General features: G+C 72.1%; 50 protein-coding genes and 1 pseudogene (1 of these 51 running past the window's edge). 36 read left to right on the forward strand and 15 right to left on the reverse strand.

Annotation, left to right across the window (positions count from 1 at the left end):
• Positions 1-26 precede the first annotated feature (26 nt).
• The 13 genes from J7E88_RS08855 to J7E88_RS08915 all read left to right on the forward strand — a co-directional run bounded on the left by J7E88_RS08855 (position 27) and on the right by J7E88_RS08915 (position 14,839).
• Positions 27-1,391: a YcaO-like family protein gene (locus J7E88_RS08855; protein WP_215179028.1), complete on the forward strand. Its 1,365-nt coding sequence runs from the start codon at positions 27-29 to the stop codon at positions 1,389-1,391.
• Between the two features lie 11 nt (positions 1,392-1,402).
• On the forward strand, positions 1,403-2,053 hold the full coding sequence (locus J7E88_RS08860; protein ID WP_215179029.1) for a TOMM precursor leader peptide-binding protein: 651 nt from the start codon (positions 1,403-1,405) through the stop codon (positions 2,051-2,053).
• Complete coding sequence (locus tag J7E88_RS08865) at positions 2,053-3,804, forward strand: hypothetical protein (RefSeq protein ID WP_215179030.1); 1,752 nt, start codon at positions 2,053-2,055, stop codon at positions 3,802-3,804. The genes J7E88_RS08860 and J7E88_RS08865 overlap by 1 nt, the downstream gene beginning before the upstream one ends.
• Positions 3,795-4,472, forward strand: a complete 678-nt coding sequence (locus J7E88_RS08870) for a nitroreductase family protein (protein WP_215179031.1) — start codon at positions 3,795-3,797, stop codon at positions 4,470-4,472. The genes J7E88_RS08865 and J7E88_RS08870 overlap by 10 nt, the downstream gene beginning before the upstream one ends.
• On the forward strand, positions 4,469-5,611 hold the full coding sequence (locus tag J7E88_RS08875; protein ID WP_215179032.1) for a PqqD family peptide modification chaperone: 1,143 nt from the start codon (positions 4,469-4,471) through the stop codon (positions 5,609-5,611). Before J7E88_RS08870 ends, J7E88_RS08875 begins: the two co-directional genes overlap by 4 nt.
• Positions 5,612-5,616: 5 nt before the next feature.
• Positions 5,617-7,992: a hypothetical protein gene (locus J7E88_RS08880; RefSeq protein ID WP_215179033.1), complete on the forward strand. Its 2,376-nt coding sequence runs from the start codon at positions 5,617-5,619 to the stop codon at positions 7,990-7,992.
• A 1-nt stretch (position 7,993) separates the two neighbouring features.
• Positions 7,994-8,929: a thiopeptide-type bacteriocin biosynthesis protein gene (locus J7E88_RS08885; protein ID WP_215179034.1), complete on the forward strand. Its 936-nt coding sequence runs from the start codon at positions 7,994-7,996 to the stop codon at positions 8,927-8,929.
• Complete coding sequence (locus J7E88_RS08890) at positions 8,926-9,093, forward strand: thiocillin family RiPP (protein WP_215179036.1); 168 nt, start codon at positions 8,926-8,928, stop codon at positions 9,091-9,093. Before J7E88_RS08885 ends, J7E88_RS08890 begins: the two co-directional genes overlap by 4 nt.
• Before the next feature lie 120 nt (positions 9,094-9,213).
• Positions 9,214-9,378, forward strand: a complete 165-nt coding sequence (locus J7E88_RS08895; protein ID WP_215179038.1) for a thiocillin family RiPP — start codon at positions 9,214-9,216, stop codon at positions 9,376-9,378.
• A 120-nt stretch (positions 9,379-9,498) separates the two neighbouring features.
• Positions 9,499-9,669, forward strand: a complete 171-nt coding sequence (locus J7E88_RS08900; protein WP_215179040.1) for a thiocillin family RiPP — start codon at positions 9,499-9,501, stop codon at positions 9,667-9,669.
• A 95-nt stretch (positions 9,670-9,764) separates the two neighbouring features.
• Complete coding sequence (locus J7E88_RS08905) at positions 9,765-9,935, forward strand: thiocillin family RiPP (RefSeq protein ID WP_215179042.1); 171 nt, start codon at positions 9,765-9,767, stop codon at positions 9,933-9,935.
• Positions 9,936-10,520: 585 nt separating this feature from the next.
• On the forward strand, positions 10,521-13,346 hold the full coding sequence (locus J7E88_RS08910) for a SpoIIE family protein phosphatase/ATP-binding protein (protein ID WP_215179044.1): 2,826 nt from the start codon (positions 10,521-10,523) through the stop codon (positions 13,344-13,346).
• 359 nt (positions 13,347-13,705) lie between these two features.
• Positions 13,706-14,839 carry an ABC transporter substrate-binding protein gene (locus tag J7E88_RS08915; RefSeq protein WP_374196255.1) on the forward strand — a complete coding sequence of 378 codons (1,134 nt, stop codon included), beginning with the start codon at positions 13,706-13,708 and terminating at the stop codon, positions 14,837-14,839.
• Positions 14,840-15,221: 382 nt separating this feature from the next.
• On the opposite strand, the gene adh is transcribed toward J7E88_RS08915, so the two are convergent.
• The 5 genes and pseudogenes from adh to J7E88_RS08940 all read right to left on the reverse strand — a co-directional run bounded on the left by adh (position 15,222) and on the right by J7E88_RS08940 (position 23,402).
• The gene (adh, locus tag J7E88_RS08920) at positions 15,222-16,745 is read right to left on the reverse strand and encodes an aldehyde dehydrogenase (protein ID WP_215179046.1); all 1,524 of its coding nucleotides are present in this window, start codon (positions 16,743-16,745) and stop codon (positions 15,222-15,224) included.
• A 123-nt stretch (positions 16,746-16,868) separates the two neighbouring features.
• On the reverse strand, positions 16,869-18,122 hold the full coding sequence (locus J7E88_RS08925; RefSeq protein ID WP_215179048.1) for a GAF domain-containing protein: 1,254 nt from the start codon (positions 18,120-18,122) through the stop codon (positions 16,869-16,871).
• 66 nt (positions 18,123-18,188) lie between these two features.
• Positions 18,189-18,663 (reverse strand): annotated as a pseudogene (locus tag J7E88_RS08930) (N-acetylmuramoyl-L-alanine amidase).
• 447 nt (positions 18,664-19,110) lie between these two features.
• Positions 19,111-20,433 (reverse strand): SWF or SNF family helicase, encoded by a 1,323-nt coding sequence (locus tag J7E88_RS08935; RefSeq protein WP_215179050.1) that lies wholly within the window; start codon positions 20,431-20,433, stop codon positions 19,111-19,113.
• Entirely contained in the window at positions 20,430-23,402 is a 2,973-nt protein-coding gene (locus J7E88_RS08940; protein ID WP_215179051.1) for a DEAD/DEAH box helicase, read from the reverse strand. The genes J7E88_RS08935 and J7E88_RS08940 overlap by 4 nt, the downstream gene beginning before the upstream one ends.
• Before the next feature lie 449 nt (positions 23,403-23,851).
• On the opposite strand from J7E88_RS08940, the gene J7E88_RS08945 reads away from it, so the two are divergent.
• From J7E88_RS08945 to J7E88_RS08955, 3 genes are all read left to right on the forward strand, one after another.
• Positions 23,852-25,006, forward strand: a complete 1,155-nt coding sequence (locus J7E88_RS08945; RefSeq protein WP_215179052.1) for an acyl-CoA desaturase — start codon at positions 23,852-23,854, stop codon at positions 25,004-25,006.
• 46 nt (positions 25,007-25,052) lie between these two features.
• Entirely contained in the window at positions 25,053-25,235 is a 183-nt protein-coding gene (locus tag J7E88_RS08950; RefSeq protein ID WP_215179053.1) for a hypothetical protein, read from the forward strand.
• A gap of 160 nt (positions 25,236-25,395) precedes the next feature.
• Entirely contained in the window at positions 25,396-25,938 is a 543-nt protein-coding gene (locus J7E88_RS08955) for an MOSC domain-containing protein (RefSeq protein ID WP_215179054.1), read from the forward strand.
• A 244-nt stretch (positions 25,939-26,182) separates the two neighbouring features.
• On the opposite strand, the gene J7E88_RS08960 is transcribed toward J7E88_RS08955, so the two are convergent.
• The 3 genes from J7E88_RS08960 to J7E88_RS08970 all read right to left on the reverse strand — a co-directional run bounded on the left by J7E88_RS08960 (position 26,183) and on the right by J7E88_RS08970 (position 28,259).
• Complete coding sequence (locus J7E88_RS08960; RefSeq protein WP_215179055.1) at positions 26,183-27,019, reverse strand: hypothetical protein; 837 nt, start codon at positions 27,017-27,019, stop codon at positions 26,183-26,185.
• A 74-nt stretch (positions 27,020-27,093) separates the two neighbouring features.
• Complete coding sequence (locus J7E88_RS08965) at positions 27,094-27,414, reverse strand: hypothetical protein (RefSeq protein ID WP_215179056.1); 321 nt, start codon at positions 27,412-27,414, stop codon at positions 27,094-27,096.
• Between the two features lie 239 nt (positions 27,415-27,653).
• Complete coding sequence (locus tag J7E88_RS08970; protein ID WP_215179058.1) at positions 27,654-28,259, reverse strand: class I SAM-dependent methyltransferase; 606 nt, start codon at positions 28,257-28,259, stop codon at positions 27,654-27,656.
• Between the two features lie 431 nt (positions 28,260-28,690).
• Between J7E88_RS08970 and J7E88_RS08975 the strand changes: the two genes are divergently transcribed.
• The 11 genes from J7E88_RS08975 to J7E88_RS09025 all read left to right on the forward strand — a co-directional run bounded on the left by J7E88_RS08975 (position 28,691) and on the right by J7E88_RS09025 (position 40,605).
• Positions 28,691-29,578, forward strand: a complete 888-nt coding sequence (locus J7E88_RS08975; RefSeq protein WP_215179060.1) for an MHYT domain-containing protein — start codon at positions 28,691-28,693, stop codon at positions 29,576-29,578.
• Positions 29,579-29,625: 47 nt separating this feature from the next.
• Positions 29,626-32,406, forward strand: coding sequence for a nitrate- and nitrite sensing domain-containing protein (locus J7E88_RS08980; protein WP_215179062.1), 2,781 nt, complete (start codon positions 29,626-29,628; stop codon positions 32,404-32,406).
• A complete protein-coding gene (locus tag J7E88_RS08985; RefSeq protein WP_215179064.1) occupies positions 32,403-32,846 on the forward strand; it encodes a roadblock/LC7 domain-containing protein in 444 nt (147 codons plus the stop codon). The genes J7E88_RS08980 and J7E88_RS08985 overlap by 4 nt, the downstream gene beginning before the upstream one ends.
• The gene (locus tag J7E88_RS08990; RefSeq protein WP_215179066.1) at positions 32,843-33,244 is read left to right on the forward strand and encodes a DUF742 domain-containing protein; all 402 of its coding nucleotides are present in this window, start codon (positions 32,843-32,845) and stop codon (positions 33,242-33,244) included. Before J7E88_RS08985 ends, J7E88_RS08990 begins: the two co-directional genes overlap by 4 nt.
• A gap of 139 nt (positions 33,245-33,383) precedes the next feature.
• Complete coding sequence (locus J7E88_RS08995) at positions 33,384-33,992, forward strand: ATP/GTP-binding protein (protein WP_215179067.1); 609 nt, start codon at positions 33,384-33,386, stop codon at positions 33,990-33,992.
• Between the two features lie 120 nt (positions 33,993-34,112).
• Entirely contained in the window at positions 34,113-34,514 is a 402-nt protein-coding gene (locus J7E88_RS09000) for a roadblock/LC7 domain-containing protein (RefSeq protein WP_215179068.1), read from the forward strand.
• Positions 34,515-34,613: 99 nt separating this feature from the next.
• Complete coding sequence (locus J7E88_RS09005) at positions 34,614-35,615, forward strand: DUF6397 family protein (RefSeq protein ID WP_215179069.1); 1,002 nt, start codon at positions 34,614-34,616, stop codon at positions 35,613-35,615.
• 422 nt (positions 35,616-36,037) lie between these two features.
• Positions 36,038-37,063, forward strand: coding sequence for a dipeptidase (locus tag J7E88_RS09010; protein ID WP_215179070.1), 1,026 nt, complete (start codon positions 36,038-36,040; stop codon positions 37,061-37,063).
• A gap of 319 nt (positions 37,064-37,382) precedes the next feature.
• Positions 37,383-38,411 (forward strand): L-threonine 3-dehydrogenase, encoded by a 1,029-nt coding sequence (tdh, locus tag J7E88_RS09015; RefSeq protein WP_215179071.1) that lies wholly within the window; start codon positions 37,383-37,385, stop codon positions 38,409-38,411.
• Between the two features lie 42 nt (positions 38,412-38,453).
• The gene (locus J7E88_RS09020) at positions 38,454-39,653 is read left to right on the forward strand and encodes a glycine C-acetyltransferase (protein WP_215179073.1); all 1,200 of its coding nucleotides are present in this window, start codon (positions 38,454-38,456) and stop codon (positions 39,651-39,653) included.
• A gap of 37 nt (positions 39,654-39,690) precedes the next feature.
• Positions 39,691-40,605: a LysR family transcriptional regulator gene (locus J7E88_RS09025; protein WP_215179075.1), complete on the forward strand. Its 915-nt coding sequence runs from the start codon at positions 39,691-39,693 to the stop codon at positions 40,603-40,605.
• Between the two features lie 348 nt (positions 40,606-40,953).
• On the opposite strand, the gene secD is transcribed toward J7E88_RS09025, so the two are convergent.
• Positions 40,954-43,281 carry a protein translocase subunit SecD gene (gene secD, locus J7E88_RS09030; RefSeq protein WP_215179077.1) on the reverse strand — a complete coding sequence of 776 codons (2,328 nt, stop codon included), beginning with the start codon at positions 43,279-43,281 and terminating at the stop codon, positions 40,954-40,956.
• Positions 43,282-43,426: 145 nt separating this feature from the next.
• Complete coding sequence (locus J7E88_RS09035) at positions 43,427-43,918, reverse strand: hypothetical protein (RefSeq protein WP_215179079.1); 492 nt, start codon at positions 43,916-43,918, stop codon at positions 43,427-43,429.
• Between the two features lie 203 nt (positions 43,919-44,121).
• Here J7E88_RS09035 and J7E88_RS09040 point away from each other — a divergent pair, with 203 nt between their 5' ends.
• From J7E88_RS09040 to J7E88_RS09050, 3 genes are read left to right on the forward strand one after another with little or no spacing between them, the layout of a single operon-like run.
• Positions 44,122-44,979, forward strand: a complete 858-nt coding sequence (locus J7E88_RS09040) for an ABC transporter substrate-binding protein (protein ID WP_215179081.1) — start codon at positions 44,122-44,124, stop codon at positions 44,977-44,979.
• Positions 44,946-45,776 carry an amino acid ABC transporter permease gene (locus tag J7E88_RS09045; RefSeq protein WP_215179083.1) on the forward strand — a complete coding sequence of 277 codons (831 nt, stop codon included), beginning with the start codon at positions 44,946-44,948 and terminating at the stop codon, positions 45,774-45,776. Before J7E88_RS09040 ends, J7E88_RS09045 begins: the two co-directional genes overlap by 34 nt.
• A gap of 49 nt (positions 45,777-45,825) precedes the next feature.
• Complete coding sequence (locus tag J7E88_RS09050; protein ID WP_215179084.1) at positions 45,826-46,632, forward strand: amino acid ABC transporter ATP-binding protein; 807 nt, start codon at positions 45,826-45,828, stop codon at positions 46,630-46,632.
• A 157-nt stretch (positions 46,633-46,789) separates the two neighbouring features.
• Here the strand turns inward: J7E88_RS09050 and J7E88_RS09055 are convergent, their stop codons facing one another.
• Entirely contained in the window at positions 46,790-47,440 is a 651-nt protein-coding gene (locus J7E88_RS09055; RefSeq protein WP_215179085.1) for a DUF4360 domain-containing protein, read from the reverse strand.
• A 567-nt stretch (positions 47,441-48,007) separates the two neighbouring features.
• Here J7E88_RS09055 and J7E88_RS09060 point away from each other — a divergent pair.
• The gene (locus J7E88_RS09060; protein WP_215179086.1) at positions 48,008-48,733 is read left to right on the forward strand and encodes a class I SAM-dependent methyltransferase; all 726 of its coding nucleotides are present in this window, start codon (positions 48,008-48,010) and stop codon (positions 48,731-48,733) included.
• Between the two features lie 52 nt (positions 48,734-48,785).
• Here the strand turns inward: J7E88_RS09060 and J7E88_RS09065 are convergent, their stop codons facing one another.
• Together J7E88_RS09065 and dnaN are read right to left on the reverse strand one after the other, a co-directional pair.
• Positions 48,786-49,514 carry a carbonic anhydrase gene (locus tag J7E88_RS09065; RefSeq protein WP_215179466.1) on the reverse strand — a complete coding sequence of 243 codons (729 nt, stop codon included), beginning with the start codon at positions 49,512-49,514 and terminating at the stop codon, positions 48,786-48,788.
• A gap of 311 nt (positions 49,515-49,825) precedes the next feature.
• Positions 49,826-50,944: a DNA polymerase III subunit beta gene (gene dnaN / locus J7E88_RS09070; RefSeq protein ID WP_215179087.1), complete on the reverse strand. Its 1,119-nt coding sequence runs from the start codon at positions 50,942-50,944 to the stop codon at positions 49,826-49,828.
• 160 nt (positions 50,945-51,104) lie between these two features.
• On the opposite strand from dnaN, the gene J7E88_RS09075 reads away from it, so the two are divergent.
• Both J7E88_RS09075 and J7E88_RS09080 read left to right on the forward strand, forming a co-directional pair.
• On the forward strand, positions 51,105-51,752 hold the full coding sequence (locus J7E88_RS09075) for a hypothetical protein (RefSeq protein ID WP_215179088.1): 648 nt from the start codon (positions 51,105-51,107) through the stop codon (positions 51,750-51,752).
• Entirely contained in the window at positions 51,745-52,755 is a 1,011-nt protein-coding gene (locus J7E88_RS09080; protein WP_215179089.1) for an endonuclease/exonuclease/phosphatase family protein, read from the forward strand. Before J7E88_RS09075 ends, J7E88_RS09080 begins: the two co-directional genes overlap by 8 nt.
• On the opposite strand, the gene J7E88_RS09085 is transcribed toward J7E88_RS09080, so the two are convergent.
• Positions 52,745-53,671 (reverse strand): LysR family transcriptional regulator, encoded by a 927-nt coding sequence (locus J7E88_RS09085; RefSeq protein WP_215179090.1) that lies wholly within the window; start codon positions 53,669-53,671, stop codon positions 52,745-52,747. The genes J7E88_RS09080 and J7E88_RS09085 overlap by 11 nt on opposite strands.
• Positions 53,672-53,748: 77 nt before the next feature.
• Between J7E88_RS09085 and J7E88_RS09090 the strand changes: the two genes are divergently transcribed.
• From J7E88_RS09090 to J7E88_RS09100, 3 genes are all read left to right on the forward strand, one after another.
• On the forward strand, positions 53,749-54,480 hold the full coding sequence (locus J7E88_RS09090; protein WP_215179091.1) for a hypothetical protein: 732 nt from the start codon (positions 53,749-53,751) through the stop codon (positions 54,478-54,480).
• A gap of 94 nt (positions 54,481-54,574) precedes the next feature.
• Positions 54,575-57,001 (forward strand): helix-turn-helix domain-containing protein, encoded by a 2,427-nt coding sequence (locus J7E88_RS09095; protein WP_215179092.1) that lies wholly within the window; start codon positions 54,575-54,577, stop codon positions 56,999-57,001.
• Between the two features lie 9 nt (positions 57,002-57,010).
• Positions 57,011-57,571, forward strand: coding sequence for a helix-turn-helix transcriptional regulator (locus tag J7E88_RS09100; RefSeq protein WP_215179093.1), 561 nt, complete (start codon positions 57,011-57,013; stop codon positions 57,569-57,571).
• Between the two features lie 36 nt (positions 57,572-57,607).
• Here the strand turns inward: J7E88_RS09100 and J7E88_RS09105 are convergent, their stop codons facing one another.
• Positions 57,608-57,671, reverse strand: the 3' portion of a protein-coding gene (locus J7E88_RS09105; RefSeq protein WP_308307431.1) for an aquaporin. 704 nt of this gene lie beyond the right edge of the window; the window shows 64 of its 768 coding nt (coding positions 705-768); its start codon lies off the right edge, out of view — the gene reads right to left on this strand; its stop codon occupies positions 57,608-57,610.

The raw sequence follows: 57,671 nt of genomic DNA on the forward strand, positions 1-57,671 counted from the left end.
ACCGCCAACATTCTTAAGGACGACTGATGGTTGAGACAGTTGGGGGCGCGGTTGCTCCGGCTGATGCGGGTCCACAGCACCCCCCGGAGGAGGACGGCCTGGGCGGTCTGCGCCGGCTTGAGCAACTGATCGGCCCGGCCGTACGCCCCGTCAAGGGATGCCAGCGCCTCCCGCCGCTTCCCGGCGAACCCGAGTACTCAGTCTTCGTTTCTGCCATCGGGGACCCCACGGTGCTCTGGGCGAGCGAGGCCAGTCAGCCGGACGGGCTGGACGGGGCGGGCGGCGGCACCGATCCCGCACGAGCCCGGCTGATCAGCGTGGCCGAGGCCTTGGAGCGCTACACCAACTCCTTCTACCAGCCGGAGCTGGTCCGTTGGGCGACCGCGGAGGAACTCGGGGACGAGGCGGTTGATCTGGATGCGTTGCCCCGCTGCTCAACGGCAGAGCTCGCCGATGAAGCCGCCTGGTTGCTCCGGCCGGACAAGTCGCTGCCCCAGCGGTGGGTGCGCGGCTGGTCGCTCACCCGCAGCCGACCGGTGTGGGTGCCCGTCAGTTACGTCTGGCTCTTCACCCATCACGAGGTGATCGGCGAGCGGATCGCCAATCCGATCTCGACCGGCTGCGCCATCCACTCCGACGTCAATCAGGCGGTGGTCAACGGCATCTGCGAAGCCATCGAGCGCGACGCCATCTCCCTGGTGTGGCTTCAGCGGATGGAGCTGGCGGAGATCGACGTGCACGACGAGCCATCTTTGCGTGAGGAGCAGCGCCGGGTGGGGGACGGTTTCGTGCGCTACCGGTTCTACGACGCCACTTCCGATGTAGGCGTCCCGACCGTCTACGCGGTCGTCCTCAGTGACCACAACGACGCTCTGTCCCAGTTGGTGATGTGCGCCACCGGGCCGGACCCCGTCGACGTGGTGCGCAAGATCTACCGAGAGGCGGCCTCGTCCCGCATCGCTCTCCAGGCCAGGCGCTCGGTCCCCGACGATCCGCAGAACTTCACCAGCGTCCTGCACGGCGCCATCCACATGGGTCGCCCCGGCAAGAGGGACGCCTTCGACTTCCTGCTGCGCCGCCCCCGGCCCACCCGCCGACTGGCCGACCTGCCCATCGCGCCGGACGGCTCCCCGGCCCGCCACGTGAGGTGGCTCGTCGACCGGCTGGCGGCCGTCGGCGCCGAGGTGATCGCCGTGGAGCTCACGACGGCGGAAGCGCGGCAGGTGGGATTCCGCTCGGTGCGGGTGATCGTCCCGGAACTCATGCCGCTGTCCTTCGTGCACCGCAACCGGTATCTGGACCACCCCCGGCTGTACCGGGCGCCGGCAGCGATGGGTCTGGTCAGCCACCCGGAAGCGTGCCTCAACCCCGAGCCCCAGCCGTTCGCCTAGGAGCAACCGACATGTCCATCACCACCGCGCCCACGCATGTGCTGTGGACCGGGGACTTCGGCGAGCGGGTCGCCGGTCACCTGGAGACCATGACCGGCGGGCCGTCCCTGCGCGCCGACGTGCGAGGCCGCTGGTCCGCCGAGTGGCCCCACACAGGCCTGCGCCTGGTGGCCACCTGGCGCCATGAGCCGGCCTTGCTCGACCGGGTGGCCCGCGTGCACAGCGCCTGCCGTACACCCTGGCTGCCGATCGTCCACGAGTACCCCGTGATCAGGGTCGGACCTCTGGTCGTGCCGCGGGGAGGTCCCTGCCACGACTGCTACCTCAAGCGGCGCGCGCAGCACGACCGCAGTCCGTCCGTCACCCAGGCGCTACGCGCCTCTCTGGCGGCCGACCCGGACAGCGGCGTGTCCGGTTTCACCGACGCACAGGCCCGGATGGCCGCCGCCCTCGCCACTGACCTGGTCCACCGGTACAGAACCTCTACCGGCGCCCGACCGGGCCGGGTCGTGTTCTACAACGTGCTGACCCGGACGCTCGTCGGCGACACGGTCGTCGGCGTGCACGGCTGCGGGGAGTGCGGCACGCCGCCCCACCCGGACGACGGATGGCGGCACCTGGCGGCCGACCTTGCAGCCGACGCACCGGAGGGGAACCGCTGATGAACACCATCGAGACCCACTCGACACAGCGGGGGATCCCCGCCACGGCCATGAGCCAGGCCGTCGTGAGCGACCCGCAGTTCCGCCTGCCGTCGCGGCCCCAGCTGTGCCGCGGGCTGCATGTGGTCGAGACACCCGAGGGAGTCGTCGTCGACGGTGCCGCCGAACGGCAGCACCTGCGCGGGGACTCCGCGAGTACCGTCCGCGAGACCCTCTTCCCGCTGCTGGACGGCACCCGGGATCTGGCCGCACTGGCAGAGGTCACCGGATGGAGCCTGGCGACCGTCCACAAGGCAGTGGCCACCTTGTACTTCGCGGGACTGCTGGAGGACGCCGACGCCGCTATGGAGCCGCTGCCCGGTCCGAGCCCCTCACCGCAGGCGGCGACGTGGATGGCGCGGACCCTGGACTGCAGCCGCGTGTTCCCCCACTCCAGCCACATGGCGTACGCCGCGGCCCAGGCGGTCGTCCGGCTGGCGGTGCGCAGTGGTTGGCACAGGCCACTGCGCGATGCGCTGGCCGACGTGGGGATCGTGAACGTTGCGCCGTACGACAGGCGGGAGAGCGACCCGGCCGCACTCGTCGTGCTCGATCTGTCAGCGCCGGCAGAGGTCGCCGACAGCGTCCTGCGGACATGTGCGGAGGACGGGCTCCGTGTGCTGCTGGCCGGCGAGGACGGCGACCGGATCACCGTGGGACCCCTGGTCGATCCCTCCGCTACCGCCTGCGCCCGCTGCGCCTGGGCTGCCGTCCGCCCGGTGCCTGACCCGACGGGCCGGTACATGGCCACGGGGGTGCCCACACCGCATGACACAGCCGTCACCGCGCTCATCGCCGAGGAGATACGTGCCGCGCTGCTGCGCAATGAGCCGGCCGCATCCCTCGGTGGACAGCTGGTCGTCGACCTCGGTGCCGCCGGCACCACCACCTACAAGCTCACCCCGGAGGCGGACTGCACCACCTGCTATCCCACTTCTGCCGGTGCGCGACACCCTGGGCCGGGCGAGGCAGCGCTGCACTACGAGTACGCCGTCGGCTTTCCCCCACGTCACCTGGTCAATCCCAAGGCGCATCAGCATCACTTCCGGCCCGAGAACGTGGGCCTGCAGTTCGAGCGGCTGCGGTACCCGAACAATCCGCGCACACCTCTTTCCGAGGTGACCCTGACCGACGTGCAGGAGTTTGCCGAGACAGGCAAGTCGCCGGAGTGGCCCGAGGCACTGGCGGCCGTGCTGCGGTTCACCGTCGGTCTGCGTACGCCCCGGGAACGGCCTGGCGGCAGCGAACCCGGGCGGGTGCTGCGCTGGGCTCCGACCGGGGGCAACCTCGGCTCGCCACACGCCTATCTGCTGCTCCGCGGCTGTCCGGGGATGGCCGACGGCGTCCACTACTACGACGCGGCCGATCACGCACTCACCGCGATGCACCCGCACACCGACCACTTGACGGTGCAGGACGACGCGGTGGACGCGGACACGACCAGCGGCCCCCGGATCCATCTCTTGTTCGCTTCCGAACTGGCCCGAGTCGCCCGGAAGTACGGGCCCTTCTCCTACCGGGTGGGCAACCTGGACGTCGGCTGCGCCCTGGCCCAACTCGCGATTGTCGCCAACCTGACCGGGCTCGACTACCGCCTGCTCGACCCCGATCGATGGCGGCCCCACAGGGAAAGCCTGCTCGGGGTCAGCAGCCCGCCCCTGATCGCCGCGGTCGTCCAACTCACCAGCGGGGGAAACCGGCCATGCCTCTGATCGACATCAACCAGCTCACCGAAGACCTCCTGCATACCGGTGCCGCCCAGCCGACGGGCGTCTTCGCCGGCCCTGCGACCCCGCCCCCGCTTCCGGGAGACCCGGTCCAAGCGCTGCGCACGCGCAGCGCGGTGCGGCAGTGGGCGTCCGGCCCCATGGAGGTGGGGACGCTGGCACGAGTCCTGCAGTACGCGTGCGAGCAGGACGACCGTATCTGGAAGCCGGCGTTCCCGACGCTGCCGACGCCGACGGCCGCAGTCCTGGCCCGGCGGGTCGGCGGCCTGCCGGACGGCTACTACCACTACGACCCCGGACGCGAGGCTCTGGTCCGCCAGGCCCAACCGATGCCTCCGGCGGAGGAACTGGTGCTGCAACTGGAGTTTGCCCAGGCCCCGGTCCTCGTCCTGGCTCTGGGGGACCTGGCTCAGGCCACGGGCCGCCACGGCGCCTCGGGCCACAGGCTCCTGCTGGCACGGGGCGCGGCGCTCGCGCATGCGATGTGGCTCGCGGCTCTGTCCAGGGGTGCCGTCGGCACGGTCTTCGCCGGGGTCCTCAACGCGGCAGGCCGCACTGAATTGGGCATCGACGGGTTCCACCAGGCTCAGCTGCTCGGGCTGGCACTTGGTGAACCTCGATCGAATGAGCCGCCCGCAAGGGAGGGGCGATGAGCGCACGCCACCGCCTCGACCAGGTTCCGCACATCTCTCCTGCGGCGGACGCCTGGCTGGACACCGAATACCTGGCGATCCGGCGGGGCGTCGAGATCACCGAGGGGATCAACCACCAACTGATCGCGTTCGACGCGGGGACCGGGCATTACACCCGCCTCTCCCGCAGCGGCGCGGCCATCCTGAAGGCGCTGGACGGAACGATGACCGGGCGGGAGCTCGCCGCCCGAGTGGTACGACCAGGGGCCGATCCCGAGTCCACCGAGCACATCATCGTGCTCTTCCTCGGTGAACTGCGCGCCGCCGGACTGCTGAACATTCCGCCCGCGGCCGACGATCGCCATTCCCAGGTGCGCTTCGCGCGGCGCAGCCACATGCCGCACCGCGCGCTGGTCGGCCCGCGGGTGTCCCGACTGCTGGACCCTGTCGCCGCGGTTCTCCGGCGTGCGCCCCGCGTGTTCGCTCTCCTGTGGTGTGCGGCGGTGCTGCTGTCCCTGGCAGCCGTCTGGTTCGCCGTCTCCGCGCCCGGCGCCGCCGAGCGGCTGTCGGTCTCGGGACTGACGTGGGGGTGGTCGGTTCTGATCGGCACGATGCTCGTACAGACCGCGGTCCACGAGCTCAGTCACGCGGTCGCCTGCCGCTACTACGACGTCCCGGTGCGGGAGATCGGCATCGGCCTGCTGTTCTACGTGGTGCCGGCCGCCTACGTGGACCGCACCGACGCCTACAGGCTGACCAGCCGCCGGGCCAGGGTGGTGATCGCACTCGCCGGTGTGTCGGTGGACGTGTTGTGGCTCGGCGGTCACGCTCTCGTCGCCGGTCATGCGGGCGGCCAGGTGGGCCACGCCTTCGGCCTGCTGGTCTTTGTGCAGACGGCGCTGCTGGTCGCCAACCTCAACCCGCTGTTGCCCACCGACGGGTACCATGCGCTGGAAGCGGGCCTCGGTGCGGTGAACCTGCGGGCACGGTCGTTCACGGCGCTGCGGTGCCTGGTCCTGCGGCAGCCGCCCCCCAGCTGGCTGGCCACCCGCAGCCCGGCCCAACGCGCGCGCTACCGGATGCTCGGGGTCATCTGTCTCGCCTACGCCCTGCTCATCGCCGGGTTGTGCCTGCGGTCCCTCGTCGTCCTGGTCGGGTGAGGGCAGTGACCACGACCCCCACGACTCCGCTGCTGGAAGGCCCGGCCATGAGCCGAGTGGCCGGCCTCCCCACGGACTTCGTCACCACCTTCGCCGCCCCCGAGGTGGCCGAGGCGCTCGAGAGGATCGCGGGAGCCCGGCGCGCCCTGGAAGCGCTCGCTCCGACGATGAGCGACCTGCTGCACGCGGCGGTACCGCACATGTCCTCCGCTGCCGCCCGCCGAAAGGTCCTGGACTGGCGCCGACGTGCCCATGCAGGGGAACCGACGGAGGTGGCAGCCGACCTGCTGGCCGAGGTGCGCTCGCGGCTGGACCCGGCACACACCGCCGTACTCGACCGCTGGACCCACTGGTCAGCGGCTCTGTCCGCCCTGAGGTCCCAACTGGGCGACACAGCCGCCGATGCCGACATCCGTGAGGAACGGACCCTGCGGCAGCTGGTGGCCGAGCCGGCACTCGCCAACGCCCTGGCGATCGTCTCACCGGTGTTCTCGCACCGCACCCGCCGGCCGTCCACCAAGCAGCTCAGCCGCGGCGCGCGCCTGACCGCGTACAGGTACGCCGTGCGGGCCGCACTGAAGACCAGTCCTCTGTCGTCGTTCACCGAACTCGCCTACGACCGGGCCGCAGCCCAGGCCCAGCCCCGGGTCAGCCTGCACCCGCTGATCACACGGGTGCTGCTGCGGGAGGCTGCAAGCCGTCCAGGAATCCGAGAAGAACTGAAGTGGCGCGTCAACAGGTCCCTGCGCACCGGCCCCGGCTGGGCCTGGCTCAGCGAGCCGCAGCTCCACGCGGGCGACGGCTTCGGCTGGTCCAACGAGGAGACTGTCGACGCCCGCCGGCGCCCAGACCTCACCCAAGCAGTGCGGGTCCCCGGCGAGCTGAGCCGGCGGCGCCTGGCCAGGCACCTGGAAAGCGGCCTGATCGACATCGACGACCCCTGCCCGCAGGACGAACTCCTCGACTGGCTCACCACCCGCTTGGTCTCGGCTCCCGAGCCCTGCGCACGCAAGGCCGGGGACCATCTGGCCACTGCCGCCGCCGAGTTGGCCACCATGGCAAGGGGCGACGTACAGCAGCGGGCCGGAGCACTGGCCGAGGTGAAGGGCAATCTGAGATCGGCGCTGCACGCACTCGGCGCCGCCGGCTGGCCCCTGACCGAAGTGACCACCCTCTACGAGGACCGGGCGGCATCGGTCAGCGCAGCGCCGCTGGACCCGCGTCAGCGCGATGCCCTTCGACGTCACGCACGGGCCGCCTGCGACAGTTTGCAGGTCTCGGCCCCCTACCGTGCGATGACCGAGGAGTTCGTGAGCCGGTTCGGGCCGGGCGGAGTGTGCTCGGATGTCTTCGGTTTCTGCCGTGACCTTGCCCGTACAGGCTGGCCACACACCCTCGACGGCCCTCCCGCCGACCGGCCGGCCAGGCCGGGCCGGTCGAGCTGCCAACCCTGCGTGGCTGTGTTGTGCCAGGGCGCGGGCGAGGACCCGGCCGGCGAGCCGCTCGTCGTCGTCAACCACCTCTCCACCGGCACCGGCGGGCTGCTGGCACGGTTCCACCGTCTCTTCAGCGGCGCCGACGGCCTCGCCGACCACATCCGCGCGTGGCTGCGGACGCTGTATCCGGACGCCGAGCTGCTGGAGTTCGTCCCGGCCCGGATCGCCAATCCGCTGCAGGCCGACAGCAGCGGGCTCCTGCCTGCCCTGCACTGGCCCACGGCACCACGGCAGTTCGGGCCCGGTGTGGACATCGAGGAGCTGGAGCTGTTCCACGACCCGACGCGCCACGCCCTTGAACTACGCCGGAGGTCCGGATCCGTAGTCGGCCCCGTTTACCTCGGCACGGTCCCGCAGCACCTCATCGGCGGCCCGGAACGTGCACTGCTGGTCATCGCGGATCCCTGGTCGGCGCCGCCCGAGTTCGCCGATGCGGCGGTTCCGCTCCAGCAATCCACGGCCAAGCAGGGCGACCACCTGCCCCGCCGCAGCATTGCCGGGGTCGTCGTACGACGGGAGAGCCGAACAGTGGCGGCGGCCGAGGTGCCGCGCAGGACATCCGGCGAGTCCCTGGTGGACTTCCTGGAGCGCATGGACCGGTGGCGGCGGGCGCACGGTCTGCCCGCCGAGGTGTATGTCCGGGCGGAGACCGGCGTGCCCATGCGCGAGGACAGGATCCGCAAACCCGTGTGGCTGGCGTTCGCCTCCCCGACCGGCATGCAGGCTCTGACCCACCTGGCGGAGAAGGCGGGGACACGGCGGCTGGTGTTCACCGAATGCCTCCCTGGGCGCGCCGGACATGGCGTCGACGGCGGCGTGCAGCCCCGCGCAGCCGAACACGTACTGCACTTCTGCAGCCCCGGCTTCGAACACGGAGGCGCGTGACGTGGAGGCCCAGGAGTGGCTGTATGCCCGAATCCACCACTGCGACCACGCCGACGGCGAGTTGATCCTGCGCCAGTTCGTGCCGCCATGGTCGCAGCAGGCGCTGCGTGCCGGCGCCCGGAAGTGGTTCTTCGTCCGGTACGCGGACATGACAGGCCCTCATATACGGCTGCGCTTCCACGGCAGCCCCCGCGCCATGGACGAGTGCTACGCCATCGCAAGACACCTCTGGAGGGAGGAAGCAGCACGCACGCCCGCCCGGGGGGAGGTCGAGCGGCTGCACCCGAGGGCCGAGGAGGTCATCCCCGCGCAAGGGCAACGACGGTTGAGCTTCGGGCTGTACGGGCGGGAGCACGCCTACTACGGACAGCCGGCAGCCGTCGACATCGCTGAGGCGCTGTTCCAGGCCAGCAGCGAGCTGTCCTTGGAGATCGTGGCCGCCACCGGGGCGGACCGGGCGCGCCGGGCCCGGCTGGCGGTCCAGGTGATGCGGGGCTGCCTGGGAGAACTGGGGGCCGCGCAGCGCGAGCGGTTCTGGCGACTGCACTGGCAGCACTGGACAGCCGCGCTCGGAGGCGACCTGGCACAGCTGCGACAGGCGGAGGACATCGCCGCGCAGTGGCAGCCGACGCTCACCGAGGATGCGGTTGCCGACGCCGACCGGGACGAGTCACCCCTCGCCGTCGCGGCAGCAGAGCTGGGCAGGACGCTGGCCGACGGTGTCCGGCGGGCGCTCAACGCCGATCCGGCCGCACGTGCGTCCCGGCTGCTCCTCATGCAGCTGCACATGACCCTCAACCGGCTGGGCTTCCTTCCCCTCGAGGAAGCCGTCCTGGGGCGCGTGGCCGCACAGGCTCCCCCCTTCCGCCACCGGTCGGACACAGACCCGGCGCGAATCCCAGCGCCGCGACCCAACCCTGAAAGGAGATCCAGATGACCGACCTCGACCTGCACCTCGACGCGGAGACCCCGGAACTCGAGGTACTTCCCGACACCCACTCCGCCGCGGTCGCGAGCTGCGCCGGCAGCGTCGGGAGCGCGGGCTCGTTCTCCACACCGGCCGGGTGCTTCGGAACCGTCGGCACGGCGAGCTCCGCCTGAGCTGGCGCTCCGCTCCGCCCGCCTGGTCGAGGCCGGGCGGGCCACAGACCCGGCGTGGACGTGCCGCGCCGTGTCCGGTTCCTTCACGGGCCGGACGTCGATCCCGAAGGAGGATTCCCCATGACCGACCTCGATCTGCATCTCGACCAGGAGACCCCGGAACTCGAGGTACTTCCCGACACCCACTCCGCCGCCGCCTCGACTGCTGGGTCCCTGTCCACGGGCAGCAGCATCTCGACCCCGGCGGGGACGTTCGGCTGCGCCGGCTGCGCGAGCTCCGCCTGACCTGGCGCTCCTCTCCGCCCGCCTGGTCGAGGCCGGGCGGGCCACAGACCCGGCGTGGACGTGCCGCGCCGTGTCCGGTTCCTTCACGGGCCGGACGTCGATCCCGAAGGGAGATACCCCATGACCGACCTCGATCTGCATCTCGACCAGGAGATCCCGGAGCTCGAGGTGCTTCCCGACGCGCACTCCGCTGCTGCGGCGGGGACCGCTGGAAGTGCCAGCTGCATCGGCTCCGCATCCTGCCCTGTCATGACCTACGGCACGGCGGCCACGCTGGGCAGCGCGGGCTGACCGGAGCCGACCGAACCAATCGTCCCGCTGGGGGGAGCCGGGCACGGACTCCGGCCTCGGCGGGCCGACCCCTCGACTCTGACTGGAGAATAGACATGCACGACCTGGACCTGATCCTGGAGCAGGAGATTCCCGAGCTGGAGGTGCTCCCTCAGACGCACTCGGCTGCCGCGGCCGGCTGCGTCGGCTCGGCGAGCACCATCTCCTGCGCCTCCTGCCCGGCGGCCTCACTGAGCAGCGCCTCCACGGCGGGTAGCAAGGGCTGACGAGTTACGGCGTCACACGGCGTTCATGGGGGCCGCGCGGCCCCCATGAACGCCGCTGGCGCGTTTTGACCCGGCGTTGGCCGGGCTGAGTGTGCGCAGCCTCGCCGGCCGGAGTATTGAGGTTCTCGTCTGCCACCACGCCAAGTTCCTGGATGGCGTCCGCGAGCAGGCCAACCGCCTCATCGAGCTGTCCATGCAGGAGTGGGACCGCATCAGCCAAGCGACAGCATCGGCTGAGTCCGGCTCCTGGTCGGTGACTGGTCCGGAAGCAATGGTTCAGGAGCGGCGGTCCTGTCAGAGGCAAAGGGAAGTTGCCGCGCAAACCGGGCCCTGTGGTGAACGGGGAGTTCGGGAGGCGCCTGATGGGCAAAAGCCCAGGTCGCCGGGCCGGGCTGGGCGGGGAGCGGCCACCTCCCTGCTGGAGGTCGCAGGACCGGATCACGCGCGCGCCCGACTTCCGGCAGGCGATTTCGCGGCCGGATGCCAGTCCGGGCGCGGCGGGCCGAAACGCCCGGCGGCTCCACCGGGACCGGTCCTCCCCCCGATCGCCCCGTGATCGGTAGCCGAAAACGATAGAAATGTTCCATGTATAAATTTTTGGGGCGACTCGGGCATCGATCGCCCAAGTCGCCCGGGAGTGATCAGGCGCCCGGTAGGTGGAGCGCGCGGCGGTTGCTGCGGCGCCTGCGTTCCGTGCTGAGCGTGCGCAGCCTCGCCGGCCAGGTGTTCCTCCTGCAACTGGCGGTCGTGGTGCTGGTCGTCGTTGCCGCGCTGGTGGCCCTCGTACTGCAGGCGCGCCGCGACAGCATGGCGGACGCCCGGACCCGGACGCTCACCGCGGCCGAGACCTTCGCGAAATCACCAGGGCTCCTGACGGCATTGGAGAGTCCCGACCCCACAGAGTTGCTGCAGCCGAGCGCCGAGGCGGTTCGCAGGGCCGCCGGTGTCGACGCCGTCATCGTCTACCGGCGGGACGGGATCACCCTCACCCACAGCGACCCGAAGCAGATCGGAAAGCACGTCATCGGCCCCTACGCGGAAGCGGCGGCAGGAAAGTCGTTCACCAGAACCTTCCAGGGTGCCCTGGGGCTCTCCGTGATCTCGGCCGTCCCCGTCAAGGACACCGACAACTCGGCCGTCGCCATTGTCTCCTCCGTCGTCACGGTGGGGAACGTGCAGGACCGGGTGAACCAGCAACTGCCGGTCCTGTTCGGGGTCGTGGCAGGCTCACTCGCCCTCGCCGCGGGTGGGTCGGCACTGGTGAGCCGTCGCCTCCAGAAGCAGACCCACGGCCTGGGCCCGGCCGAGATGACGCGGATGTACGAGCACCACGATGCGGTCCTCCACGCCGTACGGGAAGGAGTGCTGATCGTCGGAGGTGACGGCCGGCTGCTGTTGGCCAACGACGAGGCCCGCCGCCTGCTCGACCTGCCGGAGGATGCGGAACGTCGCCACGTGAGCGCGCTGGGGCTGAACGCCGACCTCGCCGGGCTGCTCACGTCCGATCGCTCGGCCACCGACGAGGTGCACCTGGCGGCCGACCGGCTCCTCGCCGTCAACAAGAGGTTCACCGCTCCCCAGGGCCCGGCGAGCAGGGTGGTGACGCTGCGGGACACCACCGAACTGCGGGCTCTCTCCGGCAGAGCCGAGACCGCGCGCCAACGGCTGGAGCTGCTCTATGACGCCGGCGTGCGGATCGGGACCACCCTGGATGTCACGCGCACCGCTGAGGAACTCGCGGAGGTCGCGGTCCCCCGCTTCGCCGACGTCGTCACCGTCGAGCTCCTGGACCCGGTCCTGCACGGTGAGGAGCCCTCCGGCGTGAGCACCGAGCTGCGCCGCACCGCCGTCGTCGGCCTGGAGGGGGACCATCTGCTCTCCCCGGCCGGCAAGCTGATCCGCTTCGTCGCCGCCCACCCCATGGCCGCGGGCGCGGCCGACGGCCGAGCGGTCCTGGTGGAGGACCTGAGCGCCTCCGAGGGCTGGCGGGCCCAGGACCCCGACCGCGCCCGCCGGATCCTGGACCACGGCATTCACTCCCTGATCCTTGTCCCGCTGCGCGCCCGGGGGGTGGTGCTCGGAACGGCCCACTACTGGCGGGCGAACGCCTCCCCGCCGTTCGAGGAGGAGGACGTGTCCTTCGCCGAGGAGCTGGCCGCCCGGGCGGCGGTGTGCATCGACAACGCCCGCCGCTACACCCGCGAGCACACCATGGCCGTCACATTGCAGCGCAGCCTGCTGCCCAGCCGGGTGCCCGAGCAGACGGCCTTGGAGGTGGCCTACCGCTATCTGCCCGCCCGGGCCGGGGTGGGCGGGGACTGGTTCGACGTCATCCCGTTGTCGGGTGCCCGGGTCGCGCTGGTCGTCGGCGACGTCGTGGGGCACGGCCTGCACGCGGCGGCCACCATGGGCCGACTGCGCACCGCAGTGCACAACTTCTCCGTCCTGGACATCCCGCCGGAGGAACTGCTCGGCCGCGTTGACGATCTGGTGGCCCAGATCGACAGCGACGAGGCCGTCGCCGACGGGGAAGGTCAGGGGATCACCGGCGCGACCTGCCTGTATGCCGTCTACGACCCCGCCTCCGGGCAACTGGCGGTCGCCACCGCCGGCCATCTGGGACCGGCGGTGGTCCATCCCGACGGGACCGTGAACTTCCCCGAGCTGCCGATCTCCCCGCCGCTCGGCCTCGGAACCGGACTGCCCGACGAGAGCGCCGAGCTGACCGTGCCTGAGGGCTCCCGGCTGGTGCTCTACACCGACGGGCTGATCGAGGACCGGGACCGCGACCTGGACGTCGGCATGGCGACCCTGCGCGACGCGCTGGCCGGACCCGACCGTTCCCCGGAGGACACCTGCGCCGCGGTTGTCGACGCCATGATGCCGGACCGGCCCCGGGACGACATCGCGCTGCTGGTGGCCCGCACGCACCGGCTCGATCCCACCCGGATCGCCGAATGGCAGGTGCCCCGCGAACCGGCGGTGGTCGCCCCGGTCCGCGCTGCCTGTGTCCGGCGGCTCCGGGAATGGGGCCTCGAGCAGATCGACTTCGCCGCCGAACTCGTCCTCAGCGAGCTGATCACCAACGCCATCCGCTACGGCACCGAGCCCATCAACGTCCGGCTCCTCCGTGACCGAGCCCTGATCTGCGAGGTCTCCGACGGCAGCAGCACCTCACCACGACTGCGGCGGGCCAAGGTCACCGACGAGGGCGGCCGCGGTCTCTTCCTTGTGGCCCGGTTCGCCGAACGCTGGGGCACCCGCTACACGCCCACCGGAAAGGTCATCTGGGCCGAACTGTCCCTCCACGCCGGCGCCGGCCCCTCGGTGGAAGGGCTCGCCGAGATCCTGCTCGACGAGGAGGAGCGGCTTTCCGGCGAAGGCGGGGAGCAGAACGGCGCGGCACGGTGAGGGGCATGGCGAAGTCGCCGTGCGACCGCTCGCCCGCCACGCCCCACGGGCCGGGCCACGGCTTCCGGCCCGCCGCCGTTCCTCCGGCCGGAACGATCGGCGCGGCGGCCGGAGGCTGCGCCGACCCGGATTGCGCCCCCGGAGCATCGCGCCTTGCTGAACCGACTGCTCGGGTACGTGCCTCGACCGTGAAGCCCTGCCGCGGATGCCACCCGCCGCATCTCGACGCAAGACCGCTCAGCGCCGCTGCTCGTCCCCCGAGGGCGCGTCGTATCCGGCGAATTGCCGGACCTGCCCCGGTGGACAACCGCTCGTGCCCGCCCCCGCGCCTTCCCGACCCCCTGTGTCCTGGAGCCATCGTGACTGCACCTCGTGTCCGAACAGCGGCCGCCGCAGGCTGCCTCACCCTCCTGATCCTGAGCGCCTGCACCGAGACGCCGAAGGCCACGCCCGTGAAGCCGTCGGTGGCCACCTCGGCAGCGGAGGCGGGGGGCATGAGCAAGCTGATCGCCGCGGCGAAGGTCGAGGGCGCGCTCAACGCGATCGCGCTTCCGCGGGACTGGGCCAACTACGGCGGTCTTATCGACGACTTCGAGAAGAAGTACGGGATCGAGGTCACCGTCGCCGATCCCCAGGGATCCAGCCAGGACGAGATCGACGCCATCAAGAAGAGCGGGAAGAGCGCCGACGCCCCCGACGTCATCGACGTGGGGGACACGTTCGCCCGGTCAGCGGCCCGGCAGGGCCTGCTCGCGCCGTACAGGGTCGCCGCGTACGACTCGATCCCGGACAACCAGAAGGACAGCGAGGCCCGCTGGTACAACAACTACGGCGGCTACATCTCCATCGGCTGCGATGCCAACCGTGTCAAGCCCTGCCCCCGGACGTTCGGCGATCTGCTGGACCCCCGGTACAAGGGGAAGGTCTCGCTCGACGGCGACCCCACCCGTTCCAACACCGCCTTCGCCGGCGTCTATGCGGCCGCCCTCGCGAACGGGGGGTCGTTCGACGACATCCGCCCCGGCCTCGACTTCTTCGCCGAGCTGAACGACCGAGGCAACTTCAACCCCGTCGAGTCGACCTCGACCGCGGTGGAGACCGGCGAGACCCCCATCAGCATCGACTGGGACTACGTCAACCTCGACTACTCGGACCGGTTCCGCGGCAAGGGCTTGGACTGGCGGGTCGCGATCCCCTTCGACGGCAGCTTCGCCCAGTACTACGCCCTGGCCGTCAACATGAACGCCTCGCACCCGGCGGCGGCCCGCTTGTGGCAGGAGTATCTCTTCAGCGCGACGGGCCAGAACCTCCGGCTCAAGGGCTACGCCCGTCCGGTACTGATGGAGACCATGCGCGAGGACGGCACCCTCGACGAGGACGCCGCGGCAAAACTGCCGACGGTCGAGGGGGAGCCCCGGTTCCCCACGGACGCGCAACTGGAGAAGGCGAGGGTGACGGTCGACCGGGGCTGGGCGAAGGCCGTAGGAGGCTGAACCCATCGCGTGAGGGATCACGCGTCCGGTCCCCGGGCCGGGTGATGTCAGGCATGCGGCACCCGGTCGTCACAGGCATGTGGAGTGGCTGGGATCAGCCGGCGGCGGGAGGAGTCTTCGACACGGGACGGAGTCGGGGTGGGCGGCAGCGGTCCTGGACCGCGCGGGACAGGGCCGCCCACCCTGATGCTGCTGGTCCGCGCGCCCCAGGGCGTGGATGACGGCACCGCGTCCGGGCGGGCACGGAGCCGGACAGGAGGCCGACCGCCGAAACGGGGGAGTCGACGTTGTCCTCCTCGGTGATCTACCCGCGCATCCCAATCAGCGGACAACAGGGTGCCTGACGGGCATCTGCCCCTGTTCAGGCACCCTTTTTCTGCGTTTAGAAGAAGCCCAGCTTCTTCGGCGAATACGACACCAGGAGGTTCTTCGTCTGCTGGTAGTGGTCCAGCATCATCTTGTGCGTCTCGCGGCCGATGCCCGACTGCTTGTAGCCGCCGAACGCGGCATGCGCCGGGTAGGCGTGGTAGCAGTTCGTCCACACCCGGCCCGCCTGGATCGCCCGGCCGGCCCGGTAGGCCGTGCTGCCGTCCCTCGTCCAGACGCCGGCACCCAGGCCGTACAGCGTGTCGTTCGCCGTGGCGATCGCGTCGTCGAAGTCCGTGAAGGACGTGACGGCGACGACCGGGCCGAATATCTCTTCCTGGAAGATCCGCATACGGTTGTCGCCCTCGAAGATCGTGGGCGCCACGTAGTAGCCGCCGGCCAGCTCCCCGCCGTACTCGATCCGCTGACCTCCCGTCAGGACCTTGGCGCCCTCCTGCCGGCCGATGTCCAGATACGAAAGGATCTTCTGTAGCTGGTCGTTGGACGCCTGTGCGCCGATCATCGTGTCCGTGTCCAGCGGATGTCCGGGCACGATCTTCTCCGTGCGCACGACAGCCGCCTCCAGGAACTCGCTGTAGTGGCCCCGCTGGATCAGCGCACGTGACGGACAGGTGCACACCTCGCCCTGGTTGAGGGCGAACATGGTGAAGCCTTCCAGCGCCTTGTCCCGGAAGTCGTCGTCCGCCGCCCACACGTCGTCGAAGAAGATGTTCGGGGACTTGCCGCCCAGCTCCAGCGTGACCGGCTTGATGTTCTCCGAGGCGTACTGCATGATCAGCCGCCCGGTCGTCGTCTCGCCCGTGAACGCGATCTTCGCGACCCGTGGGCTCGACGCCAGCGGCTTGCCCGCCTCCACACCGAAGCCGTTGACGATGTTGAGGACGCCGGGCGGCAGCAGATCGGCCACCAGGCTCAGCCACACATGGATGGAGGCCGGGGTCTGTTCGGCCGGCTTCAGCACGACCGCGTTGCCCGCCGCCAGCGCGGGCGCCAGCTTCCATGTCGCCATCAGAATGGGGAAGTTCCACGGGATGATCTGCGCGACCACGCCCAGCGGCTCGTGGAAGTGGTACGCCACCGTGTCGTCGTCGATCTCGCTGAGGGCGCCCTCCTGGGCGCGCAGCGTGCCGGCGAAGTAGCGGAAGTGGTCGATCGCCAGCGGAATGTCCGCGGCGAGCGTCTCGCGCACCGGCTTGCCGTTGTCCCATGTCTCGGCGACCGCCAGCTTCTCGGCGTTCGCCTCCATCCGGTCGGCGATTTTCAGCAGAATGCCCGCGCGTTCGGCCGCCGAGGTGCGGCCCCACGCCGGCGCCGCCGCATGGGCCGCGTCCAGGGCCCGTTCGACGTCCTCGGCCGTACCGCGGGCGATCTCCGTGAAGGGGCTGCCGTCGACCGGGCTCGGATTCTCGAAGTACTGCCCACGGGCCGGTTCGACGTACTCGCCGCCGATCCAGTGGTCGTAGCGCGACGCGTAGGAGACGACGGAGCCTTCGGCGTTCGGCTTCGCGTATCGGGTCATGTACAGGCCTCCCGGTGCAGGCGCCGCCCGCCGTTGGGCGGCGCTCCCGCAGAGGCTAGAAAGCGAAAGGTTGCATCCAGGTTGCGCGCGTTCGTGTGCGCAGCCGGGCGCGCGAAGCCGTCGTCACCCGCGCTGCCAGGCGTCCAACTCCGCCACGCGCGCCAGCGCTGGCGTCCGCCGGTCGGGCGGCAGCGCGGACGCCAGCGCCCGCCAGGCAGGCAGGTCGTCCTCGCCCCACGTGCTGTACGCCCAGTCGGCCAGCAGCGCCGGATCGCCGCGGGCAATGAGCGCCGCACGCAACTGGTTCTCCAGTCGCCCGCGCAGCCGCACCACCGCGGGCGCCTGGGACGAGGGCAGCAGCGGCCCCGCGTACGCCCCCAGCGCACCGGTCACCGCACCGGACGCCAGCCGCCGCGCCACCGTGTCGAAGTCGGCGTCGACCGGGGCGGCTAGCCGGTAGGGCCGTGAGCGCAGCAGACCGGGGCCGAGCAGATGCCGCAGCCGGGACAGTTCCGCGCGCAGGGTCACCGGCGTGACCGTCTCGTCCTCGTACAGCTCCACCAACAGCTCGTCGCCGCCGATGCCGTCGGGACGGCCGCCCAGGACGACGAGGATCTCGCTGTGCCGCCGGCTGAGCCGCAGTCGTCGGCCCGCGGCGACCAGCACCGCCTCGTCCCGGCCCAGCGCCGTCAGCCGCAGGCAGTCGGCCCGCGGCGCCGGGGCGAGCAGCGCGAGCTGCGACTCAGCGGCGCGGGCGACCGCACCGACGAACGCGAGGCTGTGCGGATGGGCGAGCTGGTCCCCGCCGGTGATGTCCACCGCGCCCAGGACGCGGCCCGTCGCCGGATCGTGAATCGGGGCCGCGGCACACGTCCACGACTGGACCGGTCTGCGGAAGTGCTCCGCGGCGAAGACCTGCACCGGCCGTCCCACGGTGATCGCGGTGCCGGGCGCGTTCGTGCCGGCGACCGCCTCGGCCCAGCGGGCGCCGGGAACGAAGTTCATCCGGTCCGCCCTCCGGCGCGTGGCCGGCGGACCCTCCACCCACAGCAGCCGGCCGTGCGCGTCGCAGACGGCCACCAGATGGCCGCCGTCCGTCGCGTACGCGCCCGTCAGTTCACGGATCACCGGCATCACCCGGGCCAGCACATGACCGTCCCGGTACGCACTGAGATCCTCCCCGTCGAGGTCCACACCCGCCACGCCCTCCGGGCTGACCCGCGCACGCGCGGAGCGCCGCCAGGAGTCGGCCACCTCGGGCCGAACGGGCGTCTCGACACGGCCGGCCGTCAGATACGCGTCGTACGCCCGGCGCAGCGCCGCGCTGCGTCGCGCCGGATCAGCGCCTGGCTCCAGGGCCACCCATGGATCGCTCACATCGCCCTCCCGCGCCCATCGTCACTCGGCCGGCCGGGTCCGACAAGGACCGCGCACCGGCGACGGTCAGGCGAAGTCGACGAGCCGGATGTAGCGGGTCCAGTCCCAGTGCGGGCCCGGATCGGTGTGGGTGCGCCCGGCACCTCGTGGTGGCCGATGATGTGCGACTGGTCCTTGGGGATGCCGTAGCGGTCGCAGACCCAGGCCGTGAGCGCGGCCGACCGCTCGTACATCGCGGGGGTGAAGTACGCGGGACGGTCCATTCAGCCCTCGTGCTCGATGCCGATGCTGCGGGTGTTGCAGTCCCAATTCCCCGCGTGCCAGGCGATGTCCCGCTCCCGCACGCACTGTGCGACGTGCCCGTCCGAAGAACGCACGACGTAGTGCGCCGAGACCTTCCTGGCCGGGTCCTTGAAGATCTCCAGGGTGTCCGCGTACGTCTCCTGGGCGACATGGACGACGACGTATCGGACGGAGTACGCCGGAGGCCGGCTGGACCGGTGCAGTTGGACGCCGTCGCGGGCACCCACTCGCCATCGATACAAGTATGCCGGCGGCTGCGGTGGCGGCGGCGCCCCGGAGCAGACCCCTGCGGTCCATGGGACCTCTTCTCGGGGGGTGTCCGGGGCGCGGCAGGACGGCGGAGACCTCCCGCAGATGACGGTGCAGAATGCCATGAGGATCCCCCGCCGGCAGCCACTGTTCGCGGATTTTCGCCACACAGGTGTAGTTGGTGTCGCAGACGTTGGCGAGGGGCGCCTCGCCCGCCTGCGTGACCAGCTGGTACGCGTCGAGCGTGGACAGGCGGTAGTCGCGGGCCGGCCACGCACCAGGTCCAACGGCCCGTACCCGGCAGGCTGTCACCCGCCGTCCTCGACGGACGGCGCGGCCCCGGCGGCCCGGGGCCCGGCCGTCCGTGCCCGGCACTCCGTGCCGCCGGAGCCGAAGTGCGCGTGGTCGGCCGGGCCGCCGGCGGCGTCCCAGGGCGTCAGTCCTCCGCCGCCCGTTCGCCCAGCGCCAGCGCCAGCGCCGACGCCGGGTCCGCGGACGCCGGACCCGCCGGGGCCCACACCGAACGCTCACGGCGGTACGGCCACCACCGGCCGTCCGTGCCCAGACGGAGTTGCACCTGCCCACCGACCACCGTCCATCGCGCCACGCCTGCCGCCCGCAGCCTGGGGCGGCCGGACGCGTCCGTCTCCGCCCACGCCTCGTCGAGGGCCGTCTCCGCTCGTGCCAGCAGCGCCGGGTCCGGTGCGAAGTCCTCCTCCAGGACCTGGAGTCCGGCGGCACCGCCGTACCGCCACGCCCGCACGGCGAGGGCGAGCTCCGCACGATCGCGCCCCGTGCCGGCGGCGATACGGCCCGCGACGACCGGTCCCGGGGACGACGCCGCCATCCGTACCGCGTCCTGGTCGCGCGTCAGGACGGGCGGCGCCGGATGCTCCTCGTGCCCCGGCGCGAGTGCCTGCATCAGCAGCAGAAGGGCACGCACGGCAGCGTCCTCCACGAGGAACTCCAGCGCGTTGGGGTCGACACCGGGCGCCGGAAGCGTCTCCGTGTCGAGCGCGGGCGCGGGGCCCGCCTCCTCCGGCAGGGGCGGAGGAGGCGGCAGCGGCGGCAGGATGTCCCGCGCCGCGAACGTCTCGTCCGCCCGTACCCCCGGAGAATCCCGCACCTCTGCATCCCGCGCATCCCCCGCACCCTCCGGCTCCCGCGGTGACGGTGTGCTCGCGCGCGCCACACTGCGCGCCTGGAGCTCGTCCAGCAGCCTTCGCTCCGCCCGCCCCCGCATCAGCAGCAGCACGAACGGGTCCTGGTCCAGCAGGCGAGCGACCTGGTAGCAGAGCGCGGCCGTGTGCGGACAGTGGTCCCACGCGTCGCAGCCGCACTCGGGCTCCAGGTCACCGATCCCGGGCAGGAGCTCCACTCCGGCCGCCGCCGCGTCCTCCACCAGGTGCGGCGGCATCTCCCGGTCGAGCAGGGCGGCGATGTGGCCGGCCCGGTCCACCGCCATGTCGAGGAACCGGTCCCACTCCTCCTCGTCCAGTTCCTGCAGCAGCACATCGCTGCGGTACCCGGTGCCGTCCCGGTCACGGACGACCGCGGTGATGCGGCCGGGACGCACCGACACCGCGCCGACCGCGCCCTCGCGGGCATGCCTGCGGCCCTTCTTCAGCTGTTCGCCGTCCAGCGCGGTGTCCTCCAGCGCCTTGAGCCAGGCCTGCCCCCACCAGGTCTGCGCGAAGCCCCTGCCCCGGGCGGGAGGCAACGCGTCGAACGTCCGCTCCATGTCAGGTGACCCGCTCATCGTCCATCCCCCCGCAGTTCCACCAGTTCCGCCAGTTCGGCGTCGGTCAGCTCTGTCAGCGCCGCCTCGCCGGTGCCGAGCACCGCGTCCGCAAGCTCCTTCTTCCTGTCCAGCATCCGCGCGATACGGTCCTCGATCGTGCCCTCGGCGATGAGCCGGTGCACCTGCACGGGCCGGTCCTGGCCGATGCGGTACGCACGGTCGGTGGCCTGCGCCTCGACGGCGGGATTCCACCAGCGGTCGAAGTGCACCACGTGCTCCGCCCTGGTGAGGTTGAGCCCCGTGCCCGCGGCCTTCAACGACAGCAGGAAGACCGGCACTTCGCCGTTCTGGAAGCGGTGGACCATGGCCTCGCGCTCGGCGACGGGCGTACCGCCGTGCAGGAACTGGGTCCGCACGCCCCGCCCTGCCAGATGTTCCTCGAGGAGCCGTGCCATCTGCACGTACTGGGTGAACACCAGCACGCTCGCGTCCTCGGCCAGGATCGTGTCCAGCAGCTCGTCCAGCAGTTCGAGCTTTCCGGAGCGGTCCGCGATCCGCGGACGCTCCTCCTTCAGGTACTGCGCGGGGTGGTTGCAGATCTGCTTGAGCCCGGTGAGCAGCTTGACCACCAGACCGCGCCGTTCCATGCCGCCGGCCTCCGAGATCGCGGCGAGGGTCTCGCGCACCACCGCCTCGTACAGTCCGGCCTGTTCGGCGGTGAGGGACACCGTGCGGTCGGTCTCGGTCTTGGGCGGCAGTTCGGGCGCGATGCCCGGATCCGACTTGCGCCTGCGCAGCAGGAACGGCCGGACGAGCGCCGAGAGCCGGGCGGCGGCCGCGGGGTCGCCCCCCTCCACCGCCTGGGCGTAGCGCGTACGGAACGTGCCGAGCCGGCCGAGAAGGCCCGGTGTGGTCCAGTCGAGGATCGCCCACAGTTCGGAGAGGTTGTTCTCCACGGGCGTTCCGCTGAGCGCGACGCGCGCCTTGGTCCCGATGGTGCGCAGCTGCCGGGCGGTCGCCGAGTACGGGTTCTTCACGTGCTGGGCCTCGTCGGCAACGACCATGCCCCAGGCAGCCCCGGCGAGCCGTGCCGCGTCCAGACGCATCGTGCCGTACGTCGTCAGCACGAACTCGCCCTCCTCCAGGCCGTCGAGGGAGCGGTTCGGGCCGTGGAAGCGCCGCACCGGCGTGCCGGGGGCGAAACGCTCGATCTCCCGCTGCCAGTTGCCCATCAGGGAGGTGGGGCAGACGACGAGGGTCGGCCCCGCGGCCGAGGGTTCGGTCTGCCGGTGCAGATGGAGCGCGATCAGCGTGATGGTCTTGCCGAGCCCCATGTCGTCGGCCAGACAGCCGCCGAGGCCGAGCGACGTCATCCGGTGGAGCCAGTTGAGGCCCCGCAGCTGGTAGTCGCGCAAGGTGGCGGCCAGGGCGGTGGGCTGGGCGACCTCCTGCCGGCCGCCCTCCGGGTCTGTGAGCTCTTCGCGCAGCCGTTCCAGCGGCCCGGACGCCGTCACCTCGACGCGCCGGCCGTCGACCTCGGCGGAACCGGTGAGCGCGGCCCCGAGCGCGTCGATCGGCGCCAGCTTGCGGTCCTGGCCGGCCCGGGCCCGCCGGGCTTCCTCGGGGTCGATGAGAACCCATTCGTCGCGCAGCCGCACCAGGGGGCGCCCGGCCTCGGCGAGTCGGTCCAGCTCGGCCCGCGTGAGCTCCTTGTCGCCGAGCGAGAAACGCCAGTTGAAGGAGAGGAGGGCGTCGGCCGACAGGAAGGACGGCAGCCCGGACGACTCCCGGCCGACCGCATCGGCCCCGCTGCCTGTCGTGTCTGTCCGCGTGTCCGTCGCGCCGCCGTCCGCCGGCCCGACGACCGCGCGGGCGGTGAGACGCCGGGCCAGCTGCCGGGGCCAGTGCACCTGCAGCCCGGTCGCCGCGAGGGCCCGCGTGGCGTCGCCCAGAAGTTCGGCGATCTCCTCGTCGGCGAGCTCGATCGCGCCGGGCACGGCGGCGTGCAGCAGCGGGGCGAGCGGAGGCCAGGCGCGCGCGGCACGACGGAGCGCGAGCAGGGCGTCGAGCCGGGTACGGGAGCCGAAGGCGGCGGCGGAGGGGCTCGTACCGGCCCAGACATCGGCGGCGTCGGCAACCAGAGCCGGATCGCTCACGCTGTGCATCTGCACCACGCCCCGGAACGCCGGCCGACCGTCCCCGTCCGCATCCGCGTGAGCCACGTCGAGCCCCAACACCTCTATACGCAGGGACAGTCGTACGCCGGCGTCGTGTCCGGCGGCGATGTCGGCCACCCAGGCGCGCTGGTCGGGCAGCCGCAGAGGCTCCTGGGCGGCGAACGCCGCACCGCCCGCCGCGAGCGGAGCCGCGGGGCTGCGGGGCAGCGTGTCGGCCACGGCGTCGACGAACTCCCGCAGCAGCCGCTCCGGTTCGGGCAGCAGCAGCGTTTCCGCCGCGGGGGCGAGAGGTACCGCATGCGCGGCAGGAGGCATGGACGCCGCGAGCGTGCGCAGCCGGTCCAGGTCCTGGGGAGTGAGCGGCCCCATGCGCCACGCGTCGTTGTCGGTCGCGCTCAGCCCGGGCAACAGCAGTCCGCGTGCGGCCAGTTGCAACGCGACCACCGCGGCGGCGCCCCAGAACGCGGCCGTGCCCGACGCACCGGGAAGGGTGCGTGCGCGGGTCAGTAGGGGCAGTGCGTCGCCCATGGGCACGAGCAGTGCCGGTACCTCGCAAGTGCGCAGGTCGTCCGTGACGATCGTGATCCGGCCGGGCAGGCCGACGCGGCCGTCGGGGACCGGCGACAGGTCACCGTCGGGCAGGGAGTCGGGCTGGGAGTCGGGCAGAGAGTCGGGCAGGAGGAAGGCCATGCGGCCGGTCCTGGCCGGATCGCCCGGCAGGAACACAGCTGGGCAGCCGGCGAGGGCGTGGACGGCGGCCAGGGAGAGTGCGGGTTCGGCGGACGGGGACGGCGGTGCCGTGGGAGGCATGTGCACAGTGAAGACGCATTCCTCAAATTTGACTACTTGGAGCCGGAGCCGCCGAGGGTAGCCGACTCACGTCATGTCGCGCGCGCGATCGGCGTGTGATGCGTACCACTGCCTCCGACGGGCGCGGCGAGAGCGGTGCAGCCGGCACCAGTCCGGTGGGCGGGTCTGCCCCCGAGGGATCCGGGTGGTGGCGTCATGGCCCCCGCAGTACCGCGATCCCTACGTTGTGTGCAGGTCGCGGCACTCGTGCGGCGGGCACGGAGGACGACCCGGCACCGACCGCCGGCCCGGGCGTCGCAGCCGGTCCGGCCCCCGACCTCAGCTGCGATCCCCAGTCCTGCGTTCCAAGTCCTGCATCCCAGCCTCGCCAGTCCTGCGTCCCAGGTCCCGCATCCCAGGTCCTGCATTCCAAGCTCTGCATCCAAGGCTCCTACAGACCGGAGATCGCCATGCCTCAGGCCACCGCCTCCCTCACGGCCCGTGCCGCCGAGCCACCCGCCCGCGGCACCGGACCGGGAGCGCCCGACGGCGGGGCCGGACGGGGAGCGCCTGGGCGTGCGGGTGCCGGGAGCGAGTTCGCGCCACTGCTGCGGAGCGTCAAGGAGCAGGGACTCCTGGAACGCCGACCCGGCTGGTATGCCCGGGGCATCACCGTGAACCTGCTGGCGCTCGCGGCGGTGATCACCGGCATGGCGCTGGCGGGCGGATCCTGGTGGGTGCTCCTGCTCGCACCGCTCCTCGCCCTGTTCTCCGCCCGCGGCGCCTTCTTCGGCCATGACGCCGGCCACGCGCAGATCACCGGCGACCGCGGCAGAAGCCGCCTCATCCAGCTCGTCCACGCCAACCTGCTCCTCGGTATGAGTCAGGAGTGGTGGAACGACAAGCACAACCGGCACCACGCCAACCCCAACCATGTGGACAAGGACCCCGACGTCGCGCCCGACGTCCTGGTCTTCACCAGCCGGCAGGCCACCGGGCGCAAGGGCCTCTACGGGTGGCTCACCCGGCACCAGGCCTGGCTGTTCTTCCCCCTCACCACCCTCGAAGGCATCGCGCTGAAGGTCTATGGATTCCGGGCGGTCTTCTCCCGTACGCCCTCGGTCCGCCAGAGCGGGCGCGACCGGGCCGTCGAAGCGGTCCTGCTCCTCGCCCACGTCGCCGCGTACGCGACCCTGCTGCTGACCACCCTGCCGCCGGCCCAGGCCCTCGTCTTCGCTGTGCTGCACCAGATGGTCCTCGGGCTCCACCTCGGCATGGCGTTCGCCCCCAACCACAAGGGCATGGAGATGCCCGACGGCGAACACGGCAAGGACTGGGGCCATCTGCGCCGCCAGGTCCTCACCTCCCGCAACATCCGTGGCGGCCCCCTCACCGACTGGTTCCTGGGCGGCCTCAACTACCAGATCGAGCACCATCTCTTCCCGAGCATGCCGCGGCCCCATCTCGCGCTCGCACGCCCCCTGGTCCGCGCCCACTGCCGCGCGCTGTCCGTTCCGTACACCGAGACCGGGTTGCTCGACTCCTACCGCCAGGCCCTGGCCCATCTGCACGACGTCGGCCAATCTCTGCGCGAGGGTGCCACGGGAACCGGCGGGCGGGCGTGAGCGTTGTTCCAGTGGAGCGGCCATGGCCGCGGAGGAGGCGACGGACATGTCGACACGCACAAAGATCATGATCGGGGGAGTGGCTGTCGGCCTGCTCCTCATGCCGTTCATCGGATTCTGGCTCTCGCTGCTGGTGGTGATCGGTGTGCCGACCGTGGCGTATCTGATGCTCGACCCGAGCCAGCGCCGCAGGCTGCGCCGCGTCTCCCGCCGCGAGATCGGCCGCTGACCGCTGACCGCTGACCGCTGACCGCTGACGGTCGCTGAGGGCCCCGAGGGGCGGGGGCGGGCCGCACCTTGTGCGGCCCGCCTTCCGTGCGCGCGCCGCGTGTTCTTCCCGAAGGGGTAGGGTCGTGAATGATCACCGGCGCGGGAGGGGAGCTCGGACGATGGGTGCGGCAGTCACGGCGGTCAGCAGCAACGGGGTGTACGCGTTCACCAAGCCGAACCGCGAGAGCATCACGCTGCTCGCGGGACTCGGGGTGGAGGGCGACGTCCACGCGGGCGTGACGGTCAAGCACCGGTCACGGATCGCGCAGGACCCGACCCAACCCAATCTCCGTCAGGTGCACCTCATCCACGAGGAGCTGTTCACCGAGCTGGCGGCCGCCGGTTTCGAGGTCGCCCCCGGAGCCCTCGGGGAGAACGTGACGACCACGGGGATCGACCTGCTGTCCCTCCCCGTGGGGACACTGCTGGGGCTCGGTGCGGAAGCGGTCGTCGAGGTCACCGGCCTGCGGAACCCCTGCGTGCAGATCGACGCCTTCCAGGACGGCCTGCTCAGGCAGGTCGTCGGCCGCGATGCTTCCGGTGCGATCGTGCGCAAGGCCGGAATCATGAGCGTGGTGAGGACGGGCGGCGTGGTCCGCCCGGGCGATCCCATCACGGTTGAACTGCCCGCGGGCCCGCACCGCCGGCTCGAACGGGTCTGAGGACCGCCCCGAGCGGGAAACCGAAGAAGCCGCGGGCCGAAGAGGTCCAAGGCCCCCGTTCGACGGGGCCGAGGAGCGTCGTCCGGAGGGGGCGGAGAGCCGCCTCCGCTCAACAGGGTGGGACCGCAGCGAGCGGCAGCCCCCACCGGTGCCGTCGCATCCATCGCCGTCGGCAACCATGCCGGGCAACCATCGCCGGCAACCACGCGGGGAAACCATCGCCGTCGGCAACAACGGCCGGCGCTCACGCCGGATGGACGGCCACCTTCTCCAACGCCTCCAGCAGCCCTGGGAGCTCCGGTCCCCGGCCCACGGGGATCACCTCGCCCGGTTCCTCGTCCAGCAGGAGGAACGCGATGTCGTCCGTCCTCGCGACCATGGACCAGCCGGGCCCGTCGGCCCGGATCATGCGAGCCCCTCCGGGGGCGAACGACGAACGGACCCGTCCGGGCGGCGGAGCCGATTCCGTGTAGGCGCGGGCTTCCCCGAGCGCGCGGCGTACGCCCTCGCTCAGCCCGCCCGACCTCGTACCGGCCGGGACCTCGCCGGACCCGGTCGCCCGGCCGGTATCGGTGCCGTCGGCGTCCGGTCCGTCGAGGCCGGTCCGATCGCGCCACTGCGCCCACTGCAGGGCGACCTCGTCGGCCCCCAGTCGGCGCTGGGCCGGGCCCCAGCGGCCCGTGTCCGGCGGGGCGAGCGGCGTCGGGTCGCCCTCCTCGGGCGCCGGGTCGTGGGGCGCGGGCAGGTTGGGCGCGGCGACAGCGACGGCCAGGGGCCAGCCGGGCAGCGCGGCGACCATCGAGCGCTCGTCGGGGGAGAGGTCGTACTCCATGCCGCAGTCCCACGAGGCGATGGCGACGGCGACGAGCGACACGTCGTCGACCACCACGGTCCAGCGGGCGCCTTCGCCGTCCTGGCCGAGGACCAGTCCGTACCCCTCTTCAAACGGTTCGAGCGCGAGCGCCCGGCAGGCCGCCGGATAGTCGTCACCGAGCACGCTGGGGAACTGCGCGGGCGTGAGCAGCACCGCGGTCAGCACATAGAGCGCGTCGTCGTCCCCGGCCTCTTCCGCCCCGGCCACGGCAACCTCCCCATCCGATCGTTCGTCGGCGCACCTTAACCAGTGAGTAACCCGCCCGTCGAGGGTATGCGGAACTAAATCGGTCGGGACGGTTCCGTTCCGGGCAGGCCCAGGAGACCGCGCGCGACCGACTCCACCGGCTCGTTCCGCTCACGGGCGAGGGCTATGACCGCGCGGCAGGCGAGCTCGTTGATCCCGAAGACGAGTGCGTCGGGCGCGACCCACCCCGCCGCCTCGTCGATCCGGTCCCAGTCGTCGTCGACGCTCGCCGCGACATACGTCGCGGCGGCCTCGAACACGTTGTGCTGTGGCGGCCGGTCGTGGCCGGCCGGCTGCACGGGGCGGGCCGGACGGGCGGTGAAGAACTTGCGGAACCGGGCGAACACTCGGACCACCTTCCCTGGTGAGAGGGAGCGGCGGATGCCGCCGACTCCTCAAGTCTCCCACCCTCGCACATGGTTCGAACGGGATGGAGCGTGTCCGAACGGAAGGCGGGGCCGGGCCGCCCCCTTCGGTCTGCGGGCTGCGCCTGTCGCGAGGTGCGCGCCGGTGGCCTGGCCCTGCCGCGAGGTGCGCGCCGGCGGCGTTCAGGCCCTGCTGCGCTCGTCGCCCTCCCGTCCTCTCCGTATTCGTCTCACTCGTCGCCTTGGCGCACGGCCAGGGCGAGGAAGCGGTCGTCCCGATCGGTGTACGAGGTCATCCGCCAGCCCGAACCGGCAAGGAGGGAACGCAGATTCGGCTCGGCCCGAAGATCGTCGTCGCTGATCGTGCGGCCGTGGCGGGCGGCGAGTGCCGCGCGGCCGATGGGATGGAACAGGGCGAGCGCCCCACCGGGCCTCACCACGCGTGCCAGCTCGCGCAGGTTGTCAGCCGGCCGCGGCAGGTGCGAGATCAGCCCCGCGCCGAAGACGGCGTCCAGTGATCTGGAGCGCACCGGGAGGCGGGCGACATCGCCGAGCAGCAGCAGCCCGCTCCTGCCGCGTCCCGCCCGCCGGGCCTCGGTCAGCATCTCGGGCGTGAGGTCGATGCCCAGCACGCTGCCGCGCGGACCTACGGCGGCGCGCAGCGGTTCCAGCGCACGCCCCGTGCCGCAGCCGGCGTCGAGCACTCGGTCGCCGGGCCGCAGCCCGAGGTCCGCGACCGCGGCGGCGTACGCGGGGCCGTCGTCGGGGAAGCGGCTGTCCCAGTCGGCGGCACGCGCGCCGAAGAATTCCTGCACGTGTGTGTGGTCGTCGGCCATGCGTCAATGATCCGCCACGAGCGGGCGGCCGGTCACGCGCCCGCCCGTCACTCCTCAGCGGACGCACGGTCGTGGTGGGTGACGCGAGCAGGGCCGGGGCGAGGGCGGCCGCGTGGACCGCCGGAGTCCCGCCGGCGGCACGGGCCGGGTGGCGGCAGCCACCGCACGGCCGCGGGCCTCGGTGGCGGCGTAAGCGCGACGCTCACCGCGGCGCCACAGTGCACGGCCCGGTGCCCCGGCGGGGCCGGCGCTCACCGCGGCACCACGGCGACATGCGGATCGATCGTATGGTCCGGGCGGAATGTCACCCGGCCGTTCTGTGCACATGTTCGGGCGGTGCACGATCGTTCAGGACCATCTCTCTGTCATATTCCACCAGCTTGCGAAGTGCACCCGGCGTGCGCCCCCTGGCGGGCTAGCGTCCCTGATCCATGGGACACCTGGACCACGCCGCATTCGGCTTGCTCACCCCCGCGCTGTCGTACCTGATGGCCGTCATCGGCGCCGCCCTCGGGCTGCGCTGCACCGTCCGCGCCCTGGGCACGACCGGCCGCTCGCGACGGAACTGGCTGCTCACCGCCGCGTCCGCCATCGGCACCGGCATCTGGACCATGCACTTCGTCGCGATGCTCGGCTTCGCCGTACGCGGCACCGACATCCGCTACGACGTCCCCATGACGGTGCTCAGCCTCCTGGTCGCCATGCTCGTCGTCGGCGCCGGCGTCTTCTGCGTCGGCTACGGGCGGGACCGGGTACGCGCCCTGCTGATCGGCGGCCTGTCCACCGGCCTCGGCGTGGCCAGCATGCACTACCTGGGCATGGCGGCTCTGCGGCTGCACGGGAGCGTGCACTACGACCCGCTTCTGGTGGCACTGTCCGTCGCCATCGCCGTGGTCGCCGCGACGGCGGCCCTGTGGGCTGCCCTCAACATCAAGTCGCCCCTCGCCGTCGCTGTCGCCTCGCTCGTCATGGGCGCCGCCGTCAGCAGCATGCACTACACCGGAATGCTCGCCGTCTCCGTGGAACTGACGCCATCGGCGGGGCAGTTGCCGGGCGCGGGAGCGATGCAGTTCATCTTCCCCCTCGCCGTCGGGCTCGGCTCCTACCTCTTCGTCACGGCGGCGTTCGTGGCGCTCTCCCCGACGGCGGGCGAGAGCGCCGCGTACGCCTCGGCCGGCGCGTACGAGGGCACGGCCGAGGACACCGCGGAGCGCACCGCCGACGACCGTGACACCCCGGCCGCACAGCGCGGCACCGACGCCGCCACGTCCCCCGCGGTGTCCGGCCCCGCCACGCCCACCACCACGGCGACCGCCTGACCGGCCGGCGGCGCTGCCGCCGGTCCCGCATCCGGAACGAGGAGGCCATGCACACACCCCGCAGGACCCCGGGCGACGAGACCCGGCCCCCCGACCCGCAGCCCACAGGCTCCACAGCCCGCCGCCGGCACGCACACGCCGGCGCGCCCGCGGTCGAACACACCGGGCAGCGGCCGCCCAGGCAGCGGCCTCGCCCCGGCGCCCGGGGACGCCTCCTCCCGCGGCCGCGCACCGTACGGGCGAAGATCATCTCGCTGCTGATGGTGCCTGTCCTGTCCCTGCTCGCCCTCTGGGGCTTCGCTACCGTGACGACCGCTCAGGACGTGGCGCGGCTGCGCCAGTTGCAGCGTGTCGACGAGCAGGTCGGTGAACCGGTCGCTGCCGCCGTCGCCGCACTGCAGATCGAACGCCGCGCGGCCCTGCACCGGATCGCCGCTCCCTCCGCCGACCGCGCAGCCGCCCTCCGGTCGGCGTCCCGGCGCACCGACGACGCCGTGCGCCGGCTGCGTCTCGACTACCGGCACACGGTCGCCTCGGGCGGCGAAGCGCCCCGCGCAGTAGCCGCACGGCTGGATGAGTTCGTCGCCCTCGGGGAGAAGCTGGGCGCCACCCGCAAGGCCGCCGCCGATGACGAGATCGCCTGGAACACCGCGTACGAGGCATACAACGACGTCGTCGCCGCGGGCCTCGCCGTCGGCGGCGCCGTCGCCGGCATCCACGACAGCGGCCGCGCGGCCGACGCCCGTGTGCTGCTCGAACTGGACAGGGCCGCGGAGATGCTCGCCCGCGAGGATGTCCTCGTGGCCTCGGCGCGGCTCACCGGTTCCTTCGACGCGCAGCAGCTGAGCCTGTTCACCGGCACCGCGGCGGCCCGCACCGCGCTGACCGAAGGTGCGGCCACCGACCTGCGCGGCCCCGCACGCGCGACCTGGCGCACACTTTCCGAACGGGCCGCCTACCGCCAATTGACCACTGCGGAGCGGCGCGTGACCCGCGCGCCCGCGGGCCGGGCGGCGGCCACCGCCGTACCGCCGGACGACTGGGAGCGCGCCCGTGCCGCCGTAAGCGACGGACTGCGTGACATCGCCGCGGACGCGCGCCGCGGCACCGCATCGGACGCCGACCCGGTGACGGGCGGCCTGCTGACCGCGGCGGGTGCGGCCGTGGTCCTCGGACTCGTGGCCGTCGCCGCCTCCCTCGTCATCTCCGTCCGCATCGGCCGCGCGCTCGTCGTCGAACTCGTCACCCTGCGCAACAGCGCTCTGGAGATCGCCCGGCGCAAACTGCCGCACGCCATGCGCCGACTGCGCACCGGCGAACAGATCGACATCCGGGCCGAGGTGCCACCGGATGCCGCGAGCGAGGACGAGATCGGACAGGTCGGTGAGGCTCTCGCGAGCGTGCACCGCGCGGCGCTCAGCGCCGCCGTCGAGCGGGCCGAACTCGCCGGCGGCATCTCGGGCGTCTTCGTCAACCTCGCCCGCCGGAGCCAGACCCTGGTCCACCGCCAGCTGGCCCTGCTCGACGCCATGGAGCGCCGCGCCGACGACCCCGGCGAACTGGGCGACCTCTTCCGCCTCGACCATCTCACCACCCGGATGCGGCGCCATGCCGAGAGCCTGATCATCCTGTCCGGCGCGGCTCCCGGCCGCGCCTGGAGCAGCCCGGTCCCGCTGACCAGTGTCGTCCGCGCGGCCGTCTCCGAGATCGAGGACTACGCGCGCGTGGAGCTCCGGCAGCTGCCCGAGACGGCCGTCTCGGGCGCGGCCGTCGCCGACCTCACCCACCTTCTCGCCGAACTCGTCGAGAACGCAGCCCAGTTCTCCCCGCCGCACACCAAGGTGCGCATCACCGGCGAGCCTGTCGGCAACGGCTACGCCCTGGAGGTCGAGGACCGCGGACTGGGCATGGGCAAGGAAGCCCTCGCCGAGGCCAACCGCAAACTCGAGGAGTCGCAGGCGCTGGACCTCTTCGACAGCGACCGCCTCGGGCTCTTCGTCGTCAGCCGCCTCGCCTCCCGCCATGGCATCAAAGTGCGGCTGCGCACCTCTCCGTACGGGGGCAGCACGGCAGTAGTGCTGCTGCCGAAGGCGCTCCTCCAGGGCGCCGTCGGCGCGGGCTCAGACGGCCGCCGCCGCACACCCGAACCGCTGTCCCGGGCGCCGCGCGACGGCGAGCAGGCAAGGAGCGACCACGAGCACTCGGGCGGCGGGTGGTCGGGCGACCGGTCCGGGGGACAGACCGGCGAGCGGCCGGTGCCCGGTCTCCTCGCCGACCGGCCGAGGGCGGGCGGGCTCACGGCAGGCCGCGAACGGCCCCGGCCCGTACCGCGCCCCGTCCACTTCGCCGCGGACACACCGGCCGGGCCCGAGGTATGGGACGCGGCACGGTCCGCAGCACCGGAGCGACCTTGGGCGGACGCCCGCGACGACCAGCCCGCGCCGCCCGGCGCCGTCCGCGCGCTGCGCCTGCGTGACCTCCCGGAACCTTCGGCCGACGGCGAGCACCCGCTGCCACCGGCCGAAGGCCGGCACACGGCGCAGTCGGCCGAAGGGCAACTCCCGCGTCGTGTACGGCAGTCCCACCTCGCCCCTCAACTGCGCCAGGCGCTACCGCCGGCCCCGCCGCACAACCCGCCCGCCGAGGACATGAGCGACCGCAGCCCCGAAGTCGTCCGGGACCGGATGAACGCCTACCGAAACGGCTGGACCAGGGGCGGCGGCGCAGCGCCCGGATCCCCCCTCACCGCGGCCCCGGACCCCCTGCGGGACCAAGAACCCCACCCTGGCCGTCAGCCCCTCCCCGGCAGCGAAGGAGACCGAGCATGACCGAGCACGAGTCAGCCGTGGTCCAGCACGAGTCAGCCGTGGCTCATGACCGATTCGGCGACCTCGACTGGCTGCTGGACGATCTCGTCCTGCGCGTGGCCGAGGTCCGACACACGGTCGTGCTGTCGAACGACGGACTGCCCGTCGGCGCGTCCAAAGGCCTGACCCGCGAGGACGCCGAGCATCTGGCGGCCGTGGCGTCCGGGTTCCACAGCCTCGCCAAGGGGACGGGACGTCACTTCGCGGCCGGGGGCGTACGGCAGACCATGGTCGAGATGGACGAAGGCTTTCTGTTCGTGGCCGCGGCCGGTGACGGCTCCTGCCTCGCCCTGCTCACCTCCGTCAGTGCGGACATCGGACTCATCGCCTACGAGATGGCCCGCCTCGTCAACCGTGTCGGTGAACACCTGCGCACACCGGCGCGCGTCAGCACGCCGTGACCGGCGCCCCCGGGCCCACCGGCAGCCAGTGGTACGACGCGGACGCGGGACCGCTCGTCCGCCCATATGCGATGACCGGCGGGCGGACCAGACCCGGACCGAGCCATGTGCGCTTCGACCTCATCGCCCTGGTAGTCGTGGACGACGACGCACCCGGATCGGCCGAGGACTCTTCCCTCGGCCCGGAGCACCGCACGCTGCTGTCGATGTGCCGGTGCGAGACGCAGTCCGTCGCGGAGCTCGCGGCCGACGCCGACCTGCCGGTCGGCGTCGTACGCGTTCTCCTCGGCGATCTGCTCGAAGCGGGACACGTGAAGGTCAGCCGCCCCGTACCGCCCGCGCAGCTGCCGGACGAGAGGATCCTGCGTGAGGTCATCGAGGGCCTGCGCGCCCTGTGACGACATCGGTCGCCGGCTCCTCACGCGCCGCCCGCCCGCATCCACCCCGCATCCCCTGCGCCGCCGCCCGTGAACAGTGCGTCGCCCCGCCCGTCCCCGCTCGCCCATGCCTGTCTGTCCATCCCGGGAGAAACGACCGATGTCCACCACGAGCACTGACACGAACGCCGGGGAGTCCACCGACCTCGCGCTGAAGATCCTTGTCGCAGGCGGCTTCGGCGTCGGCAAGACCACGCTGGTCGGCGCGGTCAGCGAGATCCGGCCGCTGCGCACCGAGGAACAGCTCAGCGAGGTCGGAACCACGGTCGACGACACCGAGGGCGTCGCCAGGAAGACGACCACGACCGTCGCCATGGACTTCGGCCGCATCACGATCCGACCGGGGCTCTCCCTCTACCTGTTCGGCACACCGGGCCAGGACCGCTTCTGGTTCCTGTGGGACGAACTCTCCCAGGGCGCGCTCGGCGCCGTCGTCCTCGTCGACACCCGGCGGCTCACCGACTGCTTTCCCGCCGTCGACTACTTCGAACACCGCCGCATCCCGTTCGTCGTCGCCGTCAACTGCTTCCCCGGCGCCCGGTCCTTCGGAGCCCATGAGGTCTCCCGCGCCCTTGATCTGGACCAGGGCACCCCCGTCGTCATGTGCGATGCGCGCGACCGCGACTCGGGCAAGGAGGTCCTGGTCCGGCTGGTCGAGTACGCGGGCCGGGTGCACACACCGGCCGGGACGCCGGCCTCGGTCGGCTGAGGCCGGCGCGTGCGGCTTTGCAGCGGCCCTCCCGGCGGCACCTTGCCGTGGGCGCACGCGTGCGAAAGGCTTACGGGCGAAGGCGAGACCACGGGGTGTTACAAGCGGGGAGGACCGGCCATGGCGTTGGACAAGGGACTCGACTGGCTGCTGGACGACCTGACCGAGCGGATCGACCACATAAGGCACGCACTCGTGCTCTCCAACGACGGCCTGGTCACGGGCGCGAGCACGGGCCTCGCACGCGAGGACGCGGAGCACCTGGCGGCGGTCTCCTCCGGCCTGCACTCCCTCGCCCGCGGCTCCGGTCGCCACTTCCGGGCCGGCCGCGCGCGCCAGACCATGGTCGAGTTCGACGAGGCCCTGCTGTTCGTGACGGCGGCGGGCGAAGGCAGCTGCCTGTGCGTCCTCAGCGACGCCGAGGCCGACGTGGGCCAGGTCGCCTACGAGATGACGCTGATGGTCAATCGCGTCGGCGAGCACCTGGGCGTCGAGGCACGTCAGCCGGACAATCCTCTCTGACCTGCGGCGACACGGGTTATCCACAGGCCCGGCGGGATGTCGCTGCGGCGGGCTACGGTCGTCACCGGTGAGTTTCACGGCTCTACGGGGGAGACCATCATGACCACGCAGGACATGTCGTCGTGGGTGACAGGGGACGCGCTGTACGCCACGCGGTACGCGGTCCGGGATGCGGCGGAACGAGACAGGGCGCCGAGTCTGGCGCTGAGCGGGGCCGCACGCGAACTGCAACTGAGGCGCGGGGAGTTGGATCTCGCCGTTCAGCTGGGCCAGGTGCGTACGGCATCCGACGCGCGCGGCGGCCCTCCCCGGATCCCTCGGCACGAGATCGACCGTCTCCGAGCGGCGGAGGGTTTCCCGGACGTGCTCCGGGAGCGGGTCCGGGCGGTCGGCACACGGGAGGCGGCCGAGCTCCTCTCGATCACCGGCCACCGGTTCACGTGCCTCGCCCGCACAGGCCACTTCATTCCGGTGCGCTTCTACCTCAACCGCTATCGCGCCGTCGTGTGGATGTATCTCGCCTGCGAGCTGCGTGACTTCGCCCAGGACCACGCCGATCTGCTGACCGGCCGGATGCCGCCCGTGGTGCGCGCAGCACTCGATGCGGGAGCGGACCGCCGCCCGCGGAACTGGCGCGGCCGAAAGCTGGGCATGCTGTTGCGGGCCACCTCGGACCCGTGGTTGCGAGCCGCAGCCATCGCGGCGGTGCTCGACCCGGTGACGGTCGCCGAGGTCGTCCCCGATCCCTACGAGCGTTCCCGTCTGCGTGTGCTCCGGCCGGAACTGCTCACCGGTGGCAGACCCCAGTCCCCGGCAGGTCGTGAGCTGGTGGACCGCCTGCTGCTCGCGGACCACCCCGACGAAATCCTGTGGCACCGGATGAGCCTGGCCGAAGCACTGCACGAGGCACGCCGGCTGAGCCCGGCGCCCAGACCCGTGCAGGCAGCCGGGCCGGGGGCGTCCGGGCAGACGGCGCGAAGGCCGGCCACGCGGCTGCTGCCGCGGCGTACTCCGTGCGCCCTGCGTACTCCGCGCCCGCCGCATGCCCGGCGTGCGCTGCTGGACCGTCTCCGCCGGCGAAAGCCCGATCCGGCCGACTGACCGATGCGGTCGGCACGAGCGATCCGGCGGGCTGACCCGATCCGGCAGCGGGTGCAACGCTCCTGCCCCGAACCGGCCTGGCGCCTCGGCGGCTTGACCCGTTCTGGTCTGTGCCGCGCCGACTCGCCACAAGCGCGGCCAGCCGACCGCCTGGCCTCCCCGACCGGCGGATCAGGTCCCCGCGCTGCACTGCCCGTCAACGGGACCCAGAGCCCCCGGGAAATGCGCTCGCCACATACCCCGCGCGTGCATATCCTCGGCGGCCGCTGCCCACATGCCTCGGCTCTCCTTGCCGCAGCGGGGCGTCGCGGCTCCGATACCGGGCCGCCGTCGCCACCATCAACCCGGTCCCACCCCCACCTCCATTCCCACTCCCACCCCCACCCGTCTCCTCTCCGATCCCCTGTCAGGAAGGCCGCACCGTGCCCCATGCCCTGCACCGCACCACCGTCGTCGCCGATGCCCACAACGACCTCCTGATCGCCGTGGCAGCACGGCCCCCGCACCGCTGGGCCGAGTTCTTCCGCCGGCGTTGGCTTCCCCAACTGCGCGACGGGGGCGTCCGCTTGCAGGTGCTGCCCGTGTTCATCGGCGATCGGTTCCGCCCCGACGGAGCCCTCCGGGAGACGCTGCGCATGATCGAGTGCGCTCATGTCATCGCGGAGGGCAACGCGGACGCGGTACGGCTCTGCCTCGACGGCGCCGACATAGACGCGGCCCTCGCGGAGGGCAGGATCGCGCTCGTGCTCGCACTCGAGAGCGCGCCGGGAGTCGATGCCAACGTGGAACTGTTCTCCACCCTGCACCGGCTCGGCGTACGTATCGCCTCCATCGCGCACTGGGGCCGCACCCCGCTGGCCGACGGCAGTGGGGAGGACGCGACCGGCAGCCGCCTCACCGAAGCCGGAGTGGCGGCGCTGGCGGAGATGGAGCGGCTGGGCATCATCTTCGACGTGTCGCATCTGGGCGCGGCGGGCGTCGCCCATGTGCTGGAGATCGCGACCCGGCCCGTCATGGCCACCCATTCCTCGGCGCGCGCTCTGCGTGACCATCACCGCAACCTCACGGACGAGCAGATACGCGGCATCGCGGCCACCGGCGGCACCGTGTGCGTCAACTTCCTGCCCGAGTTCCTCGCCGCCCACCCGGCAGAGGCCACCCTGGACGTGCTGGTCGACCACGTCCTGCACATCACCGACATCGCCGGCGCGGACCGTGTCGGCCTCGGCCCCGACTTCATCCAGGAGGTCAACGACGACATCACGCCGCCCTGTTGCGAGGACAGCTACGAGTACGACTGGGCGCTGCCCGGCCTGGAGGGCCCCCGTGGACTGCCCCTGGTCACCGAAGCACTGCACGGGCGGGGCGTGCCGGAGGACACGCTGCGCGCGATCCTCGGCGGCAACCTTCTCGACCTGTTCCGCAAGGAGCTGGGCCGTCCCACCTGACCAGCTCCCGGCCCTGCGAGCCCGGACCGGAAGGCCGGGACGCCCCCCATGCCCCGAGGTCACCCAGAGCCCAGGGGCCGGCCCCGAGGCCCCCATGCCCCCCAACGCCCCCGTGACCCGAGGCCCTCATGGCCCGAGGCCCCCAACCCCCACAGGCCCGGGGTCCGGCAGGGACGGGCATGAAGCTGGGCTGTGGGCCCGCTTAAGAAATCCTCGATGGACGCGACGCTCCGAGCTGGGCAGATTGGAGCGCGTCCACTGAGCGGGGCCGTATTTTCGGTATCCGGCCAGTCCCGTCACCATGCCTGGAGCCGCACTGATGAAGGCGCTTGTCAAGCAGCACGCCGAGCCCGGGCTGTGGCTCATGGACGTGCCGGAGCCGCAGACCGGTCCCGGCGATGTGCTCATCAAGGTGCTGCGGACCGGCATCTGCGGCACGGACCTGCACATCAGGTCCTGGGACGGCTGGGCGCAGCAGGCCGTCACGACACCGCGCATCCTCGGGCACGAGTTCGTCGGGGAGGTCGCGGCCGTCGGCGCCGACGTGGCGGACATCGCCGTCGGCGACGTGGTCAGCGGCGAGGGCCACCTCGTCTGCGGCAAGTGCCGCAACTGCCTGGCGGGCCGACGCCACCTGTGCCGCAGCACGGTCGGTCTCGGTGTCGGTCGCGACGGCGCTTTCGCCGAGTACGTGGCGCTGCCCGCCTCCAACGTCTGGGTGCACCGCACCAGGGTGGACCTGGACATCGCCGCCATCTTCGACCCGTTCGGCAACGCCGTGCACACCGCGCTGTCCTTCCCGCTCGTCGGCGAGGACGTGCTGATCACGGGCGCGGGCCCGATCGGCATCATGGCCGCCGCCGTCGCCAAGCACGCGGGCGCGCGCAATGTGGTGATCACCGACGTAAGCGAGTCCCGCCTGGAGCTCGCCCGCAAGGTGGGCGCGACCCTCTCGGTGAACGTCTCGCAGAGCGACATCGCCGCCGCCCAGCGGCAGCTGGGTCTCAAGGAGGGCTTCGACATCGGCCTGGAGATGTCCGGCCGCCCCGAGGCGATGCGGGACATGGTCGACAACATGACGCACGGCGGCCGGATCGCGATGCTGGGCCTGCCCGCGCAGGAGTTCGCCGTCGACTGGTCGAAGATCGTGACCTCGATGATCACCATCAAGGGCATCTACGGCCGGGAGATGTTCGAGACCTGGTACGCCATGACGGTGCTCCTGGAGGGTGGCCTCGACCTCAGCCCTGTGATCACCGGCAGCTACGGATACCAGGATTTCGACGCCGCCTTCGACGAGGCAGCGACCGCCCGCAGCGGCAAGATCATCCTCGACTGGACCGTCTGAGTCCCGCTCTCGCACCGCGTTACCGCCTCAAGGAGAACCCTCATGTACGCGTCCGTCCGCGACGAACTCCGCGCCACCCTCGACGAGATCCGCGACGCCGGTCTCTACAAGCCCGAGCGGGTCATCGGCACCCCGCAGAGCGCGTCCGTCGCCGTCACGACGGGTGGCGCCCCCGGTGACGTGCTCAACTTCTGCGCGAACAACTACCTCGGCCTCGCCGACCACCCCGGCGTCGTCGCCGCTGCCAAGGACGCCCTCGACCGCTGGGGCTACGGGATGGCCTCCGTCCGCTTCATCTGCGGAACGCAGGAGATCCACAAGGAGCTGGAGCAGCGCCTGTCGGCGTTCCTCGGCCAGGAGGACACGATCCTCTACTCCTCTTGCTTCGACGCCAACGGCGGGGTGTTCGAGACCCTCCTCGGTCCCGAGGACGCCGTCATCTCCGACGCCCTCAACCACGCCTCCATCATCGACGGCATCCGCCTGTCCAAGGCCCGCCGCCACCGCTACGCCAACCGCGACATGGCCGACCTCGAGCTGCAGCTGAAGAAGGCCGTCGAGGGCGGCGCCCGCCGCCGCCTCATCGTCACCGACGGCGTCTTCTCGATGGACGGCTACGTCGCGCCCCTCGCCGAGATCTGCGATCTCGCCGACCGCTACGACGCCATGGTCATGGTCGACGACTCGCACGCCGTCGGCTTCGTCGGCCCCGGCGGCCGCGGCACCCCCGAACTGCACGGCGTCATGGACCGCGTCGACATCATCACCGGCACCCTCGGCAAGGCGCTCGGCGGTGCGTCCGGCGGCTATGTCGCGGCCCGCGCCGAAATCGTCGAGCTGCTGCGCCAGCGCTCCCGCCCCTACCTGTTCTCCAACTCCCTCGCTCCGGTGATCGCCGCCGCCTCCCTCAAGGTCCTGGACCTGCTGGAGTCCGCCGGCGACCTGCGCCAGAAGCTGGCGGCGAACACCAAGCTGTTCCGTACGAAGATGACCGAGGCCGGCTTCGAGATCCTGCCCGGAGACCATGCCATCGCGCCCGTCATGATCGGCGACGCCGCGGAGGCGGGCCGGATGGCCGAGCTGCTGCTCGAGCGCGGCGTGTACGTGATCGGCTTCTCCTACCCCGTCGTGCCCATGGGGCAGGCGCGCATCCGGGTCCAGCTGTCCGCCGCGCACTCCACCGCGGACGTCGAGCGCGCGGTCGCCGCCTTCACCGACGCCCGCCGGGCCCTGAAGGGCTGAGGCCGAAGGGGGCCGCCCAGGCTGGCAAAATGGCCTGGTGATCGACCCCCGGCGGCTGCGCATCCTGCGGGCCGTGGCGGACCACCGTACGGTGACCGCCGCGGCCTCCGCGCTGTACCTCACCCCCTCCGCCGTCTCCCAGCAGCTCAATGCGCTGGAACAGGAGACGGGCCACGCCCTGCTGATCCGCAGCGGCAAGGGCGTGACCCTGACGGCGGCGGGCGAGATCCTTCTCGCCCACGCCCACGCCGTCCTCGCCCAGCTCGAGCGTGCCGAGGCGGAGCTCGCCGCGTACGCGGGCGGGGCTGCGGGCGAGGTGACCGTCGCCGCGTTCGCCACCGGCATCGCCGAGGTCGTGGCACCGGCGATAGGGCGCCTGGCCGCTGACCACCCGGGCATCCGTGTGCGCGTGCGCGACGCCGAGGGTGACGAGAGCCTGCCGCTGGTCCTCGACGGCGAAGCCGATCTCGCGGTGGCCGTCGAGTACCGGGGCGCTCCCGGCGCGGACGACCGGAGGCTGGCCAGGGTGCCCCTGTACGCCGAGCCGTTCGACGCGGTGCTGCGTGCCGACCATCCGCTCGCGGCCGGCGACACCGTGGAGCTGGCCCGGTTCGGGGACAGCGACTGGATCGGCCCGTACCCCGGCAACCCGTGCCACGACATGGTGCTGCTCGCCTGCGAACTGGCGGGCTTCCAGCCCCGGCTCGTACACCTGTCGGACGACTTCCGGGCCGTTGTCGCACTCGCGGGCGCGGGCGCGGGTGTCGCGCTCGTACCGCGTTCGGCGCTGCGGGGGATGGAGCTGAGCGACACGGTGGTCAGGGCCGTGTCCGGACCCGCCGCCACGCGCCGCGTCTTCGCCGCGGTACGACGCGGTGCGGAGAGCCATCCGCTGATCCGCCCGGTCCTCGACGCCCTCGCTCTCACCGCCGGGGGCCTGTCCACCGACTGAAGGCCGCCTCACGCACGTCCGCGCCGCGTCCGCGTCACGGCCTCGCCGGGACTCCAGCGCCGTCACCGCGGGTTGTCCACCTGCGCGCAGACCGCCGAGGCGGCCGCTTCGATCACGGCGCCGACCGAGATGGTGGGACCGGTCCGCAAGGTCCGCGGCCCCGAGCCGGTCCGTCCCGGGCACGCCGCCCCACGCCGCTCGCACTCCGCGGGGCCCGCGCTGACCGGCCTGCCACACGCCGTGCGGAAGGCGGCGCGGCAGGAGGGCCTGTCCGGCGGACGAGCTCCGGACAGGCCCCGGGCCGACGGGCAAGGTTCGCCCTGCCCTGGCCCGCGTGGCTGCACACCCTCAGACGACGGCCCCACTGCTGTCGCGCCGCGGTGCCGGGTGTCCGCCGCGCTGCGACGCGGCCGGGCGGGACCGCTGGGAGCGGCGGGACCGAAGGATCACGGCCACCGGCATGGCGGTGAACACCGTCGACGCCATGCCCACCACGACACCCGCGAGCAGTGCCACGGAGAAGTCGGTCAGCGAGTCGCCGCCCAGGACGGCGAGCGCGACGAGCACGAACAGCGCACCCGTGCCGGTGTTCACCGTACGCGGCAAGGTCTGCGCCACCGCCCGGTCCGCGAGCTCCGCCCACGTCAGTGACGTGCCGGTCCGGCGCAGTTCGCGCAGCCGGTCCAGGACCACGACCGTGTCGTTGACGGAGTACCCGACCACCGTGAGCAGCGCCGCCAGGAAGACGCTGTCGACGGGCCGGCCCAGCCAGGCGAACAGACCCACCACCAGCAGCACGTCCTGCACCATCGCGACGACCGCGGCCGCCCCGAACGCCCAGCGGAACCGTACGCTCAGATACAGCAGTTGGGCCGCGACCGCGACGCCCAGCGCGATCAGCGCATGCGTGCGCAGCTCGCTGCCGAGACTCGGCCCGATCAGATCATCGCGTTCCACCCGGACGTCGCCGCCCACCCCGGCCAGCGCCTCACGGATCCGTTCCTGGTGCGCGTCCCCGGTCGCCTTGGTGCGCACCGACACACTGTGCTCGCCGGTCGTCTGCACCACCGCCTGCGGGAATCCGGCCTCGACCACGGCCGTGCGGGCCGCATCCGCGTCCACCGGCCGATCGGCGGCGTACTGCACGCTCCGCCCGCCGGTGAACTCGACGCCGAACTCCAGCCCGCGCACCCCGATCCCGCCGACGGCGAGCAGCAGCAGACCGGCACAGATCCCGAGCCAGCGCCGCCGGTGCCGCATCAGCCGGGGCGTACGCCGTGCAAGACGTGCCCGCAGACGTCCCGTCGTCGCCATGCCGGTGAGCCAGGGCCGCCGGCCCACGAACGACATGCGCACCGCCCATTCGGCGAGCAGCCGGGTGATCAGCATCGCGGAGACCATGGACGCCGACACACCGATGGCGAGGGTGACGCCGAAGCCCTTGACGGGGCCGGTGGCGAACGCGAAGAGCAGACCGGCGGCGAGCAGCGTCGTCACGTTCGAGTCGGCCACCGCGCTCCACGCCTTGCTGAACCCGGTACGCAGGGGCCTGCGCAGATCGCGGGGTGCCTTGGCGCGCCGGTCGCCGGGAGGCGTGTACTCCTCCCGTGCCCGTTCGAACACGAGTACGTTGGCGTCCACGGCGATGCCGATGGCGAGGACGAACCCGGCCAGCCCCGGGAGCGTGAGGGTCGCGCCGAGCGCTACGACCGCGGCGTACGAGAGGAGTCCGTACAGGGCCAGTGCGACGGTGGCGATCAGGCCCAGCAGCCGGTACACGGCCACGATGAACAGCCCCGTGCACACCAGGCCGATCACGGCCGCCAGCGCGCTCGCCCGGATCGCCTCGGCGCCGAGCGTCGGACCCACCGTGCTCTGCTCGACCGTCGTCACGGGGACGGGAAGGGCGCCTCCTTTGACGAGCGCCGCCAGGTCGCGCGCCTCGCCCGCGTCGAATCCGCCGCTGATCTGCGCGGAGCCGCCGGTGATGCCCGTCTCGCACGGCACGCTGCTCTGCATGCCCGGCGCCGACACGATCCGGTCGTCCAGCACGATCGCCACGCGCCGCGCCGGATCCGTGGGGGCGGCGCACGCCGCGTCGCCCGTCAGACGGGCCCAGGTGTCGCCCGCGTCGCCGCGGAACGACAGATCGACGCTCCAGCCCCTGCCCGTGTGCGTGTCGAGCACCGCCTCGGCGTCCTGCACGCCGTCGCCGGTCAGTGCGGGCGGCCCGAGCCGCAGTCGGCCGCCGGGTGTGTCCGGGTCGGCCAGGACGCGCGAACCGTCCGCGGCGGGGCCGGTCCGCCCTCCCGGCGCGGCGACGCCGATGACGGCGTGGAAGGTCAGCTGGGCAGTGCGGCCGATGACATCGGCGGCCTTGCGGGGGTCCTGCGCACCGGGCAGTTCGACGACGATGCGACGCTCCCCGGAGCGGGCGAGGGACGGTTCGGCGACACCGAGCCCGTCGACGCGGCGGCGCAGCACCTCAAGCGCGCGGTCGGTGGCGGCCGCGTCGGCACGGACGGTGGGGGAGTCCTCGGTTTCGAGGACGATGCGGGTGCCACCGCGCAGATCGAGTCCGAGGCGGGCAGGGGTGGTCAGAGCGATCCAGAGCGAGAAGGCGACGACGGCGAGCGCGACCAGCGCACGCCAACGGGTGGTAGGGCGAGATGACATGAAGGCTCCACGAACGGTCCGCGGACGACACGGCGCCGTGCGGAGACGGACGTCGTACGCCGACGGACGGGCGGACACAGGTGGGCGCCACGCGTCCGCGTGCCGCAGGCATGCCGCGGCACCCGGGACGGCGGGCGCGGGAACGTCAGCTGTGCCGGGTGGAGGGAGGTCCGCGGGTGTCCCGCGGGTCGTACGCGTCGCGCGGCGGAGCCCGTTCCCGTCGCGTCCCCGCCGGCACACTCCCGTGCAGCGGAAGGGGCTGTGCGGCGGCCACGGGGCCGGTCAGCAGCGGAGGTGTGCCGGTGTGCCGGACCGAGTGCTCGGCGGTCGCCTGGTGCTGCACCGCCTTCTCGGGCCCCGCCGGGCGGCTCGCCCGTACGGTCTCGGCACCGGCCGCACCCACCCGGGCGGCGGCCGGAGAAAGCGGCGGCGTGACAGCGGGACGCACCGAGTGGAGGGGCGCGGCCCGCGGGGCGGGGACGGGCGACGGGCCCTGGGCGCCCGCGGCCGTCGTGATCGCGATCATCGTGCCCGCGGTCGTACCGCCGAGTGTCACCACGAGGGAAAAGAGGGACAGGATGCCGAGGAGCGCGGGTGACAGGGCCGCCGCGAGGACCCGATGCGTGCGCCGTCGCATCCTCGCCCCCTGGGGTTCCGGTTGTTCCAACTTCCCCGCCACGGCTCAGAGTAGGCGACGAGGGCGGGCTCGGGGCGGCGGCCCGCGTGTCCGCCCTTCGGACGGGCGGGGTACGCGTCGTGGACGGCTGCGGCGCACCACGGCCGGGTTGGCTTACGATCACGGCGGGCGGCCGCGCTCTGGCGGTCGCCAGCCCCACACCCATGGAGGTCATCGTGTTCGGGACGGCCCGAGGACACCGCACCCACCGAAGCAGCTTCCGCTTCCGCGTCACCGCAGCTGCCGTGGCGGCCGGCGTGACCCTCGCCGGCTGTGCCTCCTCCGACGACGGACCCGGTGAGGCGGCCGGCGGCGTTCCCGTGGTGGAGAAGGGCAAGCTGACCACCTGCACGCACCTGCCCTACCCGCCCTTCCAGTTCGAGCAGAACGGGAAGATCGTCGGCTTCGACGTCGCCCTGATCGACCTCGTGGCGAAGAACCTCGGCGTGGAACAGAAGATCCTCGACACCCCGTTCGAGAACTTCAAGACCGGCGCCTTCCTCAACTCCGGCGAATGCGACCTTGCCGCCGCTGGTATGACGATCACCGACGATCGCAAGAAGAACGTGGACTTCTCCGTCCCCTACTTCGACGCCACCCAGGCGCTGCTCGCCACCAAGAAGAGCGGTGTGAAGACGCTCGCCGACGTCAAATCGCAGAAGAAGAAGCTCGGCGCGCAGGCCGAGACGACCGGCGAGAGCTACGCCAAGAGCCAGGGCTTCGACCCGGTCGCCTTCGAAAGCTCCGACGCCGTCCTGAACGGCCTGCGTACCGGCCAGGTCGACGCGGTCGTCATCGACTACCCGGTGGTTCAGGGCTGGCTGAAGGACAAGGCGAATGCCGCCGAGTTCGTCCTCGGCCAGAACATCGACACCGGTGAGCAGTACGGCTTCTCGGTGAAGAAGGGCAACGACAAGCTGCGCGCCGCGATCGACAAGGCGATCAAGGACGCCCGCGCCGACGGCACGTACGACAAGCTCTACCAGCAGTGGATCGGTCCGCTGCCCAAGGGCCGGTCGTGACCTCACGTCTCACCCGGCGCCAGCGGCGCCGGGTCTCACAGGGCATCCAGTACGCGGTTTTCGTGGCGGCCCTCGTCGTCATCGGTCTGCTCGCCGACTGGGACCGTCTGCAGAACCAGTTCGCGCAGAAGGACCTCGCCAGGGAACTGTTCCCGAACATCATCACCACCGCACTGCGCAACACGGTGGTGTACACCCTGTCCGGCTTCGTCTTCGGCCTGGTCCTCGGCCTGGTCATCGCGCTGATGCGGCTGTCGTCCGTGGCCCCCTACCGGTGGGTGGCGAGCGTCTACATCGAGATCTTCCGCGGGCTGCCCGCGCTGCTGATCTTCATCTTCGTCGGTGTCGCGGTACCGCTCGCCTTCCCCGGCACGGAGATCCCGGGCGGCACGTACGGGAAGGTCGCCCTCGGTCTCGGCCTGGTCGCCGCCGCCTACATGGCGGAGACCATCCGGGCCGGCATCCAGGCCGTGCCCAAGGGCCAGATGGAGGCGGCCCGTTCCCTGGGGTTCTCGCACGCCAGGGCCATGGTCTCGGTGATCATCCCGCAGGCTTTCCGCATCGTGATCCCGCCCCTGACGAACGAACTGGTGCTGCTGTTCAAGGACTCGTCCCTCGTCCTGTTCCTCGGCGTCACACTGAATGAGCGCGAGCTGACCAAGTTCGGCAGGGACCTGGCGAGCCAGACGGCCAACTCCACGCCGATCCTGGTCGCCGGCCTGTGCTATCTGCTGGTGACCGTGCCGCTGAGTTTCGTGGTGCGCCGCCTCGAAGCCCGCGCCGAAAAGGCCAAGTGAGGAACGGATGCCCAAGAAGACGGCACAGTCGGGGAGCGGGAGCGGGAGCATGAGCGACACGGGCCGTCCCGAGATCGAGATCCGGGGCCTTTACAAGTCCTTCGGTGACAACCAGGTCCTGCGCGGCATCGACCTCGACATCGCCGCGGGCGAGGTGGTCTGCGTCATCGGGCCCTCGGGGTCCGGGAAGTCGACGCTGCTGCGCTGTGTGAACCTGCTGGAGGAGCCGACCGACGGCCAGGTGTTCGTCGGCGGCACCGAGGTCACCGACCTCGACGTCGACATCGACGCCGTACGCCGCCGGATCGGCATGGTCTTCCAGCAGTTCAACCTCTTCCCGCACGTGAACGTGACGGAGAACCTCACCCTGCCGCAGCGGCGCGTGCTGCGCCGGGACAAGGCGAATGCCGCCGAGGTGGCCCTGCGGAACCTGGAGCGGGTCGGTCTCGCGGACAAGGCCGACGCGTATCCCGCGCAGCTGTCCGGCGGTCAGCAGCAGCGGGTGGCGATCGCCCGTGCCCTGGTCATGGATCCCGAGGTCATGCTCTTCGACGAGCCGACCTCGGCGCTCGACCCGGAACTGGTGGGCGACGTCCTCGCGGTGATGCGTCAGCTGGCCGCCGAGGGCATGACCATGATGGTCGTCACGCACGAGATGAGCTTCGCCCGGGAGGTCGCCGACAGGGTGGTGTTCATGGACGGCGGAGTGATCGTCGAACAGGGGCCGGCGGAGCAGGTCGTCGGTGCTCCTCAGCACGAGCGCACCCGCAACTTCCTGATGCGACTCCTCGACCCGGCCGCGGCCGAACAGCCGGGCGCCGGCGGCGCGGCGGAAGCCCCGGACAAGGAGAGCTGACGCCCGGCCCCCTGCCGGAAGGCCCGGAACAGCTGATGCCCGGTCTCCCCTGTGGGGCCCCGGACAACGACACCTGACGGGGCCGGCCATGAAGCCGGTCGGCCCCGGCCGGGAGGGGGATGCCCGGCCGGGGCCTTCGCAGTGGTCGTTCTCCCGGTCAGTTCCGGGGGCACTCCTTCCACGCCAGGTGGTAGATCGTGCTGATGTCACCGTCCGTCGAGTCCATGGTCATGTAGCTCGTGGCCGACGGGGCCGACGCGCCCGCGCTGACGCGGAGTTCGGTGTTGATGTTGAAGTTCCGCTGCACCCCGCACGGTGCCCACACGAGCTGTGCCCAGTCCGTTGCGTCGGTGGCCTGCCAGTTGTCGTCGTACGGGCCCTGGAACGTGTGCGTACGCGATGCGGTGTTCGGCGAGCCCTGGAAGTAGTACGAGGCCTTCTCCGTTCCGCTCGCGCCGGGCTGCAGCGAGGCATAGCCGCGGTAGTCGACGCTGGCGACGGCGTAGGTGAAGCCCTGCGGGACGTGGACGATGAGGTTGAGCTGGCAGTTCTTGCGCGACGCGGTGGGCGAGGAGCCGCCGCCCACCTGGGCGAGGTATTCGCTGTACGTCACGGTGAAGGCGGTGTTGTCCTCGGAGACGGCGACGGCGGCGGTGCCCAGGGGGCATCCGGAGCCGTTCACCGTCGCGACATCGATGACGATCTTGTCGGGCGGTGGGTCACTGATCCCCGACGGGCTGTGCTGCGCGGGCAACACGGAGGCGAACAGAGCGGCGACCGCTCCACTCACCAGCAGACCGGCGTTCATGGTTCTCCCATCCATTGCTTCGGTGCCGGGCGCCGGCGCGGGGGAGCGCCCGGCGCGAGGTGGGGGGTGCGGCCGGCCGTGGTGCGGGCCGGCCGTCACGGACCAGGTGCGTGGGATCGAGCTGTGCAGGAACGGGTCGAACGACGGCATGCGACTGCGAAGGTTGAAAAGTCATGCACATGACAGTCGCATGCCTGAGCTGCACGGTCACTGTGGACCGGGAGTGGTCGAATGGTACAAACCAATAACGCCTCCGGCCAGGGCGACGACCAGCCATTAACGGCGCGCGGAACGGCCCGTTCATGGCCTGGTTGCGACCATGCGGCCCGATCCCGGCCCAGCAGCGGCAACGCCGTGTCGCTGACGCCCGGTGGACGGACTGACCCCACCTCACCTCGAACGCGTCGGACGCCGCGGGGGCGCTGAGCAGCCGAGCGCACTGCCCCGCTCCGGCCGGACCGAACGCAGCCGGCCCGTGGCGCCCATCGGCGCGTGCCGCGCCCAGATGCTGGGCCGCGGCGGCGGGACCGGTGCCAGGTGCGGCCGGTGCCGTTAGGCTGATCAGCGATGTTCACCGCACACGGGCCGTCCCTGAAAGAGCTCGCCGTCCAGGCGTTGTCCTCGACGCAGCGGGGCTACGACCTGCTCGCGCCGAAGTTCGACCTGACACCCTTCCGGACCCCTGACCCGGTCCTCGACTCCGTGGCGAAGGCCCTGCGGCCGCTGGGCCCGTTCACCGCGGGGCTGGACGTCTGCTGCGGTACCGGCGCGGGCGTCGGGATGCTGCGCGACCTGTGCACCGACCGCGTCACCGGCGTCGACTTCAGCGCCGGCATGCTCGCCACCGCCCAAGCCGCGCTCCCCGCCGGGGGGCCGCCCGCCGTCTCCTGGGTGCGGGCGGACGCCCGGGCCCTGCCCTTCGACGGCGACTTCGACCTGGCCGTCAGCTTCGGCGCGTTCGGTCACTTCCTGCCCGAGGAACGGCCCCTGCTGTTCGCCCAGGCCCACGCCGCCCTGCGGCCCGGCGGCCGGTTCGCTTTCCCGGTGCTCGCCCCGCCGGGGCCGGGGACCTGGCTCTACTGGGCGCTGCTCGGTTTCGATGTCGCCATGCGGGTGCGCAACGCCGTGTGGCGCCCCCGGTTCATCATGTACTACCGCACCTTCCCGCTCTCCGGAGTGTGCGCCGACCTCGAACGAGCCGGGTTCTCCGTGGAGTTGACGCCGCTCGTGGACCTGGGACGGCTGCCCGGCGGCGCGCCGCGCGCCCGGCTCGTGGTCGCGCGGCGCGACTGACCGGGCGCCACGGGCCGGGACCGAGCCCGCCTCCCGCCCGACCGGCGGAGCGTCAGGTGAGGGTGTGCACCCGTTGCGAGGTCAGCTCGTAGCGCGCGCCGACGACGCCCAGTGCACCCGTGGTGATCCTGGCCGCGAGATCGGGCTCCCTGGCCAGCAGTCGGCTGACCAGGGCGACATTGCGGTCGATCGTCGACTCTATCCGTGCCTGCCCCTGCTGACTGTGGTCGATGGCCGGGCGTATGTGATCGGCTATGTACTGTATGTGGGCGGGCAGTTCCTCTCCCGTCTCCTCGGCCCGCACCGCCGCGGTCACCGCCCCGCACGACTGGTGCCCGAGCACCATGACCAGGGGTATGTCCAGCTCCAGGACGCCGTACGCCACGCTGCCGAGCACCGCCTCGTCCAGCACCTCGCCCGCGGAGCGCACCGTCATCAGGTCGCCCAGCCCCTGGTCGAAGACCAGCTCCGGCGGCACCCGGGAGTCGATGCATCCGAGGATCAGGGCGAAGGGGTGCTGGCCGCGGACCATGGTCTCGCGCACGGCCTCCGTCTCGTGCGGATGCTGCTGGTGGAAGGTGCGCCACCTGCGGTTGCCCGCCGCCAGCTCACGCAGGGCGGCGGCCGGCGTGCCGGGGCGCGTGCGCGTCGGCACGTGCGCGATGACGGCGGTCGCGGAGGCCGGTACGGCTCCGAGAGCGAGGCCGCTCGTGGCGATGGCTCCGCCGGCGACGGCGGCGCGGAGCAGGGTGCGGCGGCTCTTGGCCACCGACGTGTTCATCTGTGGAATGACTGTCACGCACGTGAACGTAAAGCGCCCGCAGCGTCAGAAGCGCGCATCGCCCAGTTCTTTGCGCCTGCTTGGACAAAGCTTGGCCAGGGATGGAAGCCGAGCAGAGAAGGCGTTCGCGTACATGAATCCGGCGCGCATCGGACCCGGACGACCGCATGCTCCGGTCCTCCGCTGGCGTCACCCTCTCCCCCCGGCGCGTCGACGAGCACGTCGCCGCGGAGGCAGCGGCCGTACGCAGGGCCGGCGGCGAGGTGGCCCTCATCGACCACCCTCCTGGTCGGCTCGCTGACGATCCGGTGTCACACCAGGGGCTTTACCGACATCAGCAGATGACGGTGCGCCGGGTTCCGGTCCATGTCGTCCGCCGACACCAGGCCCGTCAGCAGGGCCCTCTGCCCCGGGCCCAGCAGATCGAATCGGACCACGGGCGCGTCGAAGGACGACAACGCGTCCACGAGATACGACGGGTTGAACGCGACCGTCATCTCCGACGCACCCTCCAGCGTCGACGGCAGCCGCTGCGAGGCCACATCGTCCTCGTACCCGGCCCGCAGCTGCACCGAGCCGCCGGTGAAGTCCAGCTGAAGAGGGCTGTCGCCGTCGGCGACGACAGCGACCCGCTTCACCGCTTCCAGCAGCGGTTCGCGATCCGTCACCGCGACAGCAGCGGGTGTCAGGGCGAACAGCTTGTCGTGACGCGGAAGTTGCCCCTCCAGCAGGCGCGTCGTGATCCGCATGTCTCCGTTCTCGAAGCCGATCGAGCCTGCGTCGAGCGCGATCCGGACCATCCCCGAGCGGGCCAGGGAGCGCGCGATGTCCATGAGCCTGCGCGCCGACACGACGGCATCGCCGGACGCGTCCGGAATCTGCGGCTTCCAGCCGAGCGTGCGCACCGCATACCGGTACCGGTCGGTCGCGGCCAACGTCATTGACTCGCCGTCGAAGGCAACCCGGATGCCCGTGAGCACCGGCAGCGCGTCATCACGCCCTGCCGCGACCGCGACATGCCCCACCGCCGCGGCGAACGCTTCGGCGTCCACCACTCCGCGGAGCTCCGGCAGCGGAGGAAGGGCGGGGAAGTCGTCGAACGGCAGCACCGAAAGACCGAACCGCGCGCCGTCGCTCACCACCGACAACCGCGACCCGTCGACCGAGCACGCCACCGTGCCCGCAGGCAGCACCTTGCAGATGTCCACCAGCCGGCGCCCCATCACCAGCACCCTGCCCGGCCGCACCACGTCCGCCTCGATCTCGATGCGGGCGGCCGCCTCGTAGTCCAGCCCCGAGATGCGCAGCCTCCCGGAGTCCGCGTCCAGGAGGAGGCCGCCGAGCACGGGCACCGCTGAGCGGACGGGCAGCACACGGGCCGCCCAGGCGACCGCTTCGGCCAGCTCACTGCGTACGATCCGGAACTCCATGCGATCCCCTTTTCTGCGACGGCGGCTGCGACGTCGGCGGCGCCGGCGATGCTTCGAAGCTATCCGTCACCACTGACAACGCCCTTGTCACAGGGACCTGGCAGGATCTTGTGAGCGAGGAGACCGAACGGCCTCCGGCAGGTACGGGGACGGGGGTGTCATGAACGACACGGAGCACGGCGGCCCGGCCGTCGAGGCGGATGCGCGGGAGGCGGGTGAGCACCCGCAGGCCGGGCCGCGGACGAGACGGCCGCGCCGGGCGCTGTGGGCGCTGCTCGCCGTGCCCCTGGCCGTGTGCGGGGCCGTGGTCGCGTGGTGGGTGTGGGCGATTGGCTCGTTCATGGTCAGCGACGATCCGTTCGGCACGCATTCGGAGGTCAGTTGCTCGACGGCGATGGAGTTCGCCCACGGCACCCTCCCGGAGAAGACCACCGACGAGGACTGCACGATCGACCAGTGGATGGACGACGTGGTCCGCGGAACGTTCCGGATGCCGCGCGCCGATGTGGACGAGTGGCTGAAGGCTGCCTACCCGGACGCTCGGCCCAAGGAACACTGCGCCGACGACGTCTGCATCGAGTTCGGCGAGAGCGACGATCCCGCGGAGCCGTTCACTGAACCGACGCCCTCCGCCACGGCCCCCACAGCCTCAGCCACCGGTGCGGAGACCGTCACGGGCGAGACTCCCACAGCCACAGCTACCGCTACCGCCGCCGAGGCCGCTACCGGCGCCGACGTCGTCCGGCTGACCGTGCGTTATGAGAACGGCACCACGGCGCTCGTCACCCTCGAGGCCTTCGATGTCTGAGCCGCACCTGGCACAGCACCCGCTGCGGCCCATCCGTCGGCTCCGCCGCGATGGAAGCCGGTGCGCGGACGCCACGGCTCCCACCCGGCCACGAGGCCGACTTGTCGCCGCGTGCGCCGTCGTCACGGCGCTCCTGCTCACCTTCCACCAGGCCGTCCCGAACACCCCTGGCCGGCTCGGCAGTCTGCTGGAGACGTTTCTGCCCTGGCTCGGCGTCGTCGTGCCGGTGCTGCTGGTCCCCGCACTGCTGCGGAGGTCGTTCACCGCCCTCGTCGCCCTGCTGCTGCCGGCGGTGGCCTGGCTCGCCTCGTTCGGCTCGCTCCTCCTGCCCGCCGACGACGGGCCCCACGACATCGTCGCGGTGCAGCACAACGTCAGTGACGTGAACGCCGATCCGGCAGGCACCGCACAGGCACTGCTGCGGGCGCGCGCCGACATCGTGGCCCTGGAGGAACTGACCCCCGACGCGCTGCCCGTGTACGCGCGGGCGCTCGCGGCCCGTTTTCCCCACCATGCGGTCGTGGGCAGCGTGGGCCTGTGGTCGGTCCATCCCCTCAAGAACGTACGGCCCGTGGACATCAGGCCCCGCGGCATCGGCCCGGGCTGGAACAGGGGCCTGCGATCCACCGCGCTGACGCCCATGGGCGAGGTCGCCGTCTACGTGGCCCATCTGCCCTCGGTGCGGCTCGGTGTGCCGCACGGCATGAGCTCCGACCGGCGGGACGAGAGCGCCGCGCTCCTGGGGGCGGCGATCGCCGCCGAAGAGGCGGAGCGTGTGGTCCTGCTCGGCGACCTCAACGCCACCGTCGACGACCGCGGTCTCGATCCCGTGAGCTCTCAACTGGAGGTCGCGGGGCCGGGCATGGCGTTCAGCTGGCCCGCGGCCTTCCCCCTGGCCAGGATCGACCAGATCATGGCGCGGTCCGCGACCGTCGTCGATGTCCGATCGCTGCCCGCGACCGGCAGCGACCACCTGCCCGTCGTTGCCCGCATCAGGCTCTGACGACATCGGCGTCCCCGCGCGCCGGGCCGGTGAGCCGGTCGGCCAGCAGAGCCACCGCCCCCGCCCCCACCCCCGCCCTCGCTCCGCCGTGCACCGCCTCGATCCGGTGAACCATGCGCGGCACCGTCACCGCGACGCCCACCACGTCGCAGGCACCTTCCAGCACCGAGGCCGGCAGCAGCGCGAGGCCGTGACCGGCGGCGACCAGGGTGAGCAGACCCCGTACATCGGTCCCCTCGTACCGCAGCGACACAGGGAAGCCGTCGTACCCGCAGACGGTTCTCAACCGGTCCTGCCCCACCGTGATGTCCGGAGCGTCGATCCATCGTGCGTCGCCGAGGTCGGCCAGCCGGACACCGTCCCGGCCGGCCAGCGGGTGCCCGACGGGCAGCGCGACGGCCGGCGGTTCCTCGGCCACGCCGATCGTCGTGAGCGGACCTGCTTCGGGCAGGTGCAGGGGGTCGCTGGGCGCGGCCAGGCCGTCGACCAGCGCGAGGTCCAGCTCGCCGGTGGCGACCCCCTGCACGACGGCGGACTGCCCCACGACGCGCACGGAAACCGCCGGCCCCGGCTGCTCCCGGCGCACGTCGGCCAGTGCCCCGCTCAGGCGCGACGACATGGCCAGCGGGGTGACGCCGACGGCGAGCCGGCCCGTCGTCGCCGACAACAGCCGGGCGATGTCGGCGCGTGCGGCATCAAGCCGCAGCAGCAGCGGCCCGGCGTGCTCCAGCAGACGTGTGCCCGCCTCCGTGGGCGCGACGGGACGGCGCAGCAGCAGCGTGGCGCCCAAGTCGTGCTCCAGCGCGGCGATGTGCTGCGACACGGCGGACTGCGTGTAGCCCAATTCGCGTGCCGCGACCGAGAACGAGCCGACGCCGACCACGGTGACGAACGTGCGCAGCAGATGCGGATCCATGGTCCATCAGTATCGCTGATGGAAAGGTCATGAATCATCGTTGGTGCTGAACGTATCGGTCGGGCCAGGATGCTCGTATGTCTCCGTCGCACCCCACCTTGTCGCCCCGCCTCGCCCTCGTCGGCGACCGCTCGCCCGGCGTCCGCGCCCACGCCCGCATCCCCGCTCTGCTGACGGCGCTCGCCGAGCGGGACCAACTCGTCCTGGACGCCTTCTGGATCGCCACCCCCGACGCCGAACAGCCCGGCGCGCTCACCGGATTCGACGCCGTGTGGCTCGTCCCGGGCAGCCCGTACGCCAGTGAGGCGGGCGCGGTCGCCGCCGTTCGCACCGCCCGCGAGCGGGGCATCCCGTTCCTGGGAACATGCGGCGGGTTCCAGCACGCGGTCCTCGAGTACGCCCGGTCCGTCTGCGCCCTCGGGGAGGCCATCCACGCGGAGAACCGCCCCGGCGCCGAGGACGCCCTGATCGTCCCCCTCGCCTGCTCGCTGGTCGGGCGCGAGGGCGCGGTCGAGGTGGAGCGCGGCTCGCTGGCCGAACGGATCCTCGGCGCCGAGCGGACCGTGGAGCGCTACCACTGCTCGTACGGCACCAACCCGGCGTACCTCGATGTGCTGCGGGAACACGGTCTGCGCTTCAGCGGGTGGGACGGAACCGGTGACGTCCGCATCGCCGAACTGCCGGGCCACCCCTTCTTCCTCGCCACGTTGTTCCAGCCCGAACTCGCCGGCGACGGAACGCGCCCGCACCCCGTCGTACGGGCCCTCGCCTTCGCGGCCGCGGAGCACGCCCGGCGTGGGACCGGATGACCGTACTCGTCCCGTCACGTGCCGGAAGCCGGGTGTGATCGGTGTGCGATCCGCGGTGTGTTGGAGGCTAGGGTGGGCGCTGGAGGTGATCGGCGTGGCCAACGAGCAGGCGGAGCTGTTCGCGGCGGTGGACGCGCTGCTGGAACAGGCGGCGGCACAGGACACGCTGCCCCCACCCCCGGAGCGCAAGCGTCTTCGCGAGGCCGCCGGGGTCAGCCAGGAGCAAGTCGCCCGGGCGCTCAAGGTGCGCCGGGAAACCGTGACGAGCTGGGAAGCAGGCCGGACGGAGCCGCGCCCCCCGAAGCGCGCGGCCTACGCCCGGCTCCTGGAGGGCCTCGCCGCCCACCACCCGCCCCGGACCGCGCCTCAGCCCGACGCTGCGCAGGACCCGCTGCCCGAATCCGGAGCGATCCCCGCCCCCGCCCCGGCCGCGTCCGTCCCGGAGCAGGCCGCCACGTCCCAAGCGCCCCCCGCGCCGGAGCGGGCCGCTGCCGCCGCCCCGGCCGCCCCCGCCGCGCCCCCCGGACCGGAAGCGGGCTCCGTCGAGGGCACGGTCGCCGCGGCCGACGTGACCCCTGACCCGGCTCCGGCCAGCGCCCCCGGGCGCGCCCCGGCCCGCGCCCCCGAGGGCGTACCCGGGGCCGTCCCTCAGCGCGGCGGCCGGACCGCCGCCGACGTGCCCGCCACCACCCCCGACAGCGGCGGTCGGGGGTCCGCCGGACGCCCCGGCCTCGCCGCCGCGCCGGACCGTGCGCGGAAGCGGTCCGTCGAACCTCCCGTACCCGCCGTCGATCCGCGGTTCGCCGACGGGCCGCTCGCCGTGCTCGACGGTGACGGCCGCGCCCACTGCGTGGGGGGCCTGATCCTCGACTGCCCCGCCGACGACGTGTCCGCCCTCGTCGAGTGGGCGCTCGGCGAGACGCGGCTCGGCGCGCCGCGGCTGAACCGCAACGGCAAGGACGCCGACCCGCTGATCGTGCTGACCGAGGCCGCCGCCGTGCGCCTCGGTCTGCCCGCCGCGCTGGCGGACCGCCGCTCGCTGCGGCTCCCGGACGACCACCCGGTCGTGCGCCGACTTGCGCGCGCCAAGTGGCGGCTGACCAAGCGGGGCTTCGGTCCCTGGCCGCGCATCTACCGTCCTGCCCAGGCCGGGCAGCGCAGGTGCGTTCAGCTCGCCGTCCTGCCGTGGGGCGCCCTCGACACCCGTACGTGGGGCGAAGCCGCCACCCTGCCGCCGCCCGAACTGGCCCGCGTCCTCGGCACGTACGCCGCCCGGGTCCTGACGCCGCGGGGGTCGGCCGCCGTCTCCGGGCTGGAGCTGATGGCCGCGCTGCGGCCGCCGACCCGCGCGGTGCAGGACCCCGGCACCGGCGCCTGGACGTCGGGCGCGGTGCCGGGATCGCTCACCGAGCCCGTCGACCCCGCGCCGCCGGAGGCCCCGGACGAGCACCCCGTCGTCGCCTCGCTGTATCCGCGTGGCCACCGGCGGACCCCCGACGAGGTCCTCGACGAGGAGGCGTTCGAGTGGACGCGCGACGCCGAGCTCCTCACGGACGCCGAGTGCGCGAAGGCGTACGCGGTCGGCATCGACGTCAACACCGCGTTCCTGGCGGCCGCCAACCGCCTCGCCGTCGGCCTGGGGGAGGCCGTCCATGTGCGCGCGCCCGCGTTCGACAAGTCGGTTCCGGGCTGCTGGCTGGTCGACCTGTCGGGAATCGAGATCGATCCGCGGCTGCCGAACCCGTTCACCCCGGGCGGCATCCGTCCCGACGGTCCCGCCTGGTACGCGACACCGACCGTCGCCTATGCCCGTGAACTCGTCGACACCTACCGCCTGCCCGTCACGATCGCGCCGGTCGAGGCATGGGTCCGCACCGCGAGCGCACCATATCTCGATCCCTGGTACAAGCGCCTGAGTGAGGCGTACAAGGCCACGATGGCCGACCTCGGGGTCAAATCGGGCATGAGCGAGCCGGCCTTCCTCGCCGCGATGGAGACGCACCGGCAGAGCGACCCGGCCCTCGCCGCCGTGCTCACGGCGATCAAGGCAACGGTCAAGGGCGGCATCGGCAAGCTCCGGGAACGGCCCCAGGGCACGTCCTACCGGCCGGGGGAGCCGTGGCCGGCGCTGTCCCGGCCGACCTGGCGGCCCGACATCCGCGCAGCGGTCATCGCCACGGCCCGGGTCAACATGCACCGCAAGCTCCTCCGGACCGCACTGGCCACGCAGCGCGAGCCCGCTCCGGTGGGGCATCTGCGGCTCGGCGAGGACGCGTTGTGCGCGATCGCCCTGCTGTCGGACGGCGCCGTCTACCTGTCGGACGGGCCGAGCCCGCTGGACTTCCTGCCGCACACGGCCGACGGCGGGCCGGCACCGGGCGCGTTCCGTCTCGGCGTGAGCCCGGGGATGGTCAAGCACGAGGGTACGCAGTCCATGATGTGGGCGGTGCAGTTGCTCGACCAGGGCCTCAACCCCGCGCGGCACATCAAGGGTTCGAGCGCCTCGGACGACGGAGAGTAGGAGCAGGTCATGGGCCAAGTAGGCGACAGCCTGGACCGGGCCGCGCAGAACGTCTCCACCCGCCCCATCCCGGTGGGCGCACAGGCGTGTGTGCGCTTCCTCGTCAAGAAGGCCAAGGGCTCCACCAGGGCGGTCGCCGAACAACTCGGCGTCTCCCAGCGCACGGTCGAGCGCTACCTGAAGGGCCAGATCAAACGGCCCCGTAAGGAACTCGCCGACCGGATGGCCGCTGAGGTGCGCCGCCTGTGGCAGCCGCGCGTGAAGGAGCGCGCCCGCAGGCAGGCAGCGACGGCGCGCGGCCTGGTGATCGAGACCCGGGCCCGCTTCGGTTTCACCGCGGCTCCCGGCAGCACCGACGACAGCCGTATCCGCCGCATCACCCAGCACCTGCCCCCCGACTACGCGGCCCGGCTCTTCGCCGCGCAGGACGAGGGCGCGAGCGAGCGGCAGTTGCAGCAGATCGCGGCGGAAGGGCTCCAGGAGATCTACTTCAAGGACCGCGGGCGCCGAGCGGACGGCCTCCAGGTGGAGTTCACCGACATCGACTACGTCGAGATCGACTACAGCTGACCCGCTCCCCGGCCCTGGAAGGCGTCGCGCCGCCGTTCATGAGGCCAGATCGAGCGTCTCGCACCGGCAAGGCCGTTTCGGCCCGGCCGCGCTGCGCGCC

Origin of the sequence: Streptomyces sp. ISL-10 (assembly GCF_018614575.1) — a bacterium.
Taxonomy (GTDB): Bacteria; Actinomycetota; Actinomycetes; order Streptomycetales; family Streptomycetaceae; genus Streptomyces.

Coding starts and splice junctions, on each gene's coding strand:
- J7E88_RS08980 (WP_215179062.1), top strand. CDS start 29,626: ATGCACACACCCCGCAGGACCCCGGGCGACGAGACCCGGCCCCCCGAC.
- J7E88_RS08875 (WP_215179032.1), top strand. CDS start 4,469: ATGAGCGCACGCCACCGCCTCGACCAGGTTCCGCACATCTCTCCTGCG.
- J7E88_RS09085 (WP_215179090.1), bottom strand. CDS start 53,671: ATGGATCCGCATCTGCTGCGCACGTTCGTCACCGTGGTCGGCGTCGGC.
- J7E88_RS09000 (WP_215179068.1), top strand. CDS start 34,113: ATGGCGTTGGACAAGGGACTCGACTGGCTGCTGGACGACCTGACCGAG.
- J7E88_RS08855 (WP_215179028.1), top strand. CDS start 27: ATGGTTGAGACAGTTGGGGGCGCGGTTGCTCCGGCTGATGCGGGTCCA.
- J7E88_RS08905 (WP_215179042.1), top strand. CDS start 9,765: ATGCACGACCTGGACCTGATCCTGGAGCAGGAGATTCCCGAGCTGGAG.
- J7E88_RS09055 (WP_215179085.1), bottom strand. CDS start 47,440: ATGAACGCCGGTCTGCTGGTGAGTGGAGCGGTCGCCGCTCTGTTCGCC.
- J7E88_RS08985 (WP_215179064.1), top strand. CDS start 32,403: ATGACCGAGCACGAGTCAGCCGTGGTCCAGCACGAGTCAGCCGTGGCT.
- J7E88_RS08935 (WP_215179050.1), bottom strand. CDS start 20,433: ATGAGCGGGTCACCTGACATGGAGCGGACGTTCGACGCGTTGCCTCCC.
- J7E88_RS09050 (WP_215179084.1), top strand. CDS start 45,826: ATGAGCGACACGGGCCGTCCCGAGATCGAGATCCGGGGCCTTTACAAG.
- J7E88_RS08900 (WP_215179040.1), top strand. CDS start 9,499: ATGACCGACCTCGATCTGCATCTCGACCAGGAGATCCCGGAGCTCGAG.
- dnaN (WP_215179087.1), bottom strand. CDS start 50,944: ATGGAGTTCCGGATCGTACGCAGTGAGCTGGCCGAAGCGGTCGCCTGG.
- J7E88_RS08860 (WP_215179029.1), top strand. CDS start 1,403: ATGTCCATCACCACCGCGCCCACGCATGTGCTGTGGACCGGGGACTTC.
- J7E88_RS08975 (WP_215179060.1), top strand. CDS start 28,691: ATGGGACACCTGGACCACGCCGCATTCGGCTTGCTCACCCCCGCGCTG.
- J7E88_RS08870 (WP_215179031.1), top strand. CDS start 3,795: ATGCCTCTGATCGACATCAACCAGCTCACCGAAGACCTCCTGCATACC.
- J7E88_RS09065 (WP_215179466.1), bottom strand. CDS start 49,514: ATGAACACGTCGGTGGCCAAGAGCCGCCGCACCCTGCTCCGCGCCGCC.
- J7E88_RS09020 (WP_215179073.1), top strand. CDS start 38,454: ATGTACGCGTCCGTCCGCGACGAACTCCGCGCCACCCTCGACGAGATC.
- J7E88_RS09080 (WP_215179089.1), top strand. CDS start 51,745: ATGTCTGAGCCGCACCTGGCACAGCACCCGCTGCGGCCCATCCGTCGG.
- tdh (WP_215179071.1), top strand. CDS start 37,383: ATGAAGGCGCTTGTCAAGCAGCACGCCGAGCCCGGGCTGTGGCTCATG.
- J7E88_RS08995 (WP_215179067.1), top strand. CDS start 33,384: ATGTCCACCACGAGCACTGACACGAACGCCGGGGAGTCCACCGACCTC.
- J7E88_RS09090 (WP_215179091.1), top strand. CDS start 53,749: ATGTCTCCGTCGCACCCCACCTTGTCGCCCCGCCTCGCCCTCGTCGGC.
- J7E88_RS08945 (WP_215179052.1), top strand. CDS start 23,852: ATGCCTCAGGCCACCGCCTCCCTCACGGCCCGTGCCGCCGAGCCACCC.
- J7E88_RS08910 (WP_215179044.1), top strand. CDS start 10,521: ATGTATAAATTTTTGGGGCGACTCGGGCATCGATCGCCCAAGTCGCCC.
- J7E88_RS08890 (WP_215179036.1), top strand. CDS start 8,926: ATGACCGACCTCGACCTGCACCTCGACGCGGAGACCCCGGAACTCGAG.
- J7E88_RS09035 (WP_215179079.1), bottom strand. CDS start 43,918: ATGCGACGGCGCACGCATCGGGTCCTCGCGGCGGCCCTGTCACCCGCG.
- J7E88_RS09060 (WP_215179086.1), top strand. CDS start 48,008: ATGTTCACCGCACACGGGCCGTCCCTGAAAGAGCTCGCCGTCCAGGCG.
- J7E88_RS08970 (WP_215179058.1), bottom strand. CDS start 28,259: ATGGCCGACGACCACACACACGTGCAGGAATTCTTCGGCGCGCGTGCC.
- adh (WP_215179046.1), bottom strand. CDS start 16,745: ATGACCCGATACGCGAAGCCGAACGCCGAAGGCTCCGTCGTCTCCTAC.
- J7E88_RS09005 (WP_215179069.1), top strand. CDS start 34,614: ATGACCACGCAGGACATGTCGTCGTGGGTGACAGGGGACGCGCTGTAC.
- J7E88_RS09100 (WP_215179093.1), top strand. CDS start 57,011: ATGGGCCAAGTAGGCGACAGCCTGGACCGGGCCGCGCAGAACGTCTCC.
- J7E88_RS09075 (WP_215179088.1), top strand. CDS start 51,105: ATGAACGACACGGAGCACGGCGGCCCGGCCGTCGAGGCGGATGCGCGG.
- secD (WP_215179077.1), bottom strand. CDS start 43,281: ATGTCATCTCGCCCTACCACCCGTTGGCGTGCGCTGGTCGCGCTCGCC.
- J7E88_RS08895 (WP_215179038.1), top strand. CDS start 9,214: ATGACCGACCTCGATCTGCATCTCGACCAGGAGACCCCGGAACTCGAG.
- J7E88_RS08950 (WP_215179053.1), top strand. CDS start 25,053: ATGTCGACACGCACAAAGATCATGATCGGGGGAGTGGCTGTCGGCCTG.
- J7E88_RS09040 (WP_215179081.1), top strand. CDS start 44,122: ATGGAGGTCATCGTGTTCGGGACGGCCCGAGGACACCGCACCCACCGA.
- J7E88_RS08955 (WP_215179054.1), top strand. CDS start 25,396: ATGGGTGCGGCAGTCACGGCGGTCAGCAGCAACGGGGTGTACGCGTTC.
- J7E88_RS08940 (WP_215179051.1), bottom strand. CDS start 23,402: ATGCCTCCCACGGCACCGCCGTCCCCGTCCGCCGAACCCGCACTCTCC.
- J7E88_RS08865 (WP_215179030.1), top strand. CDS start 2,053: ATGAACACCATCGAGACCCACTCGACACAGCGGGGGATCCCCGCCACG.